The sequence below is a fragment of the Sphingopyxis sp. P1IMeth2 genome (assembly GCF_900185685.1).
GTDB lineage: Bacteria > Pseudomonadota > Alphaproteobacteria > Sphingomonadales > Sphingomonadaceae > Sphingopyxis > Sphingopyxis terrae_A.
Map to the genome: position 1 here is coordinate 55756 of NZ_FYAT01000016.1, position 57259 is coordinate 113014.

Below are 57259 nucleotides of genomic sequence, written 5' to 3' on the forward strand. Positions count from 1 at the left end.
ACAGCGCGGCGCCGATCAACGTCCAGTGGGGCGTCGACAACCGGTCATGCGGTTTTCGCATCCCCGTGTCGGACAAGAATAACCGCCGCGTCGAAAACCGCCTGCCCGGCGCCGACAGCAATCCCTATCTGGCGATCGCAGCCTCGCTCGTCTGCGGCTATATCGGCATGATCGACCGCATGGTTCCGCCCAAGCCGATCACCGGCAGCGCCTATAACCGCGCCCGCACCCTGCCGCGCACGCTGGAAGCCGCGCTCGACCGGTTCAGCTCGTGCAAGAAGGTCCGCAACCTGCTCGGCGACGATTTTTTCGAAATCTTCTACGCCGTGAAGGATTATGAGCTGTTCAACTATCAGTCGGTGGTGTCGAGCTGGGAGCGCGAACATCTGCTGATGCGGGTTTGACGCGCGCAACGCCATGACCGACCCGCTGAACCACAGCTATTATGCCGCGACGGCGAATCCGTGGCGGCCGCTTCGTTCAACGGCGGACGATCTGGAGTGCGACGTCGCTGTGATCGGCGGCGGCTTCACAGGCCTTTCGGCCGCTTTGGCCTGCGCGGAGCGCGGCTTTTCGGTGATCCTAATCGAGCGCGAGCATGTCGGCTTCGGGGCATCGGGGCGCAACGGCGGGCAGCTGATACCGGGATTGCGCTGGACTACATCCGAGTTGGAGGAAGAGTTCGGCCGCGAGCGCGCCGATGCACTGTTCGACCTGTGCTGGCGCAACAATCGCGTCAAAGCGCGGATCGAAAACCATGGCATCGATTGCGACCTAAAAGCAGGCCATCTGGAGGCAGCGTGGACGCCGAAAGACTTCGACGCCATGCGACGCGAAGCCGCCTTTCTCGACACGCGCTTCAGTTATACAACCGAAGTCGTCGCAAAATCCGCGATGGGCGCGCATATCTCGAGCCCCTTATATCATGGTGGAATCCATGATCCGCAGGGCGGCCATTTCCACCCCCTTAATTATGCCATCGGCCTAGCGAAAGCGGCGGAGGCTATGGGGGTGCGCATCCTGGAGAATGAACGCGTCGAACAAATTGTAAACTTAAGCGACGGATCGAGCGGGCTGTTCACAACACGGGACATCATCGAAGCTCGTTACGTCATCGACGCCACCGATAGCTGGATCGGTGAGGTCGAGCCCGACCTCGGGCGCTACACGGTACCGATCATGAACTATAATATCGCGACGGCGCCGCTCGCGAACGCCGATGCACTGCTGCCCAGCGACGCCGCGGTCGCCGACAGCCGTTTCGTGCTCAACTATTTCCGCCTCTCGGCCGACAAGCGCCTGATCTTCGGCGGCGGCGAGCGTTATTCGCAGACGCCGCCGCGCGACATCGCCGCGTTCGTGCGTCCGTTCATGGCCGAGGTGTTTCCGCAGATCGCCAATGCCGAAATCGACTATGGCTGGGGCGGTGCGGTCGCGGTGACGATGAACCGGCTGCCGCATATCGGACGGCGCGGGAATGTCTTTTTCGCGCACGGATTTTCGGGGCATGGCGCGCTGATCACGACGACCGCCGGCGAGTTGATCGCCGAGGCGCTGGCGGGGACCGCCGAACGCTTCGACGTGCTCGCGAGTCTGCCCTCGCACCCCTTCCCCGGCGGCAAATGGCTGCGCCGCCCGCTCGCGACGCTGGGCCTTCTCTATTACGCACTGAAAGACAGGCTGGGATGATCGCCGACGCCGCCATCGCCCGCGTCGCCGCGCGCGAGGCCGAACGCTTCCGCGCGGACAACCCGCGCGCTTTCGCGCATCAGGCCGCGGCGACCGGCTGGTTCCAGTCGGTGCCCTTCCACTGGATGAAGGATTGGCCCAGCCCGGCCCCGATCGTCGCCGCCTCGGCCAAGGACGCGACGCTGACCAGCATCGACGGGCGGACCTATGACGATTTCTGCCTTGGCGACACGGCCAGCCTGTTCGGCCATTCGCCGCGCGCGCTCGCCGCCGCGCTCGCACGGCAGGCGACCGAGGGGCTGAGCTATATGCTGCCCACCGCCCGCGGCGCCGCGCTGTCCGCCAAGCTTTCGGCCATGTTCGGCTTTCCGCAATGGCAGGTGACGACCACGGCGAGCGAAGCCAATCGCGCCGTCATCCGCTGGTGCCGCGGGATCAGCGGGCGCCCGAAAATCCTTACCTTCAACGGCGCCTATCACGGCGCCGTCGATGATGCGTTCGTCGATCTGAAAGACGGCGCGCCGGTGATGCGCGCCAGCCTGATCGGCCAGGTCCACGATCTTCGCGGCACGACGACGGTGATCGAATTCAACGACGCGGGCGCGCTTGCCGCCGCGCTGCGCGGCGGCGATATCGCCTGCGTCCTCGCCGAACCCGTCATGACCAACGTCGGCATGGTGCAGGACGCGCCGGGCTTCCTCGAAACGCTGCGCAGCCTGTGCGACGAGACGGGCACGCTGCTGGTTTTCGACGAAACGCACAGCATCTCTTCGGGCTATGGCGGCCATGCGCGCACGCACGGCCCGATCGCGGATCTGATGGTCGTCGGAAAGTCGATCGGCGGCGGCGTGCCGTGCGCCGTCTATGGTTTCAGCGCCGCGGTCGCGGATCGCATGGCGGCGCTCAACCGGGCGCGCCCGCCGGGGCATAGCGGCATCGGCACGACGCTCTCCGCCAACGCGCTTGCGATCACCGCGATGGACGTCATGCTCGGCGAGGTCATCACCCCCACCGCCTATGAGGCCATGCTGCGCGGCGCGGCGCGGCTGGTCACGGGGCTGGAGCGCGAAATCGCCGCTGCGTCGCTCGACTGGCACGTCACGCAGGTCGGCGCCCGCGTCGAGTTTCTGACCTGTCCCGCCCCGCCCCGCAGCGGCGGCGAGGCGAAGGCGGCGATGCACCCCGCGCTGGAGGCCGCGATCCATATTTTCCTCGCCAACCGGGGAATTTTGCTGGCGCCATTTCATAATATGATGTTGGTGAGCCCGGTGACCGGCGGCGACCAGATCGACCGGCTGGTCGGCGGCTTCGCCGACTGCATCAAGGCGCTGAAGGAGTAGTGGGGCAATGGCGAAGTCGTCGGGCGTGATCGCGCCGCGGTCGGAGGCCGAGGAATTCTTCCGGGCCAATCCCGACATCGATTCGATCGAGATGATCTATACCGACATGGGCGGCGTCCCGCGCGGCAAGCGGCTTCGCCAGCATGAGGTGCTCGCTGTCTATGAAAGCGGACGCATGTTCCCCGGCTCAATCACCGTCGTCGACATCACTGGGCAGGACACCGTCGAAACGGGCTTGGTCTGGGAAGATGGCGACGCTGACCGATCGATGAAGCCGATCCCCGGCACCCTTGTCCGCACGCCGTGGGGCGGCGATCAGGCCGCGCAGTTCCTCGTCGATTTCTATGAACTCGATGGCACGCCGCACGACCTCGATCCCCGCCATGTGCTCGGCCGCGTGATCGACCGCTACACCGCCGACGGCCTGACCCCGGTGCTTGCAGTCGAGCTGGAATTCTACCTGCTCGACCCGCGCCGCGCGCGCGACGGGTCGGTGCGCCCCGCCCGCCCCGGCTACAGCCGCGACACGCCGCGCAATGTCGAAGTCTATGGCCTGCGTGAACTCGACGACTTTCGTCCTTTCTTCGACGCCCTCTATGCGGCGACCGACGTGCAGGGCCTGCCGCTCGAAAGCGCGATCAGCGAATTTGCACCGGGCCAGTTCGAGCTGACGCTGCGCCACAAACCCGACGCGCTGCGCGCCTGCGACGACGCCATCATGTACAAGCGGCTGGTCAAGGCGATCGCGCAGCAACATGGGCTCGAAGCGACCTTCATGGCCAAGCCTTTCGCCGAACAGGCGGGGAGCGGGATGCATATCCACGTCTCGGTCAACGATGGCGCGGGCGGCAATATCTTCGCGAGCGACGATCCCGAGGGCACCGATGCGCTGCGCCACGCGATCGGCGGCATGATCGGCAGCGTCGGCGACGGCTTTGCGCTCTTTGCCCCGCACGCCAACAGCTATCGACGGTTCAAGGCGAACAGCTACGCCCCCGTAGCGCCGACGTGGGGGGTCAACAATCGCACCGTGTCCTTCCGCATCCCGGCCGGGCCGCCGCCAAGCCGGCATGTCGAGCATCGCGCCTGCGGCGCCGATGCCAATCCCTATCTCGCGGTAGCCGCCGTACTCGCCGGCATGCATCACGGAATGACAAGCCGGACCGACCCGGGTCCGGCGGTCGTCGGCAACGGCTATGATCGCGACGCCTCGGGCGACGACAAGCCGCCGTCGAACTGGTTCGCGGCCGTCGACCGCTTCCACGCCTCGGCGCTGATGCGCGATTATCTCGGCGACCGCTTCGTCGACATGTTCAGCATCGTGAAGCGGGTCGAACAGGATCGCTATTTCGGGACGGTGCCGACGATCGACTACGACTGGTATCTGCGCAACGCATAGCGACCAGCCTGGGCCGCGACGCACGAAAATATCAGGGATTCGTGTTGCGGTGCAAAAAAGCCTCTTTTCAAGCCGACATTAATGAGTCAGCTTGCGGTCACAATCAGGGAGGCCAGCCATGGATTTGAACGAACTGCTCGCGCAGGGCCGCAATCGCCGCTCGCTGCTTCAGGCGATGGGCGTCGCCGCAATCGGGATCAGCTTCGGCGGCCTCGCCGCGTGCAGCAAGGGCAGCGACAAGAAGCTTGCCAACGGCGAAGAGGCCAAGCTCAACTTCTACAACTGGGACACCTATATCGGCGAAACGACGCTCGACGATTTCAAGGCGGTGACGGGCGTCGATGTCACGATGGACCTGTTCGACAGCAACGACACGCTGTTCGCGAAGTTCAAGGCGGGCAATCCCGGCTATGACGTCATCGTGCCGTCGAACGACTTTGTCGAACGCATGGCGCGCGCCGACATGCTGATGCCGCTCGATCATGCGCAGATCCCGAACATGAAGAATATCGACCCCAGCTTCCTGAACGTCGATTATGATCCGGGCCGCAAATTCTCGATGCCTTACACCTGGCTGGTTCTGGGCATCGGCTATCGCAAGTCGAAGGTGAAGACCGCGCCGGACAGCTGGAAGGTCCTGTTCGACAGCGACGAATATAAGGGCCGCATGGCCTGGCTGTCGGAGGCCGGCGACATGTTCCGCCTCTATGGCAAATATCTCGGCAAATCGGTCAATTCGCTGACGCCGGAGGATATTCAGGCCATCTCGGCGATGATGATCAAGCAAAAGCCCTATGTGAAGAAATTCCACGAGGATGACGGGCAGGATCTGCTGCTCAAGGGCGACGTCGATGTCGTGCTCGAATATAATGGCGACATCGCACAGGCGATGACCGAGGATCCCGATCTCGATTTCGTCGTGCCGAAAGAAGGCAGCCAGCTCAATTCGGATACGCTGTGCATTCCGAAGGGCGCGCCGCACCCGAAGAACGCCCACGCTTTCATCAACTATATGCTCGATGCCGAGGTCGACAAGAAGATCACCGAAACAATCCTCTACCCGACCCCCAACGCCGCCGCGAAGGCGCTGATGCCCGACAGCTACAAGGACAACCCGGTCATCTTCCCGCCCGCGGACGTGCTCGCCAAGTGCGAATATGCGAAGTTCAACGAAAAGCTTCAGCCACTCTACGAGGAAGCCTTTACGAAGGTGCGGGCGTCGTAACGGTCTGAAAGGGGCATCGGGGGGATGGCCGAGCAGGACTGGAAAACAAACAAGCGGGTCTTCGCGGCGGTGTCGGTTCCGACCCTGCTGTGGACCCTCCTGTTCTTCGTCATCCCGATGGCGATCGTCTGGTTCTACAGCTTCGGCGAGAACCGCGGCCTGACCGAGATCGAATTTTCGGGAACGCTCGAAAATTACAAGCGCGCGACCGAGTTTCTCTATCTGTCGATCTTCGGCAAAAGCTTCGCGGTCGCGGCGCTCGTTACGCTGATCTGCCTGATCGTCGGCTTTCCCGTGGCGATGGCGATCACCTTCGCGAGCGAGAAATGGCGGCCATGGCTGCTGCTCGGCATCATGCTGCCCTTCTGGACCAATTTGCTGATCCGCACCTATGCGCTGATGATGCTGCTCGGCACCCAGGGCTTCGCCAACAAGGGGCTCGGCGCGCTGTGGGACGGCGCGAGCTGGCTCAAGACGCTTGTCGGGATGCAGCCGCTTCCGACATGGGAGCCGGTGCAACTGCTCTTCAACAATTTCGCAGTCGTCTTCGGGCTGGTCTACGTCCACCTGCCCTTCATGGTGCTGCCGCTCTATGCCGCGCTCGACCGGCTCGACCGCAGCCTGATCGAGGCGAGCCTCGACCTTGGCGCCGGGCATTTCCGCACCATCATGCGCATCGTCGTGCCGCTCGCCGCGCCGGGCATCGTCGCCGGCGTGATGATCACGCTGATCCCCGCGCTCGGCGCCTATCTCACGCCGGACCTGATGGGCGGGACCGACAGCCAGATGATCGCAAACGTTATCGAACGGCAGTTCAAGAAGGCGAACGACTGGCCGTTCGGCGCCGCGCTCTCCTTCATCCTCATCTATGCGATGTTCATCCTCATCGCGTTGCAATCGATGCGGCGCAAGGTGCCGGAGGCGCGCTGATGGCGATCTTTTCCCGCACCCCGCGCGCGCCGCTGGAATATAGCCGCACCCTGTGGATGCGGCTGTGGGTCGGCGCGGTCATGGTCTTTCTCTACGCGCCGCTGGTCGTGCTGATGATCTTCAGCTTCAACGACAGCAAGCGCAACGTCGTCTGGCGCGGCTTCACCTTCAAATATTATGACAAGGCGCTGGGCAACGACGTGCTGGTCGAAGCGCTCGTCAACTCGCTCACCATCGCGGCGCTCGCGACGCTTATCAGCCTGATCCTCGGCGCGGTCGCGGCGGTGATGCTCTGGCGCTTCCGCTTCCCGTTGAAGGGCGCGGTCGACGGAACGATTTCGCTGCCGATCATCGTTCCCGAAATCTGCATGGGCGTCGCCTTCCTGATCTTTTTCGCCAAATGGCTCGAATGGCCGACCGACCTGATCTGGCCCTTCAATCTCGGCGCGATCATCATTGCCCACATCACCTTCTGCTTTCCGTTCGTGACGATGGTGGTGCGATCGCGCCTCGCCACCTTCAACCGCGAGCAGGAGGAAGCGGCAAAGGATCTCGGCGCCGGCGAATGGGCGGTGTTCCGCGATGTGCTGATCCCGCACATGCGCCCGGCGCTGATCGCGGGCGCGCTGCTGTCCTTCACGCTCAGCCTCGACGATTTCGTCATCACCTATTTCACCAGCGGCCCCGACACGATCACCTTCCCAGTGAAGGTCTATTCGATGGTCCGCTTCTCGGTGACGCCCGAAGTCAATGCGGCATCGACGCTGCTCATCCTCCTCACCATCCTGCTCACCGCCGTCGCGCTGAAACTTCAGGGCGTCAAAGCCATTGCGGAAACCCACTGACCATGACCGACGCGCCCAAGCCGATCATCCAGATCCAGAATGTCTCCAAACGCTTCGGCAAGGTGACCGCGGTCGATAACGTCAGCCTCGACATCATGGCGGGCGAGTTCTTCGTGCTGCTCGGCCCGTCGGGCTGCGGCAAGACGACGCTGCTGCGCATGATCGCCGGCTTCGAATTGCCGACGGAAGGCCATATCCTGATCGACGGGCAGGACATGGCCGGTATCCCGCCGAACAAGCGGCCGGTGAACATGGTGTTCCAGAGCTATGCCGTCTTTCCGCACATGAGCGTCGCCGACAATGTCGCCTACGGCCTCAAGATCGCGGGCGTGCGCGGCGGCGAAGTCAAGGACCGCGTTGCCGAAGCGCTCGAGCTGGTAAAGCTCGGCGGCTTCGAAGACCGCATGCCCGACCAGATGTCGGGCGGCCAGCGGCAGCGCGTCGCGCTGGCGCGCAGCCTCATCATGCGGCCGAAGGTGCTGCTCCTCGACGAACCGCTGTCGGCGCTCGACGCCAAATTGCGCGCGCAGATGCAGTTCGAGCTCGCCGACCTGCAGGACCAGGTCGGCATCACCTTCGTCACCGTGACGCACGACCAGGACGAAGCGCTGTCGATGGCGAGCCGCATTGCGGTGATCAACAAGGGCGACGTGGCGCAGCTCGCCGGGCCTTCGGACCTGTACGAATATCCCGCCAACCGCTTCGTCGCCGATTTCGTCGGTTCGGTGAACATCTTCGAAGGCAAGCTGACGCTCGACGAACCCGATCGCGCCGCGGTCGATTGCCCCGGATTGGGGCGCGTCTATCTGAACCATGGCGTGACCGGCCCGCATGGCGCCGACGTCTGGGTCGCGCTGCGGCCCGAGAAAATCTATCTGCACGTTCCGGGCGAAGGCAAAGCGGTGCGCGCCGCGGCGCAGGACGCCCCCGAGGGGCATAATTTTGCGCGCGGCACGATCAAGGGCATGAGCTATCTCGGCGATATCACCCTTTACGACATCGAACTCGAATCGGGCGCGCGGCTACGCGTGTCGCGCCCCAATCTGTCGCGCCACGACCAGGAGGATTTCACCTGGGACGACAAGGTCAGCATGCACTGGCGCGCCGACAGTCCGGTGGTGTTGCTGGGATAGATTTCTTCGTCATTGCGAGGAGCCGAAGGCGACGCGGCAATCCAGCGCGTGCGCAAACCGCTCTGGATTGCTTCGCTTCGCTCGCAATGACGATGCGATTTAATGTGCCGACTTCTTGCCCGGAAGGAAGTGCAGCACCCCGACGATCAGCCCACCGAGCAGCAATCCGAAGATACCGTCGCCGGTCGCCTTGATGAGCCACGTCCAAAGCCCTTCGAGCGGAAGTCCGCCCGCGACCGAATGAGCCAGCGATTCGAGCGCTTCGGCGATGCCGCCGATATGATATTCGTGCAGGCCGTGCAGCACGATCTGCCCGCCGACCCACAGCATTGCTGCGGTGCCGATGGTCGCGAGCGCCGCCAGCAGACTGGGCATGAGGTTGACCAGCGCGCGCCCGATCGCCTGCCGCGCCGCCGATCCGCGCTTGGCCATGTGCAGGCCAATGTCGTCCATTTTCACGATCAACCCGACCACGCCATAGACCGCGATGGTAATCAGCACCGCAACCAGCGCAAGCGTGGCGCCGCGCATCACGAGATGTTCGTCCAGCACTTCGTTGAGCGCGATCACCATGATTTCGGCCGACAGGATGAGGTCGGTGCGCACCGCCCCCTTCACCATCGTCTCTTCATGATCCTTGTCGGCCACGATCTCGGCGTCCTCGGCAAGGCTCGTCTTGTCCTTCTGCAGTGCGTGGATGACCTTCTCCGCACCCTCGAAGCAAAGATAGGCGCCGCCCATCATCAACAGCGGCGTGATCGCCCAGGGCAGGAACGTCGACAGCAGCAGCAGCGCCGGCAGGATCAGCACCAGCTTGTTGAACAGCGATCCCTTGGTGATCCGCCAGATGATCGGCAATTCGCGATCGGGCGTGAAGCCGGTGACGTAGCGCGGCGTCACCGCGGTATCGTCGACCACTACCCCTGCGGCCTTGACCCCGGCCTTCGACGCCGCGGCGCCGACGTCGTCTATGCTCGCCGCCGCAACCTTGGCGATGGTGGCAACGTCATCGAGCAGCGCAAAAAGGCCGGATGGCATGGGGGTCGATCCTTATACTGGATATAGGCCCTCAACCCGCTCGTCCTGAGCGTGTCGAAGGACCGGTCTTCTCTTCACGTCTAAAGAAGAAAACAGTGCTTCGACAAGCTCAGCACGAACGGGAATGGAAAGAAATCGCTAGAGCGCCCGCAGCTTCGGCATCACCGCGTCGAGCGATTTGCGGATGATCGCCACCATCTCGTCGATCTGTTCGGTGGTGATGACCAGCGGCGGGCACATGACCAGGCTGTCGCGGATACCGCGCACCATGAGCCCGTTCGCGATGCACGCGTCGCGCGCCATCGGGCCGGCGGTCCCTTCGGCACCGCCGAACCGCGCGCGCGTTTCCTTGTCAGCGACGATCTCGACCGCGCCGAGCAAGCCGATCGAGCGCGTTTCGCCGACGAGCGGATGATCGTCCAGCGTCGCAAGCGCTTTCGCCAGATGCGGACCCGTCACGCTGCCGGTGCGTTCGACCAGCCCTTCGCGTTCGATGATCTCGATATTCTTGAGCGCGACCGCCGCAGCGACCGGATGGCCCGAATAGGTAAAGCCGTGGACGAAATCGCCGCCGGTCTTGAGCACGTCGACGACATGGCTCGCCACCGCTGTCGCCGAGATCGGAAGGTAGCCCGACGAAAGCCCCTTCGCCATCGGCATCAGGTCGGGCGTGAAACCCATGGTTTCATGCCCCCACATCTTCCCGGTGCGCCCGAAGCCGCAGATGACTTCGTCGGCCACGAGCAGCAGGCCATATTTGCGCACCACCGCCTCGACCTTCGGCCAATAGCCCTTGGGCGGAATGATGACCCCACCGGCGCCCTGAACCGGCTCGCCGATGAAGGCGGCGCAATTTTCGGGACCGACTTCCAGGATCTTGTCCTCGATCGCAGCCACGCAGGCATCGCAGAATTCCTCCTCGGTCATCCCCTGCCCTTCGCCGTAGAAATAGGGCTGGCGGACATGTTCGACACCGGGGATCGGCAGGTCGCCCTGCGCGTGCATGGCCTTCATCCCGCCGAGCGATACGCCCGCGACGGTCGAACCATGATAGGCATTCCAGCGGCTGATGAAGACGGTCCGTTTGGGCTCGCCCTTCAGCTTCCAATAATGGCGCACCATGCGGAACACCGTGTCGTTCGCCTCGCTGCCCGAGGCGTTGAAAAAGATGTGCGGCAGGCGCCCGCCGGTAAGCTCGGCGATCTTCGCCGCGAGCGTCACCGTCGGCGGCGTCGCGGTCTTGAAAAAGGTATTATAGAAAGGCAGTTCGCGCATCTGCGCTGCCGCAGCCTCGACCAGTTCCTCGCGGCCATAGCCGACATTGACGCACCAAAGGCCCGCCATGCCGTCGAGGATACGGTGGCCGTCGCCATCGACGATCGTGCAGCCTTCGGCATGGGTGATGATGCGGCTGCCGCCGAGCTTTTCGATTTCGGCCCAGTCGGCCTGCGCGGGAAGATGGTGCGCGACGTCGAGGCGGCGCAGTTCGGCGATGTCGTGATTACGGGGCATGTTTCTGATCCTGAAATTCCCCTCCCGCAGGCGGGAGGGGTTAGGGGTGGGCGCGCACGAAGCGCGCTCCGAAGGACGAGAGGATGGACGTTCGCCTGTGGCTCACCCCACCCCCGCCCCCTCCCGCCAGCGGGAGGGGAGTTCTTCAATCAGGGCGAAAAGCTGATCCGCGCGAGATAGCGATCATATCGGGTGACGCGGCGGTTCATAGTTCGCCTCTTAACGCGCGGCCGAGAAGGTGGAAATAGGTCTGGCTCTCATCATTGCCGTCGGTGGCCCATTCGGGGTGCCATTGCACCGCGAGCAGCGGCGCTCCGTTCGGCCGCGCGCTATAGGCTTCGACCAGTCCGTCGGGTGCACGCGCCTCGACCGCCAAACTGTCGGCAAGCGCACCGATGCCTTGATAATGAACCGAATTGACCTCCAGCGAGGGCGCGGCATAGGCCGACGCAAGCAGGCCGCCTTCGACGAGATCGACCTTGTGCCGATGGTCAAACATCGCATCGAAAGCGGCATCGTCAGGGGCGTGATGGTGCAGCAGTTCGTCGCTCGCCGACGTATCGCGGCGCAGCGTTCCGCCCAGCGCCACGTTGATCTCCTGAAAACCGCGGCAGATCCCGAACAGCGGGCGCTGTGCGGCGATCGTCGCTTCGACAAGCTCGATCATCATCCGGTCGCGATCGGGGTCGAACGGCCCCTCGCCTTCCGCCGGATCGCCATAGAGCGCCGGCGCGACATTCGACGGCGTTCCGGTGAGCAGCACGCCGTCGAGCCGCCCGACTATCTCGCGCGCGTGCATATGATCGGGAAGCGACGGGATGATGAGCGCCGCGCAATCGGCGTAGCGCATCGCGGCGGTCGCATAGCGGTTGATCACCGTTTGCGCGACCTCTGTCCCGACGGTGCGGTTGCAGGCGATAATACCGAGGACGGGGCGCGCGGTCATGCCCCCTTGCTGCCGCCTTTTGCGTCCTCGCGCCAGCGGATTTTTTTCAGCGATGCTGGCGCGCGAATGCTGCGGCGGCGCCGAAAAGGCCGGGCTGCGGGTGGGTGATCAATTTGACCGGGATCGCCGCCATGAAATTCTCGAACCGCCCCTTGGCGACGAAGCGTTCGGGGAAACCCGACCGGACGAGCTGGTCGCGGATACGCAGGCCAAGCCCCCCCGCGATCACGACGCCGCTGGCACCCTGCGCAAGCGCAAGGTCGCCTGCAACGCTACCGAGTGAGAGGCAGAAGCGATCCGCGGCCGCAGCCGCCAGCGCATCCTCGCCGCCTATCGCCCGGCCCCATATCGTCCTGTCGTCGAGCGGCGCGATCGGCCGCCCTTCCATCGCCGCCAGTGTTTCATAAATATCGACGATGCCGGGACCGGATACGATACGCTCTACCGACACGCGGCGATGGCGTTTGCGCAGCCGCGCGAGGATGGCGTCCTCGATGCTGTCGAGCGGCGCGAAATCGACATGTCCGCCTTCGGTCGCCTGGACGCGATAGTCGGTCCCGTCGCGCCATACATGCGCGACGCCGAGCCCGGTCCCGGGGCCGATAACGCTGACCGTTCCCTTCGCGGGAAGTGGCTCGTCAGGGCCTGTCAGCCGCTCGAAATACCCCGCATCCGCCTGCGCGACCGCATGACCGACAGCCTCGAAATCATTGACCAGCGTATAGCGGTCGACATTCAGCTTCTCGCCGATCAACGCCGGGCGAATGATCCAGGGATTGTTGGTGAAGCGAATGATCTCGCCGCGCGTCGGCCCCGCGATCGCAATGGCGACGGCGCGCGGGAGCGCACCGCCCTGCTGCCGCTCGAAATCCTGCCAGGCGGTCTGAAAGCTGGCGTGGTCTTTTGTATGCAGCGTCGTCTCGGGCCCGAGCGAGACAACGCGGCCGGCCGCCACCTCGGCGATCGCGAAACGTGCGTGCGTGCCGCCGATATCGACCGTGACGATGGCTTCGCTCATGACTCTCCCTTGCCGGTCCATCATGGCCGGATCGCGTCCGGAATGTCGCAGGCCCGGCAGCGATGCAACAGGGCATAGCTATGCACGGTCGCGCCCGCGAAGCCTGAATTTCGATGTCGAAAGGAAATGGCGCACCCGGAACGATTCGAACGTCCGACCCTCAGATTCGTAGTCTGATGCTCTATCCAGCTGAGCTACGGGTGCGTGGAGCGGTGCCTTTAGGAGCAGTCGGCGGGGCGTGCAACCCCCTATTTCGACTTTGTGACGGTTCGGCAGGTCGATTGACGGCGAATTGCGTCGAGCGACCCGATTTCCGCAGGATCCTTCAGCAGCAGGCGAATCAGCGCAATCCCGCGATCGTGGCCGACGCGCACCACCTCGGCACCCGGCGGCACCGCCTGCCCGTCGCGCGCGACGATGATTCGATAGGGTTTTCCGCCCGCTTCGACGTCATTGCGCACGAAGGCGACGTCGGTCGCGGCATCGAAGATGCTGAGCGAAGAATAGCGCCCCGGGACCGGCACGACCATAACCTCGAGCGGCCCCGCCGCGAGGTCGAACGGACAGCTGGAGTAGGCAAGATCGGGGCTCGGCCGCACGACAGGCTGGCGCGCGGGCGTCGCGAGCGGTCCCTGCGACATCTGATTGATGCCGCCGCGGCCAAGCCGGTCCATCGCGATCTTCATCATGCCATAGGGGATGGCGGCGATGGCCGCATAGCCGGCCGCGAGCGCGACGATCAGCCCAAAAGCGAGCGGTCCGATCCAGCTGCGCATGTCAGCACCCCTCCTTGACGATCGCGGGCAGCGCAGCCGCCGATGGCGCAGCGCGGAAGCCCGCGCCCGGATTGTACATGCGCAGCGTCAGGTCGAACGGCTGCCCCTTGATCCCGGGAAGCCAGGCGCCATCGGCGGGCCGGTCGGGCGCTATGGTGACGTGCCATTCGCCCTTGTCGTCGAGCGGGACACTGGCGCCATTGACCGACCAGATATTCGCGGGATTGGCGACCAAATAGCCTTTGGCATCATAAACGGTCACGCTCCACCAGCGCGCATCGAGCGGCTTTCCCGACAGACGGTAACGGCAATTGCCGTCAAGCCGCGCGCCCGAGGCGTCGGTGCGCGCCATCCAGTAGAGCGTCTCCTTTGCCGGCAGCGCGAGCAGCCCCGACCGCGCGACCATCGCGCGCGTCAGCGGATCGGTCGCCTTCGTCCCATAGCCGAGCGAGGTCGTCCACGGGCCGTTGCGGATCGCGCCATCGCCGAGCCCGCCACGGGTCAGACCCCAGGCGCCGCCAAGCCCCACCGCTATCCCGCCCACCAGGGTGATCGCATAGCGGTGCCAGCTCTTCATGGCTTTATCCCCTCTTCAGTGCCGCCTGTGCCGCTGCGAGACGTGCGATGGGCACACGGTAGGGCGAGGCGCTGACATAGTCGAGCCCGGTCTGCTCGCAGAAGTGGATGCTCGGCGCATCACCGCCATGCTCGCCGCAAATGCCCATCTTGATCCCGGCGCGGGCACCACGGCCGCGCTCGGCGGCGATCTCGATCAGTTGTCCGACGCCTTCAACGTCAAGGCTGACGAACGGATCGGTCAGGAAGATGCCCTTGTCGACATATTGCGTCAGGAAGCGGCCGGCGTCGTCGCGGCTGATGCCGATCGTCGTCTGGGTCAGGTCGTTGGTGCCGAAGCTGAAGAATTCGGCCGTTTCGGCGATTTCGCCCGCCATCAGCGCGGCGCGCGGCAGCTCGATCATCGTGCCGACAAGATAGGCGATCTCGCGCCCCTTTTCGGCGAACACCGCCTTCGCCTGCGCATCGACGACCGCCTTCATCAGATCGAATTCGCGGCGCGTCGCGACCAGCGGGATCATCACCTCGGGGATCGGCGCCGCGCCGGTTTCGGCGGCGACGTCGCACGCCGCCTCGAAGATCGCCCGCGCCTGCATCTCGTAGATTTCGGGGTAAGTGACGCCAAGGCGGCAACCGCGGTGACCGAGCATCGGGTTGAATTCATGGAGTTCGTTCGCCCGCGCCTTCAGCGCCTCGACCCCCACCCCTGCCGCGGCGGCGACATCGGCAAAATCTTCCTCGCGCGTCGGCAGGAATTCGTGCAGCGGCGGGTCGAGCAGCCGGATCGTGACCGGCAGCCCCGCCATCACGCCGAAGATCGCGGCAAAGTCGCCGCGCTGTTCGGGCAGCAGCTTGGCGAGCGCGGCGCGGCGGCCGTCCTCGCTGTCGGCCAGGATCATCTCGCGCACCGCGGTGATCCGCGCAGCGTCGAAGAACATATGCTCGGTGCGGCAAAGCCCGATACCCTCGGCGCCGAAATCGCGCGCGACCTGCGCGTCGGCGGGGGTTTCGGCGTTGGTGCGCACCTTCATGCGGCGCACCTTGTCAGCCCAGCCCATCAGCGTGCCGAAATCGCCGACCAGCTCGGGCTGGAGCGTCGGAACCTCGCCCGCCATCACTTCGCCGGTCGACCCGTCGAGCGTGATGACATCGCCTTCGCGAAGCTCGCGCCCGGCGACGCGCAGCACGCGCGCATTGCCGTCGATCGCCAGCCCGCCGGCGCCCGAGACGCAGGGGCGCCCCATGCCGCGCGCAACCACCGCCGCGTGGCTCGTCATCCCGCCGCGCGCGGTCAGGACGCCCTTGGCGGCATGCATGCCGTGGATATCCTCGGGGCTCGTCTCGACGCGGACGAGGATCACCGCCTCGCCCATGCCAGCGGCCTTTTCGGCGCTGTCGGCGTCGAACATGATCTTGCCCGACGCGGCGCCGGGGCTGGCCGGCAGCCCCTTGGTCAGAACGTCGCGCGGCGCCTTGGGGTCGAGCGTCGGGTGGAGCAGCTGGTCGAGCGCACCCGGATCGACGCGGCCGACCGCTTCCTCTTCGGAGATCAGTCCTTCGGCCGCCATTTCGACGGCGATGCGCAGCGCCGCCTTGGCGGTGCGCTTGCCGCTGCGGGTCTGGAGCATCCACAGCGTTCCGCGTTCGACGGTGAATTCGATATCCTGCATGTCGCGGTAATGCGTTTCGAGCGTGTCGAAGACGCGGCCCAGTTCCCCGAAGGTTTCGGGCATCGCCTCTTCCATCGACAGCGGCTTGGCCCCAGCCTTTTCGCGCGCGATTTTCGTAAGATACTGCGGGGTGCGGATGCCGGCGACGACGTCCTCGCCCTGCGCGTTGATCAGCCATTCGCCGTACCAGGCGCGCTCGCCCGTCGCGGGGTCGCGGGTGAAGGCAACGCCGGTCGCCGAGGTGTCGCCCATATTGCCGAACACCATCGCCTGCACATTGACCGCGGTGCCCCATTCGCCGGGAATGCTGTTCAGGCGGCGATAGACTTTCGCCCGGTCGCTTTCCCAGCTGGCGAAGACGGCGCCGATCGCGCCCCACAGCTGGTCTTTCGGTTCCTGCGGAAAGGGTGCGCCGGTCTCGCGCTCGACGATCGCCTGATATTCCTTGACCAGCGCCTGCCAGTCTTCAGCCGACATCTCCGTATCGAGGAAAAAGCCCTTGTCTTCCTTGGCGATTTCCAGGGCCTCCTCGAACTCGGCATGGTCGAGGCCCATGACGACGTCGGCGTACATCTGGATGAAGCGGCGATAGCTGTCCCACGCGAAACGCGGGTCGCCCGAGGCTTCGGAAAGCCCCGCGACGGTCGCATCGTTGAGCCCGAGGTTGAGGACGGTGTCCATCATCCCCGGCATCGACACGCGCGCGCCCGACCGGACCGAGACGAGCAACGGGTTCGCCGCGTCGCCGAAACGCTTGCCGGTGATCCCCTCGATATGCGCGATGCCACTTTCGACGTCGGCGGTCAGACCGTCGGGAAACGCTTCGCCATTGGCGTAATAGGCGGTGCAGACGTCGGTGGTGATCGTAAAGCCCGGCGGGACCGGCAGGCCGATCGAGGCCATTTCGGCAAGGTTCGAACCCTTGCCGCCCAGCAATTCCTTCGAACGCTCGGCCGTGGTGGCCGCGCCGCCGAACAAATGCACCATCTTCGTCATGTCTTACTCCTGCTGCCCCGGGGAGGAGGTCGCGGCTGGATAGGTATGCAATCGCGGTTGGTCGATTCAGTTTTACTTCGTTCGTTATAAGCTCTGGCGGATAGCCGGCGCGTCAGCCCTCGATCTTCGAGAAATCGGCAACGCCATGCACCGCGCCGGTAAAGCGCGACAGCAGGCCGAGGCGATAGGCGCGCACCGCTTCGTCGGGATCGTTGACCATCACGCCGTCGAAAAAAGCGTCGATCGGCGCGCGCAGGCTGGCGAGCGCCGCCATGGCGTCGGTAAAGCGTTCGTCAGCGACCGCCGCGGACGCCGCAGGCTCAGCCGCATCGAGCGCGGCGAGCAGCGCCTTGTCCACATCCGTCGCCCCCGCGAAGGCGGGGGCCGTTATCGTGGAAGCAGTGGTGCCCGCGGTCCCCGCCTGCGCGGGGACGACGTCTTTTTCGGCCTGCTTCAATATATTCGCCGCGCGCTTGTAGCCCGCAAGCAGATTGGCGCCGTCCTCGGTCGCCATAAACGCCTGCAACGCTTTCACACGCGCGAGCAGGCGAACGAGATCGTCCTCGCCGCCGAGCGCGAACACCGCGTCAATCAGGTCGTGACGGACACCGGCCTCGCGTTGCTGGACCTTTAGGCGGTCGGCGAAGAAATTAAGCAAATCTAATGACGCCGACTTAGCCTTAATCGAAAACCAAGCAGCTGCTTCATTGGCCTGCTTTGTGCCTGCCTCAATCAACGGATTGAACATATCTTGCCAACCTAGAGTGGTCTTCAGCTTGGCAAGTTGATCCACGGTCGGCCAGATTCGTTCCAACGGAGACCGTTGGTGACGAAACGTAACCTCGCCGGCCGCAATGAAACAAGCATCAAGCAGGGGCATTCTGACACCATTTTCGAGAACAGTGGCAATCACACCCAATGCTGCACGCCTCAAGGCGAAGGGATCGCGGCTGCCACTTGGTGGCATTTCTTCAGCGAAGAACCCAGCTAGCGTATCCAGCTTGTCCGCCAGCGCCACGGCCACCGTCACCGGCGCGGTCGGCACATCATCGCCCTGCCCGACCGGCTTGTAATGATCGCGGATCGCGTCGGCGACCGCGTCGGGCAAGCCTTCGGCGCGGGCGTAATAACCGCCCATCAAGCCCTGCAATTCGGGGAATTCGCCGACCATCTCGGTGACGAGATCGGCCTTCGCCAGCCGCGCGGCGAGTTCGGCCTGGTCGGCCAATTCAGCCGTCGCCCCCGCGGAGGCGGGGGCCGTTGCGTTTGGCGCATTACCTCCAGCGACCCCCGCCTTCGCGGGGGCGACGATTCTTTCCTCGACCAGCCAGCGGGCCAGCTTTGCGACGCGTTCGACCTTGTCGGCAACGGTGCCCAGCTTCTCGTGAAAGGTGATATTCGCCAGCTTCTCGGCGTGCTGCGCGAGCGTCTTCTTCTGATCCTGCTCCCAGAAGAAGCGCGCGTCCGACAGCCGCGCCGCCAGCACCTTGCGATTGCCCGCGACGATCTCGGCGCCGCCGTCTTTGGCGTCGATGTTCGCGGTGCAGACGAAGCCGTTGGCAAGCTTGCCGTCGGCGCCGTTCACGACGAAATATTTCTGGTTCACGCGCGCGGTAAGCTGGATCACCTCGGGCGGCACCTCCAGGAAGGCTTCGTCGAAGCGCCCGAGCAAGGGCACCGGCCATTCGGTGAGCCCCGCATTCTCGATCACCAGCCCCTCGTCCTCGACGAGGCTCAGCCCGGCATCAGCCGCGGCCTTGGCGGCGCCGTCGCGGATGATCGCCTGCCGCTCCTCATGGTCGACGATAACGTGGCACGCGCGCAGCTTTTCGGCATAGTCGGCGGCCGATCCGATGGTGATTTCGCCGGGGCAGTGGAAACGATGACCCCGCGTGGTTCGTCCGGTTGTCAATCCTGTCGGAACGCCCGGAACAATAGCGATTTCGCCGGTCCTGTTCGCATACACGCTTGCCATGTCGAGCGTCGTCTCGATAACTTCGTCGCCGAAGATCGCGACGATCCCCGACAGCGGGCGCACCCAGCGCAGGCTTTCGCTGCTCGCACTTTCGCGGCCCCAGCGCATCGACTTGGGCCACGAAAAGCCGCGGACGATTGCGGGGATCGCCTCGGCGAGCACCTCGGCCGTCGCACGGCCGGGCTTGTCGATCACGGCGAAGTAAACGCCATCGCGATCTTCGAGCTGATCCTGCGTCAGTCCGGTCTTGCGGAGGAAGCCTTCGAGCGCCTGCGGCGGCGCGCTTCTGCGCGGCCCTTTGATTTCCTCGCTGACCGCAGCGGTCGCTTGCGGAAGCCCCTTTGCGATCAGCGCGAGGCGGCGCGGGGTCGACCAGATGGTCAGATCGCCGACGTCGATGCCCGCCGCCGCCATCTGCGCGCGGAACAGCTTTTCCAGCTCGGCGCGCGCGCCCGCTTGCATCCGCGCGGGGATTTCCTCGCTGCGCAGTTCGAGAAGAAAGTCGGTCACAGCACCCACCCCGGATATTTTTCGGTCCAGCGTTCGGACTGGCTGTCGATCCACGCCTTGCAGCTTCCCTTCGCGAGGTCGCGGACGCGCGCCATGTAATTGGCGCGTTCCTGCACACTGATCACGCCGCGCGCCTGCAAAAGGTTGAAAAGGTGGCTCGCCTCGATCGCCTGGTCGTACGCAGCAAGCGGCACATTCGCCGCGATTGCGCGCTTGCATTCGTCTTCGGCCGCCTTGAACCCCGCGAACAGCGTATCGGTGTCGGCAACCTCGAAATTCCATTTCGAGAATTGGCGCTCGTTTTCGAGGAAGACATCGCCATAGCTCAAACCCGGCACGTCGCCGACGGGGTCGGAAAACCTGAGGTCGTACACATTGTCGACATTCTGGATATACATGGCGAGGCGTTCGAGCCCGTAGGTCAGCTCGCCCGCTACGGGTTTGCAGTCGAAGCCGCCCATCTGCTGAAAATAAGTGAACTGGGTGACTTCCATCCCGTCGCACCAGACTTCCCAGCCCAGCCCCCATGCGCCGAGCGTCGGCGATTCCCAGTCATCCTCGACGAACCGGATGTCGTGGAGCAGCGGATCGATGCCGATCGCGGCCAGGCTGCCGAGATATTGCTCCTGCAGGTCGGCGGGCGACGGCTTCAGGATCACCTGATATTGATAATAATGCTGAAGGCGGTTCGGGTTCTCGCCATAGCGGCCGTCGGTCGGGCGGCGGCTTGGCTGGACATAGGCGACATTCCACGGCTCCGGCCCCAGGCTGCGCAGCGTCGTCGCCGGGTGAAACGTCCCCGCGCCCACCCGCATGTCATAGGGCTGCAGGATCGCACAGCCCCGCGCGCTCCAATAATCGTGAAGCGTCAGGATCATGTCCTGAAAGCTGAGTGGTTTCTTTTCTGCCGTATCGGCCACGAGTCCACATCTTTCGCAGGTGCAACAATCGCCGCCGCCCTTGGCGCAGCGGGCGCGCAGGGTCAAGGCTCGCCGCCATCTGCACACCGATCAAATCACGCCGCGTGTCACGGTCACAAAACTTTTTGTCACGTGTTGTTGACATAGTCAGCGAATCACGACATATAGTCATGCATACCTGACATGAAGACAGGTTGGCGTGACCAAGACATCATTCAAGGAGACCCATCATGATCGCTCGCACCACCATCCTCGCCCTCTCGCTCGCTCTGGCCGGCACGCCGGCACTCGCCGCGACCGCCGATGAAGCGCCCACCGCCACCATCCGCATCGACGACCTCAAGCTCACGAGCGCCAAGGGGCGCGAGCGGCTGGAGGCACGCGTTCACAGCGCCGCGCGCCAGATTTGCGCCACGTCGGCCCGCGGTCTCGCCGCGCGCCAATCGGAAAATGCCTGCATGGCGTCGGCCCTCGCCGCGGCGAAGCCCCAGATGGAACGCGCCATTGCCCGCGCCGACGGCGGCACCCGGCTGGCGCTGCTGATGATCAAGCCCGGCCGCTGATCCCTCTCCCTCGGGCTTCGTCCGCGTCGATGCTCCCCGGTGTCGGCAGGCGACTTGAGCTGGAGCGTGGCCCGACGCGGCGGCGCTCCAGCCTCTTGATCCCGAAAATCCCGGCGGGCCAAGCATCGCGTTTCGATCGGCTGACAAAAGGATATCGATTGTGACTATATGCAGGTCCGAAGGGATCCTATTGGCGAGGCGCCGATGAACAACAAACTGAAAGTCCTCCGCGCAATGCGCAATTGGAGCCAGGCCGAACTGGCCGACCGGCTCGACGTGTCGCGGCAGGCAGTAAATGCAATCGAGACAGGGAAATACGACCCGTCTTTACCGCTCGCTTTCAAGCTGGCCCGACTATTCGAAATGCCGATCGAAGAGATTTTCGACGACGGTTTTGCAGGACAGGAATGATGACGAACATGCCGAAGGAACGCCGCGCCGGTCCCGGTTATCTGTGGCCGGTTGCCATCATCATGATCGCAGGAGCCGTTGCTGGCGCTTTCGCCGGCTATAGCGACGGCGTGGCCGAAACCGGCGGCCAGCCGTTGCCGACATGGGCGGGCCCGGTAGCGGCGCTCATACTCGCACTGGCCGGTATGGCGCTCTATATCCGCCTCAACCGTGAAGCCTGGGCCGGCTGGTCTCCGCGCAAGCGCCTCTATTGGGTGACGATGGTCGCGTCGATGAGCCTCGGCGCGGGGGTCGCGCTGACCCTCCAGGTTGCGCAGGGGTCGGGCGATCTGGCGAGCAATGCGCCCTTGACCCCCGCAACCGCGATCATCGTCTCGGCGATCTGGGTCGTCGGGATGAGCGTCGCCAGCCTCTTCTATTTCCGCGCAGTCGACGATCATGAACGCCACGCCTATTATCTGGGGAGCGTCGCCGGCTTCCATGCCTTTGTGATCGCCTGCCCCGTGTGGTGGGTCGCCGCCCGCGCGAGCCTGGCGCCGCCGGTCGATGCCATGGCGCTCTTTGTCCTGACGCTCGCCGTCAACCTGATCGTCTATCTCTGGTTCAAATATCGTTGATTATCAGCGAACCTCTTGCCCCTCCCCTTTTTAAACGAAAGCAGGCCCGATGACCTCCTTCTTCCGCAAACTTGCGCTCAGCTGCGCGATCATTCCCCTCGCCCAATGCGCGGTCGTGCCGGGATACACCAGCGCCGCGGCGCAGGAAGCTGCCGCGCCCGCGGCGGCAACGACGACCGCGATCAAACCCGCGCTGTGGGCGGTGAAGGACGACGACACCACCGTCTATCTGTTCGGCACCGTGCACGTGCTGAAGCCCGGACTGAGCTGGTTCGACGGCGCCGTCAAAGACGCGTTCGACAAATCGGACGAACTCAAGCTCGAACTTGTACTGCCCGAAGACCAGAATGAAGTGGCGAAGGAAACGATGGCGCTGGCATTGGACCAGAGCGGAACGGCGCTTTCGTCGCGGCTCGATCCGGCAGCGCTTGCAGCCTATCAGGCGGCGATGACCAGCCTGGGCCTGCCGCCCGCCAGCTTCGACGGCTTCAAGCCGTGGTTTGCGGGGATCACCCTGTCGGTGCTGCCGCTGACCAAAATGGGCTACAACCCCGAAGAAGGCGCCGAAAAGCAGTTGAGCAATGCAGCGAAGGCGGCCGCCAAGCCGATCTCCGGGTTCGAAACGCTCGGCGAACAGCTCGGCTTTTTCGATGCGCTGCCCATGTCCAGCCAGATCGCCTTCCTCAACGTCATGGTCAAGGATCTCGACAAGCTGGGGCCGCAGCTCGACACGATGGTCGGGCAATGGGGGGCCGGCGATCCGGCTGCGCTCGCCGAAACGATGAACGAGGGGCTTGCCGAAACGCCCGACGTCGCCAAGACGTTGCTGTGGGATCGCAACGCGCGCTGGGCCGAACAGATCGAGGCGCGCATGGCGCAGCCGGGCACCGTTTTCGTCGCGGTCGGCGCGGGCCATCTGGCGGGCGCAAAGAGCGTGCAGGATTATCTAAAGGGGCGCGGGTTGAAGGTAACGCGTATCCAGTGAGGCATCGGGGCGCCCTTGCCCTTCGGCCCTGGGGTCGCCGCGCCGCGGCGGCCCTGTTGCCGTTGCTGCTGCTTGCCTGCAAACCCGCAGCGCCGATAACCGAAGCGCATCCGGCGATGTGGCTGGTCGAAGACGCCGACACGCGCATCTTCCTGCTCGGTTCGATGCACGCGCTTCCCCCCGGCACGCGCTGGGACGGCGGGAAGGTCGGCGCGGCGATTGCGGCGGCCGACGAATTGATTCTTGAGCTAGCGCCCGATCAGCTTGCGGCTGCGGGCGACGTGTTCCGCGAACTCGCACCGCGCAGCGCGCCGCTGGCGATGGAGCGCCGGCTCGATCCGGCGGCGCTTGCCGCCTATCGCAAGATAGAAGCCGCCGGCAGCGGTTTCGGCGGCGATGCGCTCGACGACTGGGCAATCCTGGTGCTGATGGGCCAGCGCGTCGCGCAGCAGGCCGATCTGTCGCCCGAAGATGGCGTCGAAGCCCGGCTGACGCAGCGCTTTTCCGACGCCGGAAAGCCGATCGGCGGGCTGGAGACGGCGCGGGCGCAGTTGACGCTGTTCGAAACGCTCGACGCCGCAACGCAGCGCCGCCTGTTGACGCGCGCGCTCGCCAATTCGGCAAGCGGCGTTGCCGACGTCAAGGCGATGAACGCTGCCTGGGCGCGCGGCGACGTCGCCGCTCTCGAAAAGGTGGTGAACGAGGATGTCGACGCGGTCCCGGCCGCGCGCGCCGCGATCATCACCGATCGCAACCAGCGCTGGACCAAGTGGGTGGAGCAGCGCATGGCGAAACCCGGCACGGTGCTGGTCGCGGTCGGTGCGGGACATCTGGTGGGCGCTGACGGCGTTCCCGCCGCCCTGGAAGCGGCCGGATACCGGGTGGCGCGGGTGCAATAGCCGGGCGGCAAGACGAGATGCGATACCGACATCCCCCTTTTCGCCGACCCGATCCCCTTTTCCCGCATCGCGCTTGCCTTTCCGCCGGTTCCCGGCTATGCGCCCGCGCTTCCGTCATGGTCATCCCTGGAGGCGTGGCGGATATGTGCAACTGTTTCTCGGAGAAATGATATGAGCGATCAGCTGACGCTGACGGCCGAGACGCGCGAACGTGCAGGCAAGGGAGCCTCGCGTGACCTGCGTCGCAATGGCCGCGTCCCCGCCGTCGTCTATGGCGGCAACGAAGAACCCCTGATGATCCACGTCGAAGAAAAGCTGCTGATGAAGCAGCTGATGACGGGTCACTTCATGAACTCGGTCGTGATGATCGAAGTGGGCGGCAAGACCGTCCGCACCCTGCCCAAGGACGTCGCCTTTCATCCCGTCAAGGATCGCCCGATCCACGCGGACTTCCTGCGCATCTCGAAGGACGCCAAGGTCCATGTCGAAGTGCCGGTGGTGTTCGCCAACGAAGAAGCCTCGCCCGGCCTGAAGCGTGGCGGCGTGCTGAACATCGTTCGTCACGAGCTGGAACTCGTCTGCGAAGCGGACAAGATCCCCGACGAAATCAGCATCGACGTCACCGGCTTCGACGTCGGCGATTCGATCCACATCAGCAACGTCGCCCTGCCCAAGGGCGTCGAAAGCGCGATCAGCGATCGCGACTTCACGATTGCGACCATCGTCGCTCCGTCGGCGCTCAAGTCGAGCGATGGCGACACGACGAAGGACGAAGGCGAAGCCGCCGAAGGCGAAGCCTAACGCTTACCGGATGCGCCCCTCCCCGGCGGGAGGGGCGTTTCCATCGGACCCGGGAAAGGCACCACAATGCAGCTCTGGGTCGGCCTCGGCAATCCCGGGCCTCAATATGCGATGAACCGGCATAATGTCGGCTTCATGGCGATCGACGTAATCGCCGACACCCATCAATTCGCGCCGCCCGCCAAGAAATTTCAGGGCTGGCTGCAGGACGGCCGCATCGGCCGGACCCGCATTTTGCTGCTCAAGCCCGGCACCTTCATGAACGAAAGCGGCCGCAGCGTGCGCGCCGCGATGGATTTCTACAAGCTCGCGCCGCAGGACGTGACCGCCTTTTATGACGAACTCGACCTTGCGCCGATGAAGGTGAAGGTCAAACAGGGCGGCGGCGCGGCCGGACATAACGGCATCCGCAGCATGATCCAGCATATCGGCGACGATTTCCGCCGCGTCCGCATCGGCATCGGTCATCCGGGGCACAAGGACCGCGTGACGGGTCATGTCCTTGGCAATTACCACAAGACCGAGATCGAACCGCTGACCGACTTGCTCGGTGCGATCGCCGCCGAAGCGAGCTGGCTTGCGGAGGGCGACGACGTGCGGTTCCAGAACGATCTGGCGCTGCGGCTGCAACCGTGACAATGATCCGCGCCGCGACGCCCGCCGATCGCGACGCCGCGGTCGCCCTGTGGCAAAGCTGCGACCTGACCCGGCCCTGGAACGACCCGTACGCCGACTTCGATCGCGCGCTCGGCCACGACGCCGCGACGATCCTGCTCGCCGAAGCCGGACGCGCGATTGCCGGCACGATCATGGTCGGCTTCGACGGTCACCGCGGCTGGGTCTATTATCTGGGCGTCCAGCCCGACCGGCGCGGCAGCGGGATCGCGCGCGATCTGCTCGATGCCGGCTGCGACTGGCTGCGGTCGCGGGGCTGTCCGAAGGTGGAATTGATGGTTCGGGATGGAAATCCCGCCGCGGGGCTCTATGAGCGCCTCGACTGGGATTTGCAGCCGGTGCGCGTCTTTGCCCGCCGGCTTGATTAAAAGGGTAGGAAAATGGGTTTCAAATGCGGGATCGTCGGGCTGCCGAACGTCGGCAAGTCGACGCTGTTCAACGCGCTGACCGAGACGCAGGCGGCGCAGGCGGCGAATTATCCCTTCTGCACGATCGAACCGAATATCGGCAATGTCGCGGTGCCCGACGCACGGCTCGACAAGCTTGCGGCGATCGCGGGCAGTCAGAAGATCATTCCGACGCAGCTCGCCTTCGTCGATATCGCCGGCCTCGTGCGCGGCGCGTCGAAGGGCGAAGGGCTCGGCAACCAGTTCCTCGGCAACATCCGCGAAGTCGACGCGATCATCCACGTCCTGCGCTGTTTCGAGGATGACGACATCCAGCATGTCGAGAACAAGGTCGATCCGGTCGCCGACGCCGAGACGGTCGAGACCGAGCTTCTGCTTTCCGATCTCGAGAGCCTGGAGAAGCGCGTCCCCGCTTTCACGAAGAAGGCGGCGCAGGGCGACAAGGAAGCCAAGGCCGCAGCATCGGTGCTCGGCCAGGCGCTTGATCTGCTGCGCGACGGCAAGCCCGCGCGTCTGACCGATCCGAAGGACGCCGATGAAGAGCGCATCCTCCGGCAGGCGCAGCTGCTGACCAGCAAACCCGTCCTCTATGTCTGCAATGTCGAAGAAGCGAACGCCGCGACCGGCAACGCGCACAGCGAAGCCGTCTTCGCGCGCGCCAAGGCCGAGGGCGCACAGGCGGTGATCGTCTCGGCAGCGATCGAAAGCGAACTCGTCGGCATGGACGGCGAAGAACGCATGATGTTCCTCGAGGAGATGGGGCTGCACGAAACCGGCCTCGCGCGCGTGATCCGCGCAGGATATGAGCTGCTCCACCTGCTGACCTTCTTCACCGTCGGCCCGAAGGAGGCGCGCGCCTGGACCGTCCATACCGGCGCGACCGCGCCGGAGGCCGCGGGCGAAATCCACAGTGATTTCCAGAAGGGCTTCATTCGCGCCGAAACCATCGCCTATGACGATTATGTCGCGCTGGGCGGTGAAGCCAAGGCGCGCGAAGCCGGCAAGCTGCGCGCCGAAGGCAAGGCCTATGTCGTGCACGACGGCGACGTCATGCACTTCCTGCATAGCTAGGCCGCGCTGCGCCCAGAAACTTCGTCATTGCGAGCGAAGCGAGGCAATATCCAGCCATCGACCTTGCGTACGGACGACAGCGGGAGATTGCGTCGTCGCCGCGCTCCTCGCAACGACGTCAGGGCTCGAACGCCGCGAGTATGGGGCAAGGGCCCTTGTCGGTTGCGGCGCACTGGTCCGCCAGCCGCGCGAGCGCGGCGCGGGTTTCGCTCATCTGGGCAATCTTGGCGTCGAGCACCGCGATGCGCTGGCGGGCGAGGCTGCGGACCCGCGCACGATCGTCGCTCTGTTCAAGTTCGAGCAGCTCGGCGATTTCCTCGAGCGTGAAGCCCGACGCCTGCGCCGACCGGATGAATTGTAGCCGGCGGACATCGTCGGCATCATAGCGACGGATGCCGGCGCCCCACCCCTCGCCGCCGCTGCGCGCGGGCGTCGTCATCAACCCGCGGCGCTGATAATAACGGACCGTTTCGACCCCAACGCCGCCCGCTTCGGCCAGTTTTCCGATCGAAAGCTGCATCGCTTGACTCCGTACCATGGTACGGAGGTTATACAGGCGGCATGACACAGACAGCAACCCTCTACCGCATGGTCATGCCGGAGCATATCTGTCCCTATGGCCTGAAAGCGAAGCACCTCCTCGAACGAAAGGGCTTCACCGTCGACGATCATTGGCTGGGGACGCGCGCGCAAACCGACGCGTTCAAGGCCGAACATGACGTCAAGACGACACCGCAAACCTTTATCGATGGCCGCCGGATCGGCGGCTATGACGATCTGCGCCGCCATTTCGGCCTTGCGGTCCGCGATCCGGGTGCGACGAGCTATACGCCCGTGATCGCACTGTTCGCGATGACCGCGCTGATGGCCCTCGCCGCGAGCTTCGCCACCTACGGCAGCCCCTTCACCCTGCGCGCCGCCGAATGGTTCATCTCTTTCAGCATGATCGTTCTGGCGCTGCTCAAGCTGCAGGACGTCGAAAGCTTCTCGACGATGTTCCTCAACTATGACCTGCTCGCGCGGCGCTGGGTTCCCTATTCCTATGTCTACCCCTTTGCCGAGGGGCTGGCCGGGGTTCTGATGACCGCCCACGCCCTCCCCTGGCTGTCGATCCCGGTCGCGCTGTTCATCGCCATCATCGGCGCGGTGTCGGTCTTCAAGGCGGTCTATATCAACCGCCGCGACATCAAATGCGCCTGCGTCGGTGGCAGCAGCAAGGTACCGCTGGGCTTCGTATCGCTGACCGAAAATCTGATGATGATCGCGATGGCGCTCTGGATGCTGCGCGGAGCCATCGCATGAGCGGCGCGATCGGCCGCCGTTCGCTGTTGGCGGCAGGCGGCGCGGCGGCGCTTGTCCCATGGCTCCCCGCCTGGGCACAGCCGATCGCGTCGGGGCTGCCGACGGTCGGCGGCACCGATATCCGCCTGACCATCGCGCACCGGATGCTGACCGCCGACGGCAAGGCCAGCCATGCGATCGGCATTAACGGGACGATCCCGGGCCCGCTGGTGCGCCTGAAAGAAGGCACGACGGCGCGGCTGCATGTCACCAACGCCCTGCCCGACGAGGATAGCTCGATCCACTGGCATGGGCTGATCCTGCCCTTTCATATGGACGGCGTGCCGGGCATCAGCTTTCCCGGAATCGCACCGGGCGCGACCTTCACCTATGAATTTCCGGTGCGGCAGTCGGGCACCTATTGGTATCACAGCCATTCGGGGCTGCAGGAACAGATGGGCCATTACGGCCCGATCGTCATCGACCCCGCCGATCCCGATCCCGTCGCCTATGACCGCGAGCATGTGATCGTCCTGTCCGACCACAGCGCGCTGCACCCGCACGCGATCTTCAAAAAGCTCAAGCAAATGGGCGGCTATTTCAACCACAACAAGCAGACGCTCGCGGGGTTGATCGCGGGCCGCGACCAGCCGCTGGCCGACCGGGTCGCGTGGGGCGCGATGCGGATGGACCCGACCGACATCAGCGATGTGACCGCGGCGGCCTATACCTATCTCGTCAACGGTCACGGTTCCGCCGACAATTGGACCGGGCTGTTCGCTGCGGGCGAACGCGTCCGGCTGCGGGTCATCAACGCATCGGCGATGACGACCTTCAACATCCGCGTGCCCGATCTTGCGATCACCGTGGTGCAGGCGGACGGCCTGAACGTCCGTCCCGTGAAAGTGGGCGAATTTCAGATCGGGGTCGCCGAAACCTATGACGTGATCGTCGAGCCCGAAGACCGCGCCTACAGCATCATCGCCGAGAACAGCGACCGATCGGGCATGGCGCGCGCAACGCTCGCCCCGCGCCCCGGCATGACCGCGCCGGTTCCGCCGCTGCGCGCCCGTCCGCTCGCGACGATGCGCGATATGGGCATGGGCGATATGGGCATGGACGGCATGGACCATGGCGCGATGGGACACGGCTCGGCCGCGCCGGGCGAACCGATGCGGCACGGCATGCGCGACATGAAAGGCGCGCCGAGCGTCAAGGACACGCCCGCTGTCCAGTCGATCTCGCCGATGCCGGTCGATCGCACCGGTGAGCCCGGACAGGGGCTGGAGGATGTCGCGGACGCCTTGACCTATCGCGATCTCGTCGCGCTCGATCGCAACCCCGATACCCGCGTCCCGTCGCGCGAGATGCAGATCCATCTGACCGGCAACATGGAACGCTATATGTGGGCGTTCGACGGGGTGAAGATGAACGAGGTCACCGCACCCATTCCCTTCACGCTGGGCGAGCGCGTGCGCGTGACGCTGGTCAACGACACGATGATGACGCACCCCATCCACCTGCACGGTCATTTCTTCGAACTGGTCACGGGCAAGGGCGACCATGCCCCGCGCAAGCATACTGTGAATGTCCAGCCGGGCGGCAAGGTGACCTTCGACCTGACCGCCGATGCGCCGGGCGACTGGGCCTTTCATTGTCACCTCCTCTATCACATGCACGCGGGGATGATGCAGGTCGTGACGGTGCGCGCCGCGGAGGATGCGGCATGATCCCGATGGCGCTCCTGTTGCTGGCCGCACAGCCGGACGCGATGGCGCATCCCGCCCCCGCGCCCGGCTGTACCGCCGACCATGCCGCCATGGGCCATTGCACGATGCCCGTAGTGGCGCCCCCGCCGCCGCCACCGTCCTGTTCGCCCGAACATGCGGCGATGGGACATTGCGCCATGCCTGCGCCGCCCCCGCCCCCCGGCTGTCCGCCCGAACACGCCGCCATGGGGCACTGCACCCCCGGCGAGCCCACGACAGCCCCACCCCCCTCGCCGCCCGTCGGCAATGCCCCGCCGCCGCCCGCGCCGCGCGTCGATGCCGCCGATGCGATCTTCGGCGCCGACGCGATGGCACCCGTCCGCGCCCGCCTATACGCCGAGCATGGCGGCGGCAGCACTTCCAGGATCATGCTCGATCACGCCGAAGTCCGCGTCGGCTCCGGCGAAACCACCTATAGCTGGGACGGCGAAGGCCGCTTCGGTGGCGACATCGACAAGCTCGTCATCAAAAGCGAGGGCGAAGGCGCCTTCGGCGGCGCGTTCGACCGCGGCGAGGGGCAGCTATTGTGGGGCCATGCCATCGGCCCCTATTTCGATCTCCAGACCGGGCTGCGTCAGGATGTCGGCCCCGGCCCCTCGCCCACTTACGCCGTTGTCGGCGTCGAAGGACTCGCGCCCTATTGGTTCGACGTCGAAGCGGCGCTGTTCCTGTCGGACAAGGGCGATGTCACCGCCCGTGTCGAAGGGAGCTACGACCAGCGCATCACCCAGCGCCTGATCCTGCAGCCGTCGGCGGAACTGAACGTCGCGCTTCAGGACGTGCGCGAACAGGGTATCGGCGCCGGGCTGTCGAGTGCCGAACTGGGCCTGCGCCTGCGCTATGAGCTTGCCCGCGAATTCGCGCCCTATCTGGGCTATGTCTGGGAAGGCAAGATCGGCCGCTCTGCGCAGTTCGCGCGCGCCGTCGGCAACGACCCGTCGCGGTCCAGCGTCGTTGCCGGGATCCGCATCTGGTTCTGACCCCGCCGCCAAGATCATTGATGTGACGCATGACTAGTCTATCTGGGGAGCACGATTCGTTTCTCCCCGGAGTCCCGCCATGTTCTCGCGCCGCAATTTCCTTGCCACCGCCACGCTTGCCGGCTTGTCCGCCCCGGCCATATTGCGCGCCGAGGCCGGCTTCTTTCGCGATTTCCCGTTCAGCCTCGGCGTCGCCGCCGGCGATCCCGCGAGCGACGGTTTCGTCATCTGGACCCGCCTCGCGCCCGACCCGATGGCGCCGCACGGCGGCATGCCGCTGGTCCCGGTTCCGGTCGAATGGGAAGTCGCCGAGGACGGCGGCTTCCGCAAGGTCGTCGCGAACGGCACCGAACTGGCGCGCCCCGAGCTTGGCCATAGCGTCCATGTCGAGGTCGCCGGGCTGCAGCCCAGCCGCCCCTATTATTACCGCTTCACCGCTGGCGGCGAACGCAGCCTGCGCGGCCGCGCCCGCACGCTGCCCGCGGCCGGCGCGCGCACCGATCAGGTCAAGTTCGGGGTTTGCGGCTGCCAGCATTATGAATCGGGCTTCTATGGCGCCTATCGCCACCTTGCGCGCGAAGAGCTGGATTTCGTCTACCATTATGGCGACTTCATCTACGAATATCAGCAGGACTATCTATACGACAGTGGCCTGCCGATCCGGCCGGTGCGCAAATATACGCTCCGCGGGCTTCAGGATTTGAGCGATTTCCGCACCGCCTATACCCAGACGCTACTCGACATCGACATGCAGGCGGCGCGTTCGGCGCATGGCTTCATCTCGACCTTCGATGATCATGAAATCCGCAACGACTGGGTGTCGGTCTATGACGACTGGAAGATGGGGCTCGACGGCAACGATCCCGACGCCCCGCCGCCCGAAGTCTTCATGCTGCGCCGGCAGGCCGCGTTCCAGGCGTGGTACGAACATATGCCGGTGCGCAAGGCGCTGCTGCCGCGCGGCGGCTTCATCGCCGCGAACCGCGAATTCCGCTATGGCGACCTGATGGCGATGCAGGTGCTCGACACCCGCCAGTATCGCGACAATCAGCCGTGCGGCGACGGGTTCAAACCCGCCTGTCCTGATGTCTTTGCAAAGAATGCGCAAATTCTCGGCAAGGCGCAGGAAGAGTGGCTCGCCAAAAATCTCGCGCAGGGCGGCGCGACGTGGAACGCGATCGCGCAGCAGGTGACGATGATGTCGCTCGACCGGCGGCGCAAGGCCGACGAGCCCCAAAAGATCGTCAACCTCGACAGCTGGGCGGGCTATGAGGCGCCGCGCGAACGCATCCTGTCGCGCTTCGCCGGTCTCAAGAACTGCGTCGTGCTGACGGGCGACGAGCATCAGAATTTCTGCGGCGATCTGGTGCTCAAGGACAAGGTCGTCGGCGCAGAATTCGTCGCCACCTCGATCAGCAGCGGCGGCGACGGCAGCGATCTGCGCGCCGGCACCGACCAGTTTCTGAAGCTCAATCCCGAACTCAAATTCGCCAACGACCAGCGCGGCTATGTCGTGTGCGACGTGAACCGCGACGCGTGGCAGACGCACTTCATGGTCGTCGACAAGGTGACGGTGCCGCTGGGCACGCTGTCGAAGCGCGCGACAGGCGTCGTCGACAACGGCATCGCCGGGATCAAGATGGCCTGACCCCGGCGGATACCATCGTTTAGTCGTTGGGATCCTTGTATTTGAACGGATTATAGGGCGTCGGCTGCGTCGGCACCGGGAAGCGCGGCAGCGTCTTGTCGCTGTTCGCCGCCGTGACCAGCATCCCCGCCATCACGACCGAAGCCTGGCGCAAATCGTCGCCTTTCAGATGGTCGAAGGTGTCGGCGCTGCTGTGGTGCGTGCGCGATCCATAATCGAGCGGGTCCTGGATGAACTGGAACCCCGGCACCCCGACCGACTGCATATAGACATGATCGGTGCCGCCCGTCGGCCCCGCAACGACCTTGCCCGCGCCCATGCTCGCAAAGGGTGCAAGCCAGGATTGCAGGATCGGAACCGCGCCGACATTGCCCTCGGCATAGATGCCGCGCAGCTTGCCCGAGCCATTGTCCATGTTGAAATAGGCTTTTAGGTCGCCATAACCGGGCTTTGGCGTGATCGGGTAACGGCTCGGCCAGCCATAATAGAGCGCGTTGCCGTCCTCGCCCTCGGTCGGGCCGGGGCGCGCCGCGAGATATTTGTCGACATAGGCGAGCGACCCGAGCAGCCCCTGCTCCTCCGCGCTCCACAGAACGAAGCGGATCGTGCGTTTCGGCCGGATGCCGAGCTCGCGAATGATGCGCGCGGCCTCCATCACGACGGCGCTGCCAGCGCCATTGTCAGTCGCGCCGTCGCCCGCCACCCAGCTGTCGAAATGCGCGCCGGCCATGACATAGCCAGCCTTTGGATCGGTCCCCGGAATTTCGGCGATGATATTATAGGCGCGCGTATCGCTGTCGTCGTAACGGACGTTGGAATCGATCTCGAGCTGCGGCGGCGCCCCGCTTTTCGCGAGCCGTGCCAGGCGCCGATAATCCTCTGCGGCCAGTTCGATGCCGGGCAGCTTCGGCGAATGCCCGACGCGGTAATTATAGCCCTCGCCATGCACCAGCTTGCCGTCGCGATAGGATTGCCGAACCATCGCCAGCGCGCCTTCGGATTTCAGAAAGGCATCGAGCTTTTCGGCAAACGTCACCCGCTCCAACCGGCGATTGAGCGCATCGGGATCATATTTGGGCTGGCGAAATTCGTCGAGCTTGCCGATGTCGTCGCCGCTCAGGCGGCGAAAGGCCGGCTTGTCGGGTTCGTCGCCATCGCCCGGCAGCGAGACGAGCACGATCTTGCCGGCGAGTTTGCCCTTCCATTCGGCGAAATGTTCTTCCTTCGACATCGGCGCGACGATGATCGGAGCGGTCACCGGTCCGTTGGTCGGCGGCGTCCAGGCAATCGGGATGGCGGTCAGCGCGAGCGAGCGCGGCGCGACCATGCGCGCGCTGACCGACAGGATTTCCCATCCGCGGCCGAATTCGAAGCCGTCGCGGCGGACATTGGACAGGCCCCAGCCTTCGAACTTTCCGATCGCCCAGGCTTCGGCCCGGCGCATGGCGGGCGAATTGGTCAGGCGCGGACCGATGCCGTCGGTCATTTCCTGTGCCGTCTGCATCACCTGGCTGCGGTTATAGCCTTCATCGATGATGCGATTGGTGTCGTCGCCGCTCTGTCCGGTCGCCGGCACAGCCAGACATGCTGCGCCGACCAGCAGCGCCGCCATCAAACCCCTGTTCATGAACGCGTCCCCTTCATTTCGTCCGTGGTTTCGGTTGAAACCGGGTGCACCATGGCAAGGGTGCGATTGCAAGCATGATATGGCCGAACCGCCTCGCCGACGCGCAATGACCTTGTCGCGCGGTTGTCACGCCGCCATCCTAGCGCGATGACCATGACTCGCCTGATGATCCTGATCGCCGCGCTTTGCTCGCTGGCCTCGCCCCATGTCCGTGCTACGGAAGCGAACGCCGAACCGCGCGCGCCCGTCACCATCCTGATTTCGATCGACGGCTTCCGCGCCGACTATCTTGACCGCGGAATCACCCCCAATTTGTCGAAACTCGCCGCCGAGGGCGCGCGGGGCGCGCTCCGCCCTTCTTTCCCCACCAAGACCTTCCCCAACCATTATGCGATCGTCACGGGCAAACGCCCCGACACCAACGGCATCGTCGGCAACAACATGATCGACCCGCGGCGTCCCGCCGAACGCTTCAGCCTGGGCAATGCGAAGCAGGCGCTCGACCCCTTCTGGTGGGACGAGGCCGAACCCGCGTGGGTGACGGCGCAAAAGGCCGGGGTGCGAACGGCCACGATGTTCTGGCCGGGCAGCGAGGTCGCGATCCACGAGGTGCGTCCCGCCGATTGGCAGCGCTACGATGAAAATGTCAGCAATGTGCAGCGCGTCAACGCGGTCCTCGATTGGCTGCGCCGCCCGCGCGCGACCCGCCCGGCCTTCGTGACGCTCTATTTCGACGCCGTCGATACTGCCGGGCATCATTTCGGCCCGGACTCGGCGGAACTCAATGCCGCGATGACCGAGGTGGATACCCGCATCGGCGACCTGCTGTCGGGGCTGAAAGACCTCGACCAGCCCGTTCGGCTTCTGGTCGTGGCCGATCATGGCATGCGCGCGATCAGCGATGCGCGGATCGTCGACCTTGCCGACCTGATCGATTTGCCGAGCATTATCGCGGTGGAGACCGGCCCCTATGCCGCGATCGAACCCGCCGCCGGAACCGACGACCGGGTCTATGACGCGCTGCTCAAGCCGCACGACCATATGACCTGCCGCCGCCGCGAGGATCTGCCGGAACGCCTTCACTATGGGCACAATCCGCGCGTCGCGGCGATCATCTGCATCGCGGAGAACGGCTGGACGATCGTCGCGGGCAAGCCGGCCTATCCGGTGATGGGCGGAGCGCATGGTTATGACAATGACGACCCCGACATGCGCGCCTTGTTCATCGCCTATGGCAGCGGCCTGCGCGGCGACGTCGGGCTGGTCGACAATATCGAGGTCTATCCGCTTCTGATGCGCCTGATCGGCGTCAAGCCGCTGCCGAGCGATGCGCGCGGCACACTGCTCGAAAGTCTTGCGCCGCAACGCTGACCCGCGAAACGCGATCGGAACGGCGCGCGCCAGCTCCGCTATGCCCGATCAGTCGCGCAACACCGCCATCGCGCGGATCGACAATTCGGGTGCGTTGACGATCTGGACGAGGTAGCGGCCCGGCGTCACGTCATATTCGACCATCTTGCGGATGCCCGAGCAGGCGGGGCCATGGCCGTGCGCCGCCGCCGGCTGCGCCTTGCCGTCGCGCACCAGATCGATCCAGGCCCCTGCGTCGAGCGCAATCACGAGCCGGCCGGCCCGTTTCACCTCGACCGGGATCATGCCGCCGAATTTGAACACATCCTGCCGCCGCTCGGGCGCGATCCAGTAGCGCAGGCTTTCGGCCTTATGGAGCAACAGCCCCGTGCGCGCCGCGCCGAGCGACGGCCAGTCGGCGGCGCGCGCCTCGCCATAGGCATAGATGGTCTTGGCCGAACTCATCCGCCCCCAATCGGCCAGATCGGGCGGCAGCGCGGGGTCGGCGGGACAATCGGCCACCGCCTTGACCTTGCGCGGCGCCTTGCCCGTCGCGGGCATCGCCACAACCATCGCGGCGCCCAGCGCCGCACCTGCAAAGACCCGAAACCGCATCGCTCACCCTCCCGCGCCGGAATAGCTGTCGGCGGCAATCTATACCGGTGCGGTCGTTTTGTGGATGCCGGAAATAGCAGGCGCGCCGGACCGTCACGCGATCAGTCGAAGCGTCCGCTCCGCCCTGCCCCGTCGACAAAGCGCGCCGCCCCCTTCCGGGCTTCGGCGCGCAATGGCGCGGCGCCTTCGCGCCCCTCGAAGCGGAGCGCGTCGGCAAGGTCGAAATCCCATTGGCGATAGGCCGACATGCGGTCGGTACGCATGCACAGCGCCGGAAAATGCGCGATTTCGGCGGCAAGCGCCTGCGCGGTCGCCAGCGCCTCCCCTTCCTCCACCACCCGGTTGGCAAGCCCGATTGCGAGCGCTTCGGCCGCATCGACCGGCCGCCCGGTAAGGATCATGTCGAGCGCGCGTCCCTGCCCCACGATGCGCGGCAGGCGAACCGTCCCGCCATCGATCAGCGGCACGCCCCACCGGCGGCAGAAAACGCCGAACACCGCGCTGGCGGACGCGACGCGCAGGTCGCACCACAGCGCGAGTTCAAGGCCGCCGGCAACCGCATAGCCCTCGACCGCTGCGATCACCGGCTTGGAAAGCAACATGCGCGACGGCCCCATCGGCCCGACGCCTTCGGGTTGGTAACGCTCGTTGCCCGCCCCCACTGCCTTCAGGTCGAAGCCTGCGCAAAAATGGCCCGACGCGCCGGTCAGCACCGCGATCGCGGCGCTGTCGTCGACTTCGAAGTCGGCGAACGCCTGCCGCAACAGGTCGGCGGTGGCCGGGTCGACCGCGTTGCGGCAGTCGGGGCGGTCGATGGTGACGGTGCGCACCGCGCCGTCGTTGGTGATCCGCACGCTCATGCCGCGGGCATCGCGCGGTCGACGATGGTGCGCGCATCGACGGTTGCATCGAACGCGCCATAGGCGCTGCCACGCGCACTCAGGCGAAGGCGGCAGAAGGCCTCGGCAATCGGACTATCCTGTCCGATCAGGATCGCGGCCTGCGCCGCAAGCGCCAGCCGCTCGACGAGCAGCCGTGCGCTACTCTCGTCGGCGCGCGTCAGATCGATGTCCTCGACCCAGCGATCATAAAGGGCGTCGCGTCCGCGCTGCGCCGCCAGAAAATCCTGAAGCGCCGCCACCCCTTCTGGTTCGCGCGCGATGGCGCGTAGCACGTCGAGCGCAATGACATTGCCCGATCCTTCCCATATCGCGTTGAGCGGCGATTGGCGGAACAGCCGCGGCATCGGCCCCGCCTCGACATAGCCGGCGCCGCCATGCGCCTCCATCGCTTCGTAGATCAGACCCGGTGCGCGTTTGCACACCCAATATTTGGCGATCGGCGTCAGCAGCCGCGTCAGCGCATCCTCTTCGTCGAACGCCTGCGCCAGCCGGAAGCCGAGCGCCGTCGCCGCCTCGCTTTCGACGGCAAGGTCGGCCAGCACCGCCGCCATCGCGGGCTGGTCGATTAGCCGCTTCTGAAAGGCCGACCGATGCGCGGTGTGCCATAGCGCCTGCGCAAGCGCGCCGCGCATCTGCTGCGCCGAACCGATCACGCAGTCTAGGCGCGTATGCTGGACCATCTGGATGATCGTAGCGACGCCGCGCCCTTCGGCGCCCAGCCTTTGGGCCAGCGCACCATGATATTCGATTTCGGACGAGGCGTTCGACCGGTCGCCCATCTTGTCCTTCAGGCGCATGACGCGGAACCCCGAGTTGCGGGTGCCGTCGGGCAGCCAGCGCGGGACAAGGAAGCAGGTCAGTCCGCTTGTCGCATAGGCCAGCGTCAGGAAGGCGTCGCACATCGGCGCCGAACAAAACCATTTATGCCCCGTCAGGCTGTACCAGCCCGCCTCGCCGGTCGGCACCGCGCGCGTCGTGTTGGCGCGCACATCGCTGCCGCCCTGCTTCTCGGTCATCGCCATGCCGATCGTGACGCCCGCTTTCTCGGCCGCCGGGCGGAAGGCCGGATCGTAGCGGCCCGCCGCGATGCGCGGCACCCAGACGTCGGCAACCGCCTGCTCGGCTCGCAGCGTAGGCACGGCGGCATAGGTCATGGTCATCGGGCAGCTTGTGCCCGAATCAGCCTGCCCGGTCAGGAAGAGGATCGCCGCGTGGAGCGTATGGCCGCGTGCGCTGCCGTCCCACGCCGCAGCGGCAAAGCCGCTATCGAGCCCCAGCCGCATCAGGTCGTGATAGGCGGGATGAAAGCGCACCTCGTCGACGCGGTGTCCATAGCGGTCATAGGTTTCGAGCACGGGGGGCTGGCGGTTTGCCTCGACGCCCCATTCGATCACCTCGGCCGAGCCACAGCGCTGCCCAAGCGCGGCGAGGCGGGCGCCATGTTCGCCCGCGCCCGCGCAGTTCACCGCATCGACCAGCGCGCGGTCGCCGGTAAACAGGTTCCTGTTTTCGAACGGCGGCACCTGGTTGAACACGTCATGCGTGTCGAGCCGGTCGATCGGCTGAAGTGCGGTCATGCTTCGTCTCCTCAATCGTCGGCGGGCAGGCGCTTCGACACCTGGCTTGCGATCGGATCGCCGCTGTCGCGTTCGGCAACCGCCTGCTTGAAGCCGACCTCCTGCGCGCGGTCGCGGAACCATATGCCTTCGGGCGAATGGCGCGATACCCCGTCGAACAGCGTCGCGAACATCTGGGTATTGTTGAGCCCCATATTGTCATAGGCCTGATTGACCACCGTCTTGGTCATCATCAGCTGGTTGCGCGGAACCCCGCGCAGCCGCCCGACGAGCCGCTCGACCGCATCGTCGAGTTCGGCCTCGGGCACCGCTTCGAGCGCCAGCCCGATCCGTTCGGCCTCGCGCCCGTCGATCAGGTCGCCCGTCATCATCATGCGCTTCGCCATCTGCGGCCCCAGACGATAGACCCACATCGCCGGGGTCGGCACGCCCCAGACGCGCGCCGGCGGATAACCGATGCGCGCATCGTCGGCCATGATCAGAAAGTCGCAGCACAGCGCGATGTCGGACCCGCCGGCAACCGCGGCGCCATGAACGCGCGCGATCGTCGGCTTGGTCGCGCGCCATAGTGCCATGAAGTCCTGCGTATTGCGCCACATCATCTGGAAATCGAGCGTCGGATCCCACGGCATATCCTGCGATCCGCTGATCTCGCCCTTGCGTTCGGCATAATGTTTAAGATCGTATCCGCCGCAAAAACCCGGCCCCGCGCCGCGCACGACGATGACATGGACGTCCGCATCGGCTTCCGCCCGCTCGACTACGGCGCGGATCTCGCGCGGCATGCCGTGGGCGATCGCGTTGAAATGTTCGGGACGGTTGAGCGTGATCGTCGCCACCCGGTTTTCGGCGGCATAGGACAGGGTCTGATAGGTTGTCATAAGGTCTCCTCGGGCGCGCAAGCGGCGCCTTCTGCGATGGCGGTTTCGATCTCTTCGGGGGTGAGGCCGGCCGCGGCGAGTACCGCCCGGCTATGCTCGCCGACACGCGGCGCATGCGCCTCGAAGCCCGGCCGCGCGCCGTCGAAGCGCGCCACGGGCCGGGTCCGGCGCACCGCACCGGCCTGCGGGTGGTCGGTCAGCGCGACGAAGCCGTCATGAACGATCTGGGCGTGACCGGGGAGCGCCGCCGAGCGGTTGGCGACGCCGCACGGCACGCTCGCGTCGGCCAGCCGGGCCACCGCCTCGCGCGTGCTCAGCGCGGCAATGCGCGGCGCCGAGATCGCGCGCAGATCGTCCCAGTTGAGGAATCGCGTCGTCATGTCGGCAAAGCGCGGATCGGCAAGCAGCTCGGGCGCCTCGATCGCGCGCGCCCAGCCTTCGAATTCGGACTGCGACAGCATGACAACGACGATCCAGCCGTCGCCTGTCGCCCACGGGCGATAGACGGCGGCGATGTCGGGCATGCGCGAGGTGGCATCGGGAAAGGCCTGCGCCCCGTGGAGGTCGATCCAGCCATAAGCGACGGCGGCCTCCAGCATCGAAATATCGACGACCGCCCCCTTTCCGCTGCGCGCCCGTGCGACGAGCGCGGCGGTCGCCGCCTGCGCCGCGTACAGCCCGGCGGTCTTGTCGCAAATCCATTGCGGGGCGAGCAGCGGGCCTTCGGCGGTCCAGCTGACCATCCCCGATTCGGCCTGCACAATCGGATCATAGGCGCGCCCGCCCGCCATCGGCCCGTCCTGACCGAAGCCGCTGATCCGCGCGATGACGAGATCGGGGCGCAGCGCATGCAGCACATCGGTGCCAAGTCCCAGCCGCTCCATTACCCCGGGCCGGAAATTGTGGATGAGGAGGTCGGCGTGCGGCACCATGCGGCGCAGCAGCGCCTGCCCATCGGCACGCGCAAGGTCGATCGCGACCGAGTGCTTGTCGACGTTGAGCGCGACATGCGCCGAGCTGAACCCCGGCGCCGCGACCGCGCCCAGCAAACGCGCGCGGTCGCCTTCGGGCGGCTCGACCTTCCATACCCGGGCGCCCTGCTGCGCCATGATCTGCGTCGCCAGCGGCCCCGCGACAACGCTGGTAAGATCGATTACGGTCACGCCATCGAGGGGCAGCATCTTCCTCTCCCATCTTATTTGTTGCATATATTGTCGGATATGGACACAGAACGCAATATAGTAAACTCGGCCGATGCCGGAGGGATGAGCGCGCGGATGCTCATTCTCGATCTGCTCGACACCGGCGCTCCGCCGGCGTTCACGGTCGCCGAACTGGTGCGCGCCGGCGCAGCCTTCGGGATCGAGGCGCCGGGCATCCGGACGGCGTTGACGCGCCTCAAGTCGGAAGGTCGGGTTCAGGCGATCGCGCGCGGCCGCTATACGATCGGCGCGAATGCAGAGGTGTTGAAGCAGCGGATCCTCGGCTGGCGCACCCGGCTTGAGCGGCGGCAGCCCTGGGAGGGACGCTGGCTCGTCGCGGTCGCGGGGCCGCAGGAGCGCGCCGACCGCACCACCTGGCGCCGGACTCTGCGCGCGCTGGATCTTGAAGGATTTGCCGAGGCCGACGCCAATATCTGGGTGCGCCCCGACAATCTGGCGCGTGGGGCCGCGGGGATGCGGCAAGATTTGATCGAACTCGACGCCGCGCCATCGCTGTTCGTCGTCGAGGCGAGCGGGCTGGACGCCGCCCGCGACGCCCGCTTCCGCACCTTGTGGCAGGGCGAAGCCCTGCGCGCGTCGCACCAGCGGCTCGCCGCCCGCCTCGACGAGAGCGCGGCGGGCATCGATGAAAGCCGGCTTCCCGCGGCGGCGGCCGAAACGCTGCTCTTGGGGCGACAAGCCATCCGCGCCATCATGCGCGATCCGCTGCTACCCGAAAGGCTTTGTCCAAGCGATGCGCTCGCCGCGCTGATTGCGGCGATGACGCGCTACGACAGCTTGGGTAAGCGCATTTGGGCGCGCTATCTCGAAAGCTGACCGGTCGCGGCGCGGAAAACGAACGCCGGCGGATGCGGGGCGAGCGGCGCTCCGGCGCCGCTCGCCCCGCCCTTCGGCGGCTTAGTGGCGCGCGAGTTCGTCGCGGCCCACGACCATATAGTGAACCTCGTCGGGACCGTCGGCGAAGCGCAGATGGCGCACGTCGGCATAAAGCTCGGCGAGCGGCGTCCAATGCGAGATGCCGGTCGCGCCGTGGATCTGGATCGCCTGATCGATGATCTGGCACACGCGCTCGGGGATCATCGCCTTCGCCATGCTTACCCACACGCGCGCTTCGCGATTGCCGAGCAGGTCCATCGCCTTCGCGGCCTTGAGCACGATCAGGCGCATCGCCTCGATATCGCAGCGCGCCCGCGCGATGACTTCGAGATTCTTGCCGAGCTGCGACAGCGGCCGGCCGAAGGCGGTCCGCGAATTGCCGCGCTTGACCATCAGGTCGAGTGCAACCTCGGCCTTGCCGATGGTGCGCATGCAGTGGTGAATGCGGCCCGGCCCGAGGCGCATCTGCGAAATCTCGAACCCGCGCCCCTCGCCGAGCAGGATGTTGTCGCGCGGCACGCGGACATTTTCGAACCGCATATGCATATGCCCCTGCGGCGCATGGTCGGCGCCGAACACCCGCATCGGCCCGAGCACCTGCACGCCGGGCGTGTCCATCGGCACCAGAATTTGCGAATGCTGCGCCTTGCGCGGCGCCTCCGGGTTGGTCTTGACCATGCAGATCAGGATCTTGCAGCGCGGATCGCCGGCGCCGCTGATGAAATATTTCTCGCCATTGATGACCCACTCGTCGCCCTCGAGCGTCGCGCTGGTTTCCAGATTGCTCGCGTCCGACGAGGCAACGCCGGGTTCGGTCATCACATAGGCGGAGCGGATTTCGCCGTTGAGGAGCGGCTTCAGCCAGCGATCCTTCTGTTCGGGCGTGCCGACCATTTCCAGCACTTCCATATTGCCGGTGTCGGGCGCCGAACAGTTGAGCGATTCGGATGCCAGCGGCGATTTGCCGAGTTCGGCCGCGATATAGGCATAGTCGAGGTTGGTGAGCGGGGTTCCCGTATCGCCGTGGGGCAGGAAGAAATTCCACAGCCCTGCCGCCTTCGCCTTGGCCTTCGCGCCTTCAAGCAGCTCAAGCTGCCCCGGCGCCCAGCTCCAGCGGTCGGCGCGCCCTTCGCCCAAGCGGAAAAACTCCTCGGTGATCGGATCGACATTTTCGGCGATGTGGCGCTTCACCGCATCGAACAGCGGCTGCGCCTCTTTTGACATTCTGAGGTCGTTGAGTTCGGCTTCGAGTTCGATCGGCGTCATCGCTATTCTCCTTGGTTGGGGCCAAGGCTAGTGCCCCTGCGGCATCAGGAAAAATGATAACTTCGAATAAAGTCTATTCGCCTGAGGAATAGACGCCTATTCTTCGCGCATCACCTCGAGGATGATCGCGCGCAGCCAAGCGAGGCCGGCATCCGCCTGAACCGCGCGATGCCAATAGAGATAGCTGCTGCTCTGTGCGACCGCGATCGGCAGGTCGAACAACTGCATCGGCCAGATGTCCTGCAACATGCGAACATGGCTGCGCGGAAGCGTGCAGAGCATGTCGGTCTTCGCCACGATCTGCCAGGCGGTGATCGCATGCTGGCAGCGCACCGCGACGCGGCGCTGCAAGCCGAGCCGCGCCAGCGCGATATCCTCGATCCCCGGCCCGTGCGGACGCGGCGTCGCGAACACATGATCGAGCGCGAGATAGCGGTCGAGGTCGAGCGTCCCGGCGATGCGGTCATTGCCGATCCGCGCCGCCACCAGCAGCGGCTCGACACCGAGCGGCTCGCGGCACAGCCGGTCCTCGACGGGCAGGTCGACGTCGATCGCGACGTCGAGATCGCCGTTGGCCAGCGCGGCGACCAGATCGCGGCGCCGAAAGGCGGTCGATATCAGGCGGACGTGCGGTGCCTCCGCAAGCACGCGCGAGGCCAGCGCCGGAAAGCGCGACATCTCGCCCGCCAGCCGGATTCCGATGCGAAACTCGCGCGTCGATTGCGCGGGATCGAAGCTCCCAGCCCCGTCGAGCGCCGCGACCAGTTCGCGCAGCGCCGCATGGATCGGCTCGGCAACCGCCCGCGCGGTCCCGGTGGGGACGAGGCGGTTGCCCTGGCGGATGAACAAGGGATCGTCCAGCATCGCGCGCAGCTTGGCCAGCGCATGGCTGATCGCGGGCTGCGACAGATTGAGGTGCGACGCGGCAGCCGACACGCCGCCCTTGGTATAGATGGCGTCGAATATCTGGAGCAGGTTGAGGTCGAGCCGCGGCAGGCGCTTCATATCATGTTCCTATCGGCCTTGCCTCGGCGGCGCCAGGCGGTCAGGCCGGTGCCAGTGCCGTGCGGACGAAATCGACCGAACCCGACGGCGCCGCCAGCCGTTCGGCGCCGAGCAAGCGGTTCCAATAGCTTTCCGATCCGTCGGCGAGCCGCCAGGCCTGCAGCCGGCGCGTATAGAGCTGAAGATCATATTCTTCGCTGATACCGATGGCACCATGCACCGCATGCGCGATCGCCGCGACCCGCGCGGCGGCGCTGCTCGCAACCGATTTGGCGGTCGCCGCCGCCGCGAGCGCAGGCGGGAAAGAACCCGCGCCGCCGATATGCGCCGCAATGCGCGCCGCGACCATATCCTCCGCCATCACGGCAAGCTGCTGTTGCAGCGCCTGCTGCTTGCCGATCGGCTTGCCGAACTGGATACGCTCGTTCGCGTAGTCTGCCGTCATCGTGGTCAGCCGGTCGGCGGCGCCCGCGATCAGCGCGGCGCGTAGCACCGCCGCGGCGCGGCGCAATCCGCCGGCGACAATCGGTCCCACCGGCGTTGCGGTTTCGCTATCCCAGCGCACCGATGCCGCGAGTTCCCCCGCGCCGCCATCCGCTTCGCCCGCCACGGCGGCAAGATAGAGATTGCCCTCCCATTCGACGAGCAGATGTCGCGCCAGCGCGGCGCCGATCACCCGCCCGGCTGCGCCCGGCGCCTGCGCGGCGATCGCGATCGGTCCATCGGGCGCGGCCCTCCCCGCTTGCGCCAGCAGCGCGCGCGCAATCATCGTTTCGCCGACCGGACAGGGTACCGCATGGCGGCCAAGCACCAGCCACAGCGGGACGATATCGGCAAAGGACAGCCCCGCGCCGCCCGCGTCTTCAGGAACCAGCGCGTCGAGAAAACCCGAGGCCGCGAGCTCCGACCATGCCCTGTCGTCTGCCTCGCCGCGCTCCGCCGCGCGCACCGCGGCGGGGCTAAAAAGCGCGGCGATCATCCGTTCGAAAGGGTCGAGGAAATCGGTCATCTATGGCTCCTCACCGAAGGCCCATGCCGCGGGCGATGATGCCGCGCAATATTTCGCGCGTACCGCCGCGCAGCGAAAAGCTGGGCGCGACATGCGTGACATAGGTCAGCGTGCGGTAAAGCTCGTCCGAGACGGGTTCATCGGGATGCGCGGCAAGGTCGTCGCCGATCGCGACCGGAAGCTGCTGCTCGAACGCCGTCCCCAGATCCTTGACCAGCGATGCCTCGACCACCGGGCTTTCGCCCGCCGCAAGCCGGGCGGTGCAGGCGATCGACATCGCGCGCAGCGTCGCGAGCCGCGCGGTGAAATCCCCCACCAGCGCGCGCACCGCCGCGTCGTCGCGCCCGATATGCTGCAAATGCCGCACCCAGGCATCCAGAAGCACGACGCTCGAATAGATACGCTCGGGGCCGCTGCGCTCGAAGGCGAGTTCGGCGGTGACCTGCTTCCACCCCTCGCCCTCTGCACCGATCAGCGCGTCGGCGGGCAGATCGACATCTTCGAAGAATATTTCGCAGAAATGCGCGTCGCCGGTCAGATCGACGATCGGACGGATGGTGATCCCCGGCGCCTTCAGGTCGATGATAAGCTGCGACAGCCCGGCATGACGATCCTCGGCGCTTCCCGAGGTGCGGAGCAGCGCGATCATATAGTCGCAGTGCATCGCGCCGGTCGTCCATATCTTCTGCCCGTTGACCCGCCAGCGGCCCGCGGTGCGCTCGGCGCGGGTGCGAACGCTCGCAAGGTCCGATCCCGATCCCGGCTCGCTCATCCCGATGCAGAAGAACAATTCGCCGCGGCAAATGCGCGGCAAATAAAATTGGCGCTGCGCCTCGGTCCCGTAATTCAGGATCAGCGGCGCGCTTTGCCGGTCGGCGATCCAGTGCGCCGCCACCGGCGCGCCGGCCGACAGCAATTCCTCGACGACGACGAACCGCGCGAACGGGCCGCGCTCGCCGCCGCCATAGGCTTTGGGAAGCGTCAGGCCGAGCAGCCCTGCAGCGCCGAGCTTGCGGCTGAAATCGGCGTCGAACCCTTGCCACGACCGGGCGCGGACGTCGGCGGACCGCGCCGCCGTCGCCGCCTCGGCGAGCGCACGGACGCGGCTGCGCAGCGCCTCATCCTCGGGCGGCAGGCTGCTCAGCTCCAGCGTGTCGAACACAATAGTCTCTCCCGCGGCGACTCTGCAAAATCGCGTAGCCGCCCTCTCCTGCCGCGAAAATCGCGGCGCGTCACCTGCAGCAATTGATGGGGCGCCCGATCAGAGCGAGAGGCCGCCGTCGACGATCAGCGTATGACCGGTGACATAGGAGGCAAGCGGCGAGGCAAGAAAGATCGCCGCCCCCGCCATGTCCTCGGGCGTTCCCATCCGTCGCTGCGGGATATGCGCGAGTGCCCCCTCCAGCCGGTCGGGATGCTGCGTCGTCACCTTGGTCAGCTTGGTATCGACCAGACCCGGCGCGAGGCCGTTTACGCGGATACCGTCGGCGGCGAAGGCCTGCCCCAGCGTCTTGGTGAGGCTGATCGCACCGGCCTTCGACGCGGCATAGGCCGGATTGCCGATATTGGCCTTCAGCCCCGAAATCGAACTGACGATGATGATCGATCCGGCGTTTTGCGACAGCTGCAGCCGGAACTTGCGCGATATATGCATCAGGCTGTCGAGGTTCACCGCCATCACCCGGTCCCAGCCTTCGCGCTCGAACTCGCCGCGCCGATAGACGACCGTGCCCTGGCACAGGATCAGCACATCGAGCCGGTCGAACGGCATCGCCGCCGCCTCGATCGCGTCGGGGTCGCCGACATCGACGCAGCTATAGCCGAGCCCCGCAAGATCGGACCCATCGTCCGGGTCGTAATCCGCCGCCCGCGCGCGCGTCCCCCAGACATGGACCGCCGCGCCGCGCGTGCGAAAGCCATGGGCGATGCCGTTGCCGATCCCGCTCGATCCGCCAACCACCAGCACCGCCTTTCCGGCGAAGTCGGTATCGTCCTTCATGCTGACCCTAGGCGGCTCGCGGGATCGCCGGATCGCCCGCGCCGGCCGGCGCCGCGTCCCGCCCGCGCCGCACGAGCCGGCCGGGCAGCGTGCCCGTCGGCTGCCCGTCGCGATAGGTGACCGCGCCCGATACGATCGTCGCGACATAGCCGTCGGCGGCCTGATGCATCCGCTTCCCGCCCGCGGGCAGATCGTAACGGATCGTCGGAACATGCAGGCGCAGCGCGTTGAAATCGATGATGTTGAGGTCCGCCTTCATCCCCTCGGCGATCCGGCCGCGGTCGGTCATGCCGACGGTCGCGGCGGGACGCGCGGTCAGCTCGGCAATGGCGTCGGCGAGCGCGATCCGGTCGCCGGGATCGGCATCGCGGACCCAGCGCTGGAGAAAATAGGTCGGAAAGCTCGCGTCGCAGATCAGGCCGTAATGCGCGCCGCCGTCGGCGAGCGCCATCACGGTATCGGGATGGCCCAGCATTTCGCGCACCGCGTTCAGATTGCCCTCCGAATAATTGGCGGCAGGCAGATAGAAGAGCCGCCGCCCCTCATCCTTCAGCAGCAGCTCATAGGCGAATTCGGCGACCGACTGGCCTTCAGCCGCGGCGCGCGCCTCGATCCGCGTCTCGCGCTGCGGTTCATAGTCGGGACCGTCGGTCCATTCATGCACGGCGCGGAACGCATCGATCAGTGCCAGCGTCACCGGATTGCTGTCCTCGGCCGTCTCGGCGAGCAGGCGCGCGCGGAAGGCCGGATCGCGCATCGCCGCCACGCGCTCGGCCAGCGGGCGGTCGGCGATCGCCTTGTAGCTCGGGTGCGAGCTGAACGGATGGAGGCTGAGGTCGAGGCCGAAGAACATGCCCACCGGACGCGGTGCGACCTGTCCGCGCATCTGCAGCCCGTCGCGGCGCGCCTGTTCGAGCCCCGCGAGCATCGATCGCCACCCCGCCCCCGGCTGGTTGGGCACGTCGAGCAGGGTGAAGGACAAGGGGCGCCGGCCATGTTCGGCAAGCGCGCGCAGCAAGGCGAATTCGCTCTCGGCATCATTGGCCGGCGCCGGGATGATCTGGAACACCCCTGCATCGGCATCGCCAAGGCCGTCCATCAGCGCGCGCAGCTCGTCGGCTTCGGAATAGAGGCTCGGCGCCAGTTCGCCCGCCTTGGTCCGGTGCATCATGTTGCGCGACGTCGTGACCCCGAAGGCACCGGCGGCGACGGCATCGGCGACCAGCGCGCGCATCTGCGCCAGATCGTCGGCGGTCGGGGCCTCATGTCGCGCGCCGCGCTCGCCCATCACGAAGATGCGCAGCGCCGAATGCGGCACCTGCGCCGCGATATCGATGTCGAGTTCGCGCGCATCGAGCGCGTCGAGATAATCGGGGAAACTCTCCCAATTCCATGGCAGCCCGTCGACCATCACGACCTCGGGAATATCCTCGACCCCCTCCATCAGCTTGACGAGCATGTCGCGCTGGTGCGGCCGGCACGGCGCGAAGCCGACGCCGCAATTGCCCATCAGCACCGTCGTCACGCCATGATTCGAGGAGGGCGCCATGCGTGTCTCCCACGTCGCCTGTCCGTCATAATGGGTGTGAATGTCGATGAAGCCGGGGGTGACGATGCGGTCGCTGGCGTCGATCTCCTCGACCCCGCGGCCCGCTATCTGCCCGATTGCGGCGATTTTTCCATCGCGAAGGCCGATGTCGCCGACGAAGGGAGCGGTGCCGCTCCCGTCGAAAACCAGCCCGCCGCGCACGACCAGATCGAAGTCCATAAGCCTCTCCTCGAAGCGCGCCGGCCTCGTCCGGGCGGGTCGTCGCTTGCCTTGCCGCTTTCAGCCATCCGCGAAACCGCACCCGATTGCAAGCGAGGGCGGGCGAACACCGCCCGCGATTTGCGTGGCAAGGCGGGGGCGGTTCGTGTTAGCCTTCGCCGCGACGGGAGGGACCACCATGTCGAACATCCGGATGCTGTTGGGTTTGTCACTGGCCGCGCTGCCGCTTGCCGGTCCGGCGCAGAGCGCGGCGCAGGGTACGGCGCAGCCGCGCCTGACCAGGGAACAGAGCATCCAGTTGTTCGAAGCTGCGGGCTTCCGGGTCGAAAACGGGCGCGCGATCAATCGCTGCGGCGGCGCGTCGAACCCGCGCGTCGCCTTTGCCGATCTCAACGGCGACGGACGGGCGGAGGCGCATGTCGCCGACGTCGATCCCAAATGCTATGGCAAGCCCGGCGCCTATTTCGCAGTGCTGATGCTCGGCACCGACGGGCGCTGGCGCCGTCTGATCGCCGAGGATGGCATCGTCGGCTTCGCCAAGACGCGCACCGGCGGCTGGCGCGACCTGACGCTCGAGGCGCGCTATTCGGCCTGCCCCGGCACGCGCCATTTCGCGGGCGGCAGCTACGGCGCGCCGACGGCGTGCAGCCAGGACGGGAAGGCCGCTGCCACCCCGGCAAGCGCCGCGCCGCCGCGTAGCGGCGCGATGCCGATTTCGCGCGACTATCTGTTCGATTGGGACGGCTCGCAAACTCCCGAAGCCAAGGCGATCCCGGCGACCGAGCGCCTCGCGCTGTTTCGCGCCGCCGAAATCAAGCCGGTCAAGGGCGGCCGCTGGACAGCCTGCACCGACGACGACAGCGGCCATTCGGAGGCGCAGGTCGATTTTATCGGCGACGTCAACGGCGACGGCCGACCCGAAGCGATGATCCACGACAATGGCATCTTCTGCAACGGATCGGCCGGCGTCAATTCGATCGTCCTGACCAAGACGCCGGCGGGAAGCTGGAAGGTGATGCTGACCACGCAGGGCTTTGCAAACTTCCTCAAAAGCCACGGCGTCGACAATTATCCCGATATCCAGGTCGGCCTTCCCGGCTTCTGTTTCCCCTATCTGCGCTGGAACGGCCGCGAATATGATCTCGCCGCCCGGTTCGACGACAACGGCAAGCCCTGCAAGCCGTTCTGATCGCGGCGCTCAGCCTGCGCCGAACAGTCCCGCGGTCTGCGCCAGAACCCAAAGGCCGATGACCAGGAACAGCGCCGCGGCGACCATCCGGACCTTGTTCAGATCGACGCGCTTGAGCAGTTCGTGGCCAAGGAAGATTGCGGGCACATTGGCGATCATCATCCCCAGCGTCGTACCCGCCGTCACGGTGAAGACATCGTGGAAGCGCGCGCCGAGCGCGATCGTCGCTACCTGCGTCTTGTCGCCCATCTCGACGAGGAAGAAGGCGACGAGCGTCGTCATGAACGCGCCCGCATGCGATTTGGGCGCATCATCATCCTCGAACTTGTCGGGGATCAGCGTCCACGCCGCCATCGCGACGAACGAGGCGCCAATGACATAGCGGAAGATATCGCTGTCGAGGAAGGCGGCCGCCTGCGCCCCCAGCAGCGCGGCGAGCGCATGATTGGCGAGCGTTGCGACCAAAATGCCAAGGATGATCGGAAGCGGCCGTTTGAAGCGCGTCGCGAGCAGAATCGCGAGGAGCTGCGTCTTGTCGCCGATCTCGGCGAGCGCGACGACCGCGGTCGAGGTGAACAAGGCTTCCATGAAATACTCCGGGGCCGAGCGGCAAGCGAACTCCAACAGCGATCGCGCCCGCCGCCCGGCCCGGACGAAGGTGCGACGCCATTGGTCTCGCCCAAACGCTTTCGCGCTTCCGCGGCGCCACGGCCTCTCGACCGAGTATGTTGACGCTGCGGCCCGTCCGGCAGGACGGCTGGCTACTCCCCAGATGACGGGGGTGCGTTAGACGCGGTCGAGGCGGCTGGCAAGCCCTTCGTCTGCGAACCATTGCCCGGTGCGGCCGCGGCGGCGGCCTTGTCCGCTTCAGAAATATCGGCGTCCATCGCCCGCGCGCGCGCCTCGATGTCGGAGGCCGCCTTGTCGTACCGCTGGTCGAAATCGGGCGGCTGCTTGCACGCCGCCAGCGCGAACAGCGGCAAGAGCATCAGCGCGCGGCGCATCAATAATCCTTGCGGTAGCGGACGGAGAAGTTCGATTGTCCCGAACCGCCCGCCTGGCTCAGGATCGACAGCGCGCGCGTCAGACTGATCTCGAGCTGGGTCGCGGTATAGCCGCGCGCGTCGGTAATGACCTCCAGATAGATGTCCTTCGAGATATATTGCCCTGCCGCGAGCGCGGTGCCGCGTCCGGTCGTATCGTCGGGGCCCAGAATGCGCAGCCGGTCGATCCCCGCCGCCGACTGGAGCGCGCCGAGCGGGCTAAGCCCGCCGCCCCCGCCGCGCAACGTGTTGAGCGACGCCGCCAGTTGTACCGCCTGGAGCGGCGACAGCGAGGTGATCGAATCGCCGAACAGGATACGCGAGACGATTTCGTCCTGCGGCAGTCCGGGCACGCTCGAAAAGGCGACCTGCGGGTTGCTCGCCCGCCCGGTCACCGCGACATTGACGGTCACATTGTCGAAAGTGTCGGTGGCGAGGAGGTTGATCGCGGGATCATAGGCATCGCCGGTGGGGAAGGTCACCTTGCCCTGTTCGAGGTTAAACGAGCGCCCCGCGAAATCGAGCGTGCCGCGCACCAGTTCGATCTCGCCGGTCACGCGCGGCGCGACGGTCGTGCCCTTCAAAGTGACGTCGGCCTGCCATTCGGATTCGAGCCCCATGCCCGTCACATAAATCTGTTCCCCGGCGCGCAGGCGGATGTCGAGCCGGATCAGGTCGAACAGGCTGCCGCCCACCGCCGCCAGCCCGTCGCCGCTGATCCGGCGGCGTCCGCTCGGCGGCTTGCGGCGCACCCCGGTAAGCACGGGAACGCTCGCAGCGCCCTCGCGCACGATGCGATAGCGCGTTTCGGGCAGGCGCAGGTCGCCCGACAGCAGCGCTGCCTCTCCCGCTGCTTTTGTGAGCGTCAGCGTGCCGGTCGCGCGCGCGCCGATATTCTCGCTGCGCGCCAGCCGCGCATTGTCGAGCGTGGCGACGATGTTCATCGGATAACCATCGGCCGACGACAGGCTTACATAGCCCTTCGCCGCGACGCTTCCCGTGCCGGCCTTGGCGGTAAGCTGATCGATTTCGAGCCGGTTTCCGGTGAAGCGGCCGCTGACCACCATGTCGGTCAGCTTGGTGCCATAGGTCTGGTTCTCATAGGTCATGCCATTGCCCTTGAGCACACCCTGCAGACAGGGATCGGCAAGCTGGCAACTAAAGTCGGCCGCCACCGCGACCGGGCCCGCGAGTCCCTGATTGGCGGGACCGACGAAGGAATAGAGCGTGTCGGCGGGACCATTATAGCGCAGCCCGCCGCCGAGCGGTGCGGCGCGCAGGCGCGTCATCCAGTCGCCGGCCCCCGGCCCGAGCGGGCGCAGCGACGCCTGCAGCCGTCCGATCACGCTGCCGCGCTTGCGCACCACGGCGCGCAATTCGCCCCCGTCGGCGAGCAGCTTACCCGCGAAATTGACATCGACCGGCTGGCTCACCGCCGCCGCGGTCGTGCGCGTGAAATCGTTGATCGTCAGCCGCGCGTCGGCACGCGGGAAAGCGTCGGAATTTTCCTGCGCGAAGTCGAGACTGCCGGTCGCGCGCCCGCCGAGGCCCAGCCCCGGATAGACGGCGTTGAGGATCGTCATATTGGCGCGCTCAAGGCGGCTCTGGACGACGATACCCTCGCCGAAGCGCCCCGCGAGGCGCGCGCTGCTGCCGCGGCCGAGGTCGATGGTCGTCGGCAGCAGTTCATAATCGTCGGTATGCGGCACGATGCGCGCCGGTGACGCGGTGCGGAAGTTGATCCCGCTCGCCCGGCCCTGCACCGATGCGCGCCACAGCTCGGGGGTCAGGTCGGCGTTGGCGGCGATGCGGAACGGCACGCCGCTCGTCCCCTCGACCAGCGCCTGCGCCTTGCCGCGCCCGTCGCGATAGTCGATCTTCACGCGCCCGACCGCAATGTCATAATCGCGGATGCGCGTGTCGGCGAGCTGGATGTCGGCGATGATCCGCGGCTTGTCGTAAAGGATCATGTCGGCATCGACGATCGCGCTGCCGACCGCGAGCCGCGCGGCACCCGGCAGCACGACATTGTTCGCGCGGATATTCGCCGCAACCGCCTGATAGGGCCCGTCGGCGCTCAGCCGCACGATCCCGCCCAGCCCCTGCCCCGATGCGTCGAGCCGGCCGACGAAGGGCCCCGCCGCGCTTTGCTGGAGCCGTCCCTTGAAGCCGATCCCCGACAGGTCGGCACGCTCGACATCGATGGTCAGCGGGCCGGCGGCGGTCAACAGCACGACATCGGCGGTCAGCGGGCCGTAATCCGTCTCCCCCTTCGCCGCGAGCCGGTAGCCGTTGGGGGCGCCCGTCAGCCGCGCCTCCAGATTGGCGAGGCCGATACCGAGGCCGGGGCGTTCGGCGCGCAGCGTCGCGCGCGGGTCGCTGATCGTCCCCGCCACCTCGACACCAAGCGGACCGTAATCGACCGAATTGGCGCGCACGACGAGCTGGAGCTGGCCGCCCGGCGCATAGCTGCCCTGCCCGCTCGTCACCCGCAGCCGCGGCGCGGTGAGGCGCAGATTGGCGAAACGCACGACGCCGTCGGTGCCATAGCGAATGTCGCTCGTCGCCACGGCATTGCCGCCGAGCAGGTCGCGAACCCCCGAATTGAACAATCGGGTCGATCGCGCGCGAATGCGGCCGGCAATCTCGAACCCGTCGGCACCGACGCGCTTCAGGTCGACGTCGGTGCCGATATCGAAGATTCCGACGCTTTCGATGCGGTAATCATTGACCCGTCCGTCGATGGCGCCGGTGTAGAAGCCGCGGTTGAGGTCGGCGACGATGATCGCCTTGGCGTCGATGCGCGGCGACCGCAGGCGAAGGTTGTCGCTGAGCAGCCGCCCATTCTTGTAAGCAAGATCGCCATCGAGCCGCACCGCGACGAGCGTTCCGCCCGCCACGGGATCGAGCCCGCGGATGCGCGCCGCGCGCCCCTCCACCGGGATGACGATCTGGTCGGCATCGACGCGCGCCTTGCCCGACAGGTTCAGCGCCTCGACGACGATATCATTGACCGCAAGGCTCGCCGCATCGACGCTATACGCGACCGTCGGCGTCGCGAAGGCGCCATCGAGCCGCGCCGACGCCCGGCCGCCGCTCGCCCGGAGCGCCGGCGCGATCGCGGCGGGGCGCAGCAGCACGAAGGCCATTTGCAGGCCATCGTAACGATTGGCGCCGAGATCGAGACCGCCGCTGATCCCGAGCCGCATCGCATCAGACGACAGCCGCCCGTCAAGATCGGCCTTGCGCTGGGCGAGCCGCGCGGTGACATCGACGGCCGTCTCGCGGCCGAGCAGCGCCGCCGGCGTTCCCGCAAACAGGCGCGTCGCCTGCGCCGTGCCCTTGACCGCGAACGTGCCGTCGCGCGCGCTGAGCGCCAGCCCGGCGAGCGGCGCCGCGCCCAGCGTGGCGTCGAGGCGCCCGTCCCAGCGCGTCCAGTCACCGCGGCCCGCGAGCTTGGCCGTCAGCGGCTCCTTGAACCCGCCGAGCGCCGCCAGCAGCCCGTCCGCGGGGGCATTGACGTCGAGCGTCAGCGCCAGGCGATTCTTTTCGGGCACCGCGTCGAGCAGCAGCGCGAGCCGGTCGCCCTTCGCCTTGCCACCGATGGTCTCGGCCTTCGCCGTCACCTGCGCGCGCCGGTCGGCGATCGCGACCTTGCCGTCGATGCGGAGTTCCTGCCGCGCTCCTGTCACCGCAGGCTCGACGACGAACCGGTCGACGCGCAGCCGCCCGATATCGATATCGAGGTCGGGAAGCAGAGGTTCACCGGTGTCGGGCGTCGGACGGAATGCGGGCAGCCGTTGCAGCACGATCGTCGAGGCGGTCGCCGAACGGACATCGACATGGTTATTGAGATAGGCAAAGGGCCGCCAGTCGACCCTGACCTCGGGCGAGCGCAGGAACACGCCCTTCGGATCCGAAAGCGTGAAATCGCGCACCACCATCGCGCCATAGAGCGATCCGTCGAGCCGGCCGATGCCGATTTTCATCCCGTTCGAAAATTCATATTTTTCGATCTGGGTGACGACAAAGCGGCGCCCGGCGTCGCTGTTGAGACCGACGACGAACAGTGCGATCAGCGCGAGCAGCCCGCCGAAGGCGATTCCCGCCCAGCGCAGCACGCGGCGCGGCCATGGATTGCTCCGCTGCGGCGGCGTGTCCTGCATCGGCTCGGCTGCGCCCCCGGCCATCAGAAAGCCTGCCCGATCGAGACATAGACGCTGATCCGCGATTCACCCGGCTTGCGGTCGATCGGCGTCGCGACGTCGAGCCGCATCGGGCCGAAATTGGTGTAAAAGCGGCCGCCGATGCCGGCGCCGAAGCGCAGGTTCGAAAAATCGGGGGTCGATCCGGTATAGACCTGCCCTGCATCGACGAAGCCGACGATCCCGAAATTGCCGAAGCGATAGCGCGCCTCGAACGCCGCTTCGTTGACGCTGCGGCCACCGATCGGGTCTTTGTTGGGATCCTTGGGACCAAGCTGTTGATAGCCGAAGCCGCGCACCGAACCGCCGCCGCCGGCATAGAAGCGCCGCGACGGCGCCAGCCGCTCGCGCGCGGCGCCGAGGATCGAACCGACGCGCACGCGGCCCGCGAGCACGATATTCTCGGCCACCGGATAATAGCCGCTGACATCGACGCGCGCGCGCGCATAGGGCGAGAAGCGCCCGCTCATCGACCCTTCGGGCTCGATCAGCGTGGTGACGCGAAATCCCTTGGTCGGATCGAGCAGGCTGTTGGTGCGATCGATCCCGATCTGTCCGGTCAGGCCGACGATATAATATAGGTCGCGTTCGCGATCGGCGAGCAGGAAGCTGTAATCATCCTCGCTCGTCGCGATAAGCTGCACGCCATAGGCATAGGTCAGCTTTTTCTGCCAGATCGGCGTCGAATCATAGCTGACCCGCGCCGCAATGCGCCCCGTCAGCGCCTCGAACGCGTTATAATTGCTCCGCGTCGCCTCTCCGACCAGTTCAAAGGTCCGATCCCGCCGCCCCGCGTTCGACCGGCGGAAGGTGACCCCTAGCCCCTGTTCCTGCGTCCCCGCGACGCCGCGCACGATCAACGCGCCTTCGGGCGGAAAAAGATTGCGGTGCGTCCAGCTTCCTTCGACGCGGATCCCCTCGCCGGTACCATAGCCGGCGCTGGCGGCGAGCGTGCGCGGCGGTCCCGCCTGCTGGTTGACCAGCATCGTCACATATTCGGTGTCGTCGCCCGCGCTTTCGCCCGTCGCCTGCGGCTCGACCGACACGGTCGCGAGCAGGCCGGTGGCGACCAGCGCCTGCCGCAGATCGTCGACCTTTCGGCTGTCGTAGAGGTCGCCGCGCTTGAACCGCGCCATGATCTCCACATGCTCGGCGTCGAAGGCCTCTTCCCCCGTGCTCGCAAAACCGCCGAAACGGGCGCGCGGGCCGATGTCGATCGGCAGCGTATAGACGCCGGTCGCCTTGTCGCCATCGAGCAGGATGTCGCGCTGGCCGACCTTGGCAAAGGGATAGCCTTCCTCGGGAAGCTTGAGCGAGATCGCCGCTTCGGCGCCCTGCACCCGCTCGGCGACGATCGGCTCGCCGATGGCGAGCGGGAAATTGTCGGCGATCAGCCCCGGCGGCACCGTCGGCTTGGCATCGAGGATGATGTCCGAAAAGCTGTAACGCGGCCCCGGCTTCACATCGATCACCGCGGCAACCGGCTGCCCGCGCTCGCGGCCGGCGCGGTCGATACGCGTATCGACGGCGCCGTCATAATAGCCTTCGGACGACAAGATGCGCTGCATCAGCTCGGCATCATTGCTCAGTCGGGCGCGCAGCATCGCAAAATTGTCGGCCCTGCCGTCGCCGTCGTAGAGCGCCGACAGGTCGCCGAACAACCCCGAAAGGTCGGCATCGGTGCTGTCGTCGGCTGCGGCAAGACCATTGACCTGCACCGAATAGGCGACCTGGCGGTTCTCGCCCTCGGGCTCGGCATCGACGAACTGGACGGGCTGAACGTCGAAGCTTTCGAGCGGCGGCAGCGGCGCGGCGAGCTCGGCGTCGGTTATCGGCGCATCGCCGATCGGCTCGATCGTCTGCCCGTCGGCGAGTGCGGGAACGGGCACGCCATCGACCTGCGGCACGGCTTCGGCGGTACCGTTCGTCTTCTGCTTCGCCGCGTCGGCGACCCGCTTTTCGAAATCGGCAATCGATTCGAGCGGCTTGTCGAGTTCGGGATCGTCCTCCGCGCTGATCGGGGGGATCGCCTTTTTGAACTCATCATCGGGAATGATCGGCGCCACCTCGGGCAAGACGACCCCTTCGGGCGGCGGCGACGGGCTCGCGATCGGGGTAT

At 66.0% G+C, this 57259-nt stretch carries 50 protein-coding genes and 1 tRNA gene (2 of these 51 running past the window's edge); 24 read left to right on the plus strand and 27 right to left on the minus strand.

Going from position 1 to position 57259, the window contains the following annotated elements; genetic code table 11:
• From P1IM2_RS16130 to P1IM2_RS16165, 8 genes are all read left to right on the plus strand, one after another.
• Positions 1–404, plus strand: the 3' end of a protein-coding gene (locus P1IM2_RS16130) for a glutamine synthetase family protein (protein WP_062902220.1). It extends 943 nt beyond the left edge of the window; 404 of the gene's 1347 nt are visible here — the last part of the coding sequence; its start codon lies off the left edge, out of view; it ends in the stop codon at positions 402–404.
• Between the two features lie 13 nt (positions 405–417).
• Positions 418–1689, plus strand: coding sequence for an NAD(P)/FAD-dependent oxidoreductase (locus P1IM2_RS16135; protein WP_186403082.1), 1272 nt, complete (start codon positions 418–420; stop codon positions 1687–1689).
• Entirely contained in the window at positions 1686–3029 is a 1344-nt protein-coding gene (locus P1IM2_RS16140; protein WP_186403083.1) for a transaminase, read from the plus strand. Before P1IM2_RS16135 ends, P1IM2_RS16140 begins: the two co-directional genes overlap by 4 nt.
• A 7-nt stretch (positions 3030–3036) precedes the next feature.
• Positions 3037–4428, plus strand: coding sequence for a glutamine synthetase family protein (locus tag P1IM2_RS16145; RefSeq protein WP_186403084.1), 1392 nt, complete (start codon positions 3037–3039; stop codon positions 4426–4428).
• A gap of 118 nt (positions 4429–4546) precedes the next feature.
• Entirely contained in the window at positions 4547–5653 is a 1107-nt protein-coding gene (locus tag P1IM2_RS16150; RefSeq protein WP_186403085.1) for a PotD/PotF family extracellular solute-binding protein, read from the plus strand.
• A gap of 24 nt (positions 5654–5677) precedes the next feature.
• Positions 5678–6583: an ABC transporter permease gene (locus tag P1IM2_RS16155; protein WP_186403086.1), complete on the plus strand. Its 906-nt coding sequence runs from the start codon at positions 5678–5680 to the stop codon at positions 6581–6583.
• A complete protein-coding gene (locus P1IM2_RS16160) occupies positions 6583–7428 on the plus strand; it encodes an ABC transporter permease (protein ID WP_058813279.1) in 846 nt (281 codons plus the stop codon). The genes P1IM2_RS16155 and P1IM2_RS16160 overlap by 1 nt, the downstream gene beginning before the upstream one ends.
• A 2-nt stretch (positions 7429–7430) precedes the next feature.
• Entirely contained in the window at positions 7431–8561 is a 1131-nt protein-coding gene (locus P1IM2_RS16165) for an ABC transporter ATP-binding protein (RefSeq protein ID WP_058813280.1), read from the plus strand.
• Between the two features lie 99 nt (positions 8562–8660).
• Here the strand turns inward: P1IM2_RS16165 and P1IM2_RS16170 are convergent, their stop codons facing one another.
• The 10 genes from P1IM2_RS16170 to P1IM2_RS16215 form a co-directional block, all read right to left on the minus strand.
• On the minus strand, positions 8661–9599 hold the full coding sequence (locus P1IM2_RS16170) for a DUF808 domain-containing protein (protein ID WP_186403087.1): 939 nt from the start codon (positions 9597–9599) through the stop codon (positions 8661–8663).
• Between the two features lie 138 nt (positions 9600–9737).
• A complete protein-coding gene (locus P1IM2_RS16175; RefSeq protein ID WP_186403088.1) occupies positions 9738–11111 on the minus strand; it encodes an aspartate aminotransferase family protein in 1374 nt (457 codons plus the stop codon).
• Between the two features lie 205 nt (positions 11112–11316).
• The gene (locus P1IM2_RS16180; protein ID WP_186403089.1) at positions 11317–12057 is read right to left on the minus strand and encodes a gamma-glutamyl-gamma-aminobutyrate hydrolase family protein; all 741 of its coding nucleotides are present in this window, start codon (positions 12055–12057) and stop codon (positions 11317–11319) included.
• 46 nt (positions 12058–12103) lie between these two features.
• Positions 12104–13075 carry a glucokinase gene (locus tag P1IM2_RS16185; RefSeq protein ID WP_186403090.1) on the minus strand — a complete coding sequence of 324 codons (972 nt, stop codon included), beginning with the start codon at positions 13073–13075 and terminating at the stop codon, positions 12104–12106.
• Between the two features lie 127 nt (positions 13076–13202).
• Positions 13203–13279 (minus strand) — tRNA-Arg (locus P1IM2_RS16190).
• A gap of 44 nt (positions 13280–13323) precedes the next feature.
• Positions 13324–13851, minus strand: coding sequence for a DUF1254 domain-containing protein (locus tag P1IM2_RS16195; protein ID WP_186403091.1), 528 nt, complete (start codon positions 13849–13851; stop codon positions 13324–13326).
• 1 nt (position 13852) lies between these two features.
• A complete protein-coding gene (locus P1IM2_RS16200; RefSeq protein ID WP_186403092.1) occupies positions 13853–14428 on the minus strand; it encodes a DUF1214 domain-containing protein in 576 nt (191 codons plus the stop codon).
• Between the two features lie 4 nt (positions 14429–14432).
• Complete coding sequence (gene ppdK, locus P1IM2_RS16205; RefSeq protein WP_186403093.1) at positions 14433–17093, minus strand: pyruvate, phosphate dikinase; 2661 nt, start codon at positions 17091–17093, stop codon at positions 14433–14435.
• Between the two features lie 112 nt (positions 17094–17205).
• Positions 17206–19578 carry a glycine--tRNA ligase subunit beta gene (gene glyS, locus P1IM2_RS16210; protein WP_186403094.1) on the minus strand — a complete coding sequence of 791 codons (2373 nt, stop codon included), beginning with the start codon at positions 19576–19578 and terminating at the stop codon, positions 17206–17208.
• A complete protein-coding gene (locus P1IM2_RS16215; RefSeq protein ID WP_231292896.1) occupies positions 19575–20456 on the minus strand; it encodes a glycine--tRNA ligase subunit alpha in 882 nt (293 codons plus the stop codon). The genes glyS and P1IM2_RS16215 overlap by 4 nt, the downstream gene beginning before the upstream one ends.
• Before the next feature lie 272 nt (positions 20457–20728).
• Here P1IM2_RS16215 and P1IM2_RS16220 point away from each other — a divergent pair, with 272 nt between their 5' ends.
• From P1IM2_RS16220 to ychF, 9 genes are all read left to right on the plus strand, one after another.
• Positions 20729–21061, plus strand: a complete 333-nt coding sequence (locus P1IM2_RS16220) for a UrcA family protein (protein ID WP_186403095.1) — start codon at positions 20729–20731, stop codon at positions 21059–21061.
• Between the two features lie 204 nt (positions 21062–21265).
• Positions 21266–21472 carry a helix-turn-helix transcriptional regulator gene (locus tag P1IM2_RS16225; protein WP_003044644.1) on the plus strand — a complete coding sequence of 69 codons (207 nt, stop codon included), beginning with the start codon at positions 21266–21268 and terminating at the stop codon, positions 21470–21472.
• Positions 21469–22089 carry a hypothetical protein gene (locus tag P1IM2_RS16230; RefSeq protein ID WP_254535885.1) on the plus strand — a complete coding sequence of 207 codons (621 nt, stop codon included), beginning with the start codon at positions 21469–21471 and terminating at the stop codon, positions 22087–22089. The genes P1IM2_RS16225 and P1IM2_RS16230 overlap by 4 nt, the downstream gene beginning before the upstream one ends.
• Positions 22090–22138: 49 nt before the next feature.
• Entirely contained in the window at positions 22139–23074 is a 936-nt protein-coding gene (locus tag P1IM2_RS16235; protein WP_186403096.1) for a TraB/GumN family protein, read from the plus strand.
• Positions 23075–23130: 56 nt separating this feature from the next.
• A complete protein-coding gene (locus tag P1IM2_RS16240; protein WP_254535883.1) occupies positions 23131–23973 on the plus strand; it encodes a TraB/GumN family protein in 843 nt (280 codons plus the stop codon).
• 171 nt (positions 23974–24144) lie between these two features.
• Complete coding sequence (locus tag P1IM2_RS16245; protein ID WP_003044652.1) at positions 24145–24774, plus strand: 50S ribosomal protein L25/general stress protein Ctc; 630 nt, start codon at positions 24145–24147, stop codon at positions 24772–24774.
• Positions 24775–24840: 66 nt separating this feature from the next.
• Complete coding sequence (pth, locus tag P1IM2_RS16250; protein WP_003044654.1) at positions 24841–25410, plus strand: aminoacyl-tRNA hydrolase; 570 nt, start codon at positions 24841–24843, stop codon at positions 25408–25410.
• Between the two features lie 2 nt (positions 25411–25412).
• Entirely contained in the window at positions 25413–25817 is a 405-nt protein-coding gene (locus P1IM2_RS16255; RefSeq protein ID WP_186403175.1) for a GNAT family acetyltransferase, read from the plus strand.
• A gap of 12 nt (positions 25818–25829) precedes the next feature.
• Positions 25830–26927, plus strand: coding sequence for a redox-regulated ATPase YchF (ychF, locus tag P1IM2_RS16260; RefSeq protein WP_186403098.1), 1098 nt, complete (start codon positions 25830–25832; stop codon positions 26925–26927).
• Between the two features lie 118 nt (positions 26928–27045).
• On the opposite strand, the gene P1IM2_RS16265 is transcribed toward ychF, so the two are convergent.
• Complete coding sequence (locus tag P1IM2_RS16265) at positions 27046–27447, minus strand: MerR family DNA-binding protein (RefSeq protein ID WP_186403099.1); 402 nt, start codon at positions 27445–27447, stop codon at positions 27046–27048.
• A gap of 41 nt (positions 27448–27488) precedes the next feature.
• Here P1IM2_RS16265 and P1IM2_RS16270 point away from each other — a divergent pair, with 41 nt between their 5' ends.
• The 4 genes from P1IM2_RS16270 to P1IM2_RS16285 all read left to right on the plus strand — a co-directional run bounded on the left by P1IM2_RS16270 (position 27489) and on the right by P1IM2_RS16285 (position 32605).
• Positions 27489–28229 carry a glutaredoxin family protein gene (locus P1IM2_RS16270; RefSeq protein ID WP_186403100.1) on the plus strand — a complete coding sequence of 247 codons (741 nt, stop codon included), beginning with the start codon at positions 27489–27491 and terminating at the stop codon, positions 28227–28229.
• A complete protein-coding gene (locus P1IM2_RS16275; RefSeq protein ID WP_186403101.1) occupies positions 28226–29938 on the plus strand; it encodes a copper resistance system multicopper oxidase in 1713 nt (570 codons plus the stop codon). Before P1IM2_RS16270 ends, P1IM2_RS16275 begins: the two co-directional genes overlap by 4 nt.
• Positions 29935–30957 carry a copper resistance protein B gene (locus P1IM2_RS16280; protein WP_254535881.1) on the plus strand — a complete coding sequence of 341 codons (1023 nt, stop codon included), beginning with the start codon at positions 29935–29937 and terminating at the stop codon, positions 30955–30957. The genes P1IM2_RS16275 and P1IM2_RS16280 overlap by 4 nt, the downstream gene beginning before the upstream one ends.
• A 79-nt stretch (positions 30958–31036) precedes the next feature.
• Complete coding sequence (locus tag P1IM2_RS16285; protein ID WP_186403102.1) at positions 31037–32605, plus strand: alkaline phosphatase D family protein; 1569 nt, start codon at positions 31037–31039, stop codon at positions 32603–32605.
• 19 nt (positions 32606–32624) lie between these two features.
• Here P1IM2_RS16285 and P1IM2_RS16290 read toward each other — a convergent pair whose 3' ends face one another.
• The gene (locus tag P1IM2_RS16290) at positions 32625–34232 is read right to left on the minus strand and encodes a M20/M25/M40 family metallo-hydrolase (RefSeq protein ID WP_186403103.1); all 1608 of its coding nucleotides are present in this window, start codon (positions 34230–34232) and stop codon (positions 32625–32627) included.
• Between the two features lie 147 nt (positions 34233–34379).
• On the opposite strand from P1IM2_RS16290, the gene P1IM2_RS16295 reads away from it, so the two are divergent.
• Positions 34380–35603 carry an ectonucleotide pyrophosphatase/phosphodiesterase gene (locus tag P1IM2_RS16295; RefSeq protein WP_313906818.1) on the plus strand — a complete coding sequence of 408 codons (1224 nt, stop codon included), beginning with the start codon at positions 34380–34382 and terminating at the stop codon, positions 35601–35603.
• A gap of 48 nt (positions 35604–35651) precedes the next feature.
• On the opposite strand, the gene P1IM2_RS16300 is transcribed toward P1IM2_RS16295, so the two are convergent.
• The 5 genes from P1IM2_RS16300 to P1IM2_RS16320 all read right to left on the minus strand — a co-directional run bounded on the left by P1IM2_RS16300 (position 35652) and on the right by P1IM2_RS16320 (position 40738).
• The gene (locus P1IM2_RS16300) at positions 35652–36197 is read right to left on the minus strand and encodes a hypothetical protein (RefSeq protein ID WP_186403104.1); all 546 of its coding nucleotides are present in this window, start codon (positions 36195–36197) and stop codon (positions 35652–35654) included.
• A gap of 101 nt (positions 36198–36298) precedes the next feature.
• Positions 36299–37057, minus strand: coding sequence for a crotonase/enoyl-CoA hydratase family protein (locus P1IM2_RS16305; RefSeq protein WP_186403105.1), 759 nt, complete (start codon positions 37055–37057; stop codon positions 36299–36301).
• Entirely contained in the window at positions 37054–38676 is a 1623-nt protein-coding gene (locus P1IM2_RS16310; RefSeq protein WP_186403106.1) for an acyl-CoA dehydrogenase family protein, read from the minus strand. The genes P1IM2_RS16305 and P1IM2_RS16310 overlap by 4 nt, the downstream gene beginning before the upstream one ends.
• A gap of 11 nt (positions 38677–38687) precedes the next feature.
• Positions 38688–39557, minus strand: coding sequence for a crotonase/enoyl-CoA hydratase family protein (locus P1IM2_RS16315; RefSeq protein ID WP_186403107.1), 870 nt, complete (start codon positions 39555–39557; stop codon positions 38688–38690).
• Entirely contained in the window at positions 39554–40738 is a 1185-nt protein-coding gene (locus P1IM2_RS16320) for a CaiB/BaiF CoA-transferase family protein (protein ID WP_186403108.1), read from the minus strand. Before P1IM2_RS16320 ends, P1IM2_RS16315 begins: the two co-directional genes overlap by 4 nt.
• A 39-nt stretch (positions 40739–40777) precedes the next feature.
• Here P1IM2_RS16320 and P1IM2_RS16325 point away from each other — a divergent pair, with 39 nt between their 5' ends.
• Positions 40778–41596 (plus strand): hypothetical protein, encoded by an 819-nt coding sequence (locus tag P1IM2_RS16325; RefSeq protein WP_254535880.1) that lies wholly within the window; start codon positions 40778–40780, stop codon positions 41594–41596.
• 81 nt (positions 41597–41677) lie between these two features.
• On the opposite strand, the gene P1IM2_RS16330 is transcribed toward P1IM2_RS16325, so the two are convergent.
• The 6 genes from P1IM2_RS16330 to P1IM2_RS16355 all read right to left on the minus strand — a co-directional run bounded on the left by P1IM2_RS16330 (position 41678) and on the right by P1IM2_RS16355 (position 48703).
• Positions 41678–42922 (minus strand): acyl-CoA dehydrogenase family protein, encoded by a 1245-nt coding sequence (locus P1IM2_RS16330; RefSeq protein WP_003044690.1) that lies wholly within the window; start codon positions 42920–42922, stop codon positions 41678–41680.
• A gap of 96 nt (positions 42923–43018) precedes the next feature.
• The gene (locus P1IM2_RS16335) at positions 43019–43927 is read right to left on the minus strand and encodes a LysR family transcriptional regulator (protein ID WP_186403109.1); all 909 of its coding nucleotides are present in this window, start codon (positions 43925–43927) and stop codon (positions 43019–43021) included.
• Between the two features lie 40 nt (positions 43928–43967).
• On the minus strand, positions 43968–44936 hold the full coding sequence (locus P1IM2_RS16340; protein WP_186403110.1) for an acyl-CoA dehydrogenase family protein: 969 nt from the start codon (positions 44934–44936) through the stop codon (positions 43968–43970).
• Positions 44937–44946: 10 nt separating this feature from the next.
• The gene (locus P1IM2_RS16345) at positions 44947–46098 is read right to left on the minus strand and encodes an acyl-CoA dehydrogenase family protein (protein ID WP_186403111.1); all 1152 of its coding nucleotides are present in this window, start codon (positions 46096–46098) and stop codon (positions 44947–44949) included.
• Between the two features lie 99 nt (positions 46099–46197).
• Positions 46198–46935, minus strand: coding sequence for an SDR family NAD(P)-dependent oxidoreductase (locus P1IM2_RS16350; protein WP_186403112.1), 738 nt, complete (start codon positions 46933–46935; stop codon positions 46198–46200).
• 7 nt (positions 46936–46942) lie between these two features.
• Positions 46943–48703, minus strand: a complete 1761-nt coding sequence (locus P1IM2_RS16355) for an N-acyl-D-amino-acid deacylase family protein (protein WP_186403113.1) — start codon at positions 48701–48703, stop codon at positions 46943–46945.
• 178 nt (positions 48704–48881) lie between these two features.
• On the opposite strand from P1IM2_RS16355, the gene P1IM2_RS16360 reads away from it, so the two are divergent.
• Positions 48882–49892 (plus strand): hypothetical protein, encoded by a 1011-nt coding sequence (locus P1IM2_RS16360; protein WP_186403114.1) that lies wholly within the window; start codon positions 48882–48884, stop codon positions 49890–49892.
• Positions 49893–49901: 9 nt separating this feature from the next.
• Here P1IM2_RS16360 and P1IM2_RS16365 read toward each other — a convergent pair whose 3' ends face one another.
• From P1IM2_RS16365 to P1IM2_RS16380, 4 genes are all read right to left on the minus strand, one after another.
• Positions 49902–50480 carry a TMEM165/GDT1 family protein gene (locus P1IM2_RS16365; protein WP_058812120.1) on the minus strand — a complete coding sequence of 193 codons (579 nt, stop codon included), beginning with the start codon at positions 50478–50480 and terminating at the stop codon, positions 49902–49904.
• A 173-nt stretch (positions 50481–50653) separates the two neighbouring features.
• Positions 50654–50896: a hypothetical protein gene (locus P1IM2_RS16370; RefSeq protein ID WP_186403115.1), complete on the minus strand. Its 243-nt coding sequence runs from the start codon at positions 50894–50896 to the stop codon at positions 50654–50656.
• Positions 50896–55125 (minus strand): translocation/assembly module TamB domain-containing protein, encoded by a 4230-nt coding sequence (locus P1IM2_RS16375; RefSeq protein WP_254535878.1) that lies wholly within the window; start codon positions 55123–55125, stop codon positions 50896–50898. Before P1IM2_RS16375 ends, P1IM2_RS16370 begins: the two co-directional genes overlap by 1 nt.
• Positions 55125–57259, minus strand: partial view of an autotransporter assembly complex protein TamA gene (locus P1IM2_RS16380; RefSeq protein WP_186403116.1) — the 3' portion only. It continues 202 nt past the right edge of the window; the window shows 2135 of its 2337 coding nt (coding positions 203–2337); the start codon falls outside the window, past its right edge; the stop codon is at positions 55125–55127. Before P1IM2_RS16380 ends, P1IM2_RS16375 begins: the two co-directional genes overlap by 1 nt.

Bases quoted from the DNA above. Each gene is read 5' to 3' on its own strand.
- P1IM2_RS16135 (WP_186403082.1), top strand. From the start codon at position 418: ATGACCGACCCGCTGAACCACAGCTATTATGCCGCGACGGCGAATCCG.
- P1IM2_RS16140 (WP_186403083.1), top strand. From the start codon at position 1,686: ATGATCGCCGACGCCGCCATCGCCCGCGTCGCCGCGCGCGAGGCCGAA.
- P1IM2_RS16145 (WP_186403084.1), top strand. From the start codon at position 3,037: ATGGCGAAGTCGTCGGGCGTGATCGCGCCGCGGTCGGAGGCCGAGGAA.
- P1IM2_RS16150 (WP_186403085.1), top strand. From the start codon at position 4,547: ATGGATTTGAACGAACTGCTCGCGCAGGGCCGCAATCGCCGCTCGCTG.
- P1IM2_RS16155 (WP_186403086.1), top strand. From the start codon at position 5,678: ATGGCCGAGCAGGACTGGAAAACAAACAAGCGGGTCTTCGCGGCGGTG.
- P1IM2_RS16160 (WP_058813279.1), top strand. From the start codon at position 6,583: ATGGCGATCTTTTCCCGCACCCCGCGCGCGCCGCTGGAATATAGCCGC.
- P1IM2_RS16165 (WP_058813280.1), top strand. From the start codon at position 7,431: ATGACCGACGCGCCCAAGCCGATCATCCAGATCCAGAATGTCTCCAAA.
- P1IM2_RS16170 (WP_186403087.1), bottom strand. From the start codon at position 9,599: ATGCCATCCGGCCTTTTTGCGCTGCTCGATGACGTTGCCACCATCGCC.
- P1IM2_RS16175 (WP_186403088.1), bottom strand. From the start codon at position 11,111: ATGCCCCGTAATCACGACATCGCCGAACTGCGCCGCCTCGACGTCGCG.
- P1IM2_RS16180 (WP_186403089.1), bottom strand. From the start codon at position 12,057: ATGACCGCGCGCCCCGTCCTCGGTATTATCGCCTGCAACCGCACCGTC.
- P1IM2_RS16185 (WP_186403090.1), bottom strand. From the start codon at position 13,075: ATGAGCGAAGCCATCGTCACGGTCGATATCGGCGGCACGCACGCACGT.
- P1IM2_RS16195 (WP_186403091.1), bottom strand. From the start codon at position 13,851: ATGCGCAGCTGGATCGGACCGCTCGCTTTTGGGCTGATCGTCGCGCTC.
- P1IM2_RS16200 (WP_186403092.1), bottom strand. From the start codon at position 14,428: ATGAAGAGCTGGCACCGCTATGCGATCACCCTGGTGGGCGGGATAGCG.
- ppdK (WP_186403093.1), bottom strand. From the start codon at position 17,093: ATGACGAAGATGGTGCATTTGTTCGGCGGCGCGGCCACCACGGCCGAG.
- P1IM2_RS16215 (WP_231292896.1), bottom strand. From the start codon at position 20,456: ATGATCCTGACGCTTCACGATTATTGGAGCGCGCGGGGCTGTGCGATC.
- P1IM2_RS16220 (WP_186403095.1), top strand. From the start codon at position 20,729: ATGATCGCTCGCACCACCATCCTCGCCCTCTCGCTCGCTCTGGCCGGC.
- P1IM2_RS16225 (WP_003044644.1), top strand. From the start codon at position 21,266: ATGAACAACAAACTGAAAGTCCTCCGCGCAATGCGCAATTGGAGCCAG.
- P1IM2_RS16230 (WP_254535885.1), top strand. From the start codon at position 21,469: ATGATGACGAACATGCCGAAGGAACGCCGCGCCGGTCCCGGTTATCTG.
- P1IM2_RS16235 (WP_186403096.1), top strand. From the start codon at position 22,139: ATGACCTCCTTCTTCCGCAAACTTGCGCTCAGCTGCGCGATCATTCCC.
- P1IM2_RS16245 (WP_003044652.1), top strand. From the start codon at position 24,145: ATGAGCGATCAGCTGACGCTGACGGCCGAGACGCGCGAACGTGCAGGC.
- pth (WP_003044654.1), top strand. From the start codon at position 24,841: ATGCAGCTCTGGGTCGGCCTCGGCAATCCCGGGCCTCAATATGCGATG.
- P1IM2_RS16255 (WP_186403175.1), top strand. From the start codon at position 25,413: ATGATCCGCGCCGCGACGCCCGCCGATCGCGACGCCGCGGTCGCCCTG.
- ychF (WP_186403098.1), top strand. From the start codon at position 25,830: ATGGGTTTCAAATGCGGGATCGTCGGGCTGCCGAACGTCGGCAAGTCG.
- P1IM2_RS16265 (WP_186403099.1), bottom strand. From the start codon at position 27,447: ATGCAGCTTTCGATCGGAAAACTGGCCGAAGCGGGCGGCGTTGGGGTC.
- P1IM2_RS16270 (WP_186403100.1), top strand. From the start codon at position 27,489: ATGACACAGACAGCAACCCTCTACCGCATGGTCATGCCGGAGCATATC.
- P1IM2_RS16275 (WP_186403101.1), top strand. From the start codon at position 28,226: ATGAGCGGCGCGATCGGCCGCCGTTCGCTGTTGGCGGCAGGCGGCGCG.
- P1IM2_RS16280 (WP_254535881.1), top strand. From the start codon at position 29,935: ATGATCCCGATGGCGCTCCTGTTGCTGGCCGCACAGCCGGACGCGATG.
- P1IM2_RS16285 (WP_186403102.1), top strand. From the start codon at position 31,037: ATGTTCTCGCGCCGCAATTTCCTTGCCACCGCCACGCTTGCCGGCTTG.
- P1IM2_RS16290 (WP_186403103.1), bottom strand. From the start codon at position 34,232: ATGAACAGGGGTTTGATGGCGGCGCTGCTGGTCGGCGCAGCATGTCTG.
- P1IM2_RS16295 (WP_313906818.1), top strand. From the start codon at position 34,380: ATGACCATGACTCGCCTGATGATCCTGATCGCCGCGCTTTGCTCGCTG.
- P1IM2_RS16300 (WP_186403104.1), bottom strand. From the start codon at position 36,197: ATGCGGTTTCGGGTCTTTGCAGGTGCGGCGCTGGGCGCCGCGATGGTT.
- P1IM2_RS16305 (WP_186403105.1), bottom strand. From the start codon at position 37,057: ATGAGCGTGCGGATCACCAACGACGGCGCGGTGCGCACCGTCACCATC.
- P1IM2_RS16310 (WP_186403106.1), bottom strand. From the start codon at position 38,676: ATGACCGCACTTCAGCCGATCGACCGGCTCGACACGCATGACGTGTTC.
- P1IM2_RS16315 (WP_186403107.1), bottom strand. From the start codon at position 39,557: ATGACAACCTATCAGACCCTGTCCTATGCCGCCGAAAACCGGGTGGCG.
- P1IM2_RS16320 (WP_186403108.1), bottom strand. From the start codon at position 40,738: ATGCTGCCCCTCGATGGCGTGACCGTAATCGATCTTACCAGCGTTGTC.
- P1IM2_RS16325 (WP_254535880.1), top strand. From the start codon at position 40,778: ATGGACACAGAACGCAATATAGTAAACTCGGCCGATGCCGGAGGGATG.
- P1IM2_RS16330 (WP_003044690.1), bottom strand. From the start codon at position 42,922: ATGACGCCGATCGAACTCGAAGCCGAACTCAACGACCTCAGAATGTCA.
- P1IM2_RS16335 (WP_186403109.1), bottom strand. From the start codon at position 43,927: ATGAAGCGCCTGCCGCGGCTCGACCTCAACCTGCTCCAGATATTCGAC.
- P1IM2_RS16340 (WP_186403110.1), bottom strand. From the start codon at position 44,936: ATGACCGATTTCCTCGACCCTTTCGAACGGATGATCGCCGCGCTTTTT.
- P1IM2_RS16350 (WP_186403112.1), bottom strand. From the start codon at position 46,935: ATGAAGGACGATACCGACTTCGCCGGAAAGGCGGTGCTGGTGGTTGGC.
- P1IM2_RS16355 (WP_186403113.1), bottom strand. From the start codon at position 48,703: ATGGACTTCGATCTGGTCGTGCGCGGCGGGCTGGTTTTCGACGGGAGC.
- P1IM2_RS16360 (WP_186403114.1), top strand. From the start codon at position 48,882: ATGTCGAACATCCGGATGCTGTTGGGTTTGTCACTGGCCGCGCTGCCG.
- P1IM2_RS16365 (WP_058812120.1), bottom strand. From the start codon at position 50,480: ATGGAAGCCTTGTTCACCTCGACCGCGGTCGTCGCGCTCGCCGAGATC.
- P1IM2_RS16370 (WP_186403115.1), bottom strand. From the start codon at position 50,896: ATGCGCCGCGCGCTGATGCTCTTGCCGCTGTTCGCGCTGGCGGCGTGC.
- P1IM2_RS16375 (WP_254535878.1), bottom strand. From the start codon at position 55,125: ATGGCCGGGGGCGCAGCCGAGCCGATGCAGGACACGCCGCCGCAGCGG.